The 57671-nt window shown below is 62.0% G+C and carries 51 protein-coding genes (1 of these 51 running past the window's edge); 26 read left to right on the top strand and 25 right to left on the bottom strand.

Annotated elements, in window-relative coordinates; all coding sequences use genetic code 11:
• Position 1: a 1-nt sliver of an FAD-binding oxidoreductase gene (locus tag OPC11_RS18960; RefSeq protein ID WP_026177977.1), read on the bottom strand. The gene continues 1145 nt to the left of window position 1, outside the view; only 1 of the gene's 1146 nt is visible here; its start codon straddles the left edge of the window (only 1 of its three bases is visible, at position 1); the stop codon falls past the left edge of the window.
• 72 nt (positions 2-73) lie between these two features.
• On the opposite strand from OPC11_RS18960, the gene OPC11_RS18955 reads away from it, so the two are divergent.
• The 8 genes from OPC11_RS18955 to OPC11_RS18920 all read left to right on the top strand — a co-directional run bounded on the left by OPC11_RS18955 (position 74) and on the right by OPC11_RS18920 (position 8510).
• Positions 74-1051: an ornithine cyclodeaminase family protein gene (locus tag OPC11_RS18955; protein ID WP_264782970.1), complete on the top strand. Its 978-nt coding sequence runs from the start codon at positions 74-76 to the stop codon at positions 1049-1051.
• A gap of 416 nt (positions 1052-1467) precedes the next feature.
• Positions 1468-2304, top strand: coding sequence for a ParA family protein (locus OPC11_RS18950; RefSeq protein WP_007978104.1), 837 nt, complete (start codon positions 1468-1470; stop codon positions 2302-2304).
• A complete protein-coding gene (locus OPC11_RS18945; RefSeq protein WP_264782969.1) occupies positions 2301-2717 on the top strand; it encodes a hypothetical protein in 417 nt (138 codons plus the stop codon). Before OPC11_RS18950 ends, OPC11_RS18945 begins: the two co-directional genes overlap by 4 nt.
• 229 nt (positions 2718-2946) lie before the next feature.
• Positions 2947-3345, top strand: a complete 399-nt coding sequence (gene trxA, locus OPC11_RS18940; RefSeq protein ID WP_007978108.1) for a thioredoxin — start codon at positions 2947-2949, stop codon at positions 3343-3345.
• Between the two features lie 40 nt (positions 3346-3385).
• Positions 3386-3952 (top strand): class I SAM-dependent methyltransferase, encoded by a 567-nt coding sequence (locus OPC11_RS18935; RefSeq protein WP_264782968.1) that lies wholly within the window; start codon positions 3386-3388, stop codon positions 3950-3952.
• Between the two features lie 212 nt (positions 3953-4164).
• Positions 4165-4965: a nucleoside phosphorylase gene (locus OPC11_RS18930; protein ID WP_264782967.1), complete on the top strand. Its 801-nt coding sequence runs from the start codon at positions 4165-4167 to the stop codon at positions 4963-4965.
• Positions 4966-5113: 148 nt separating this feature from the next.
• Positions 5114-7276 (top strand): molybdopterin-dependent oxidoreductase, encoded by a 2163-nt coding sequence (locus OPC11_RS18925; protein ID WP_264782966.1) that lies wholly within the window; start codon positions 5114-5116, stop codon positions 7274-7276.
• 160 nt (positions 7277-7436) lie between these two features.
• Positions 7437-8510 carry a trypsin-like peptidase domain-containing protein gene (locus OPC11_RS18920; protein WP_264782965.1) on the top strand — a complete coding sequence of 358 codons (1074 nt, stop codon included), beginning with the start codon at positions 7437-7439 and terminating at the stop codon, positions 8508-8510.
• A gap of 351 nt (positions 8511-8861) precedes the next feature.
• Here OPC11_RS18920 and OPC11_RS18915 read toward each other — a convergent pair whose 3' ends face one another.
• Complete coding sequence (locus OPC11_RS18915) at positions 8862-10103, bottom strand: orc1/cdc6 family replication initiation protein (RefSeq protein WP_026177973.1); 1242 nt, start codon at positions 10101-10103, stop codon at positions 8862-8864.
• A gap of 149 nt (positions 10104-10252) precedes the next feature.
• Here OPC11_RS18915 and OPC11_RS18910 point away from each other — a divergent pair, with 149 nt between their 5' ends.
• Positions 10253-10405, top strand: a complete 153-nt coding sequence (locus OPC11_RS18910; protein WP_264782964.1) for a hypothetical protein — start codon at positions 10253-10255, stop codon at positions 10403-10405.
• 1787 nt (positions 10406-12192) lie between these two features.
• Here the strand turns inward: OPC11_RS18910 and OPC11_RS18905 are convergent.
• The 3 genes from OPC11_RS18905 to OPC11_RS18895 all read right to left on the bottom strand — a co-directional run bounded on the left by OPC11_RS18905 (position 12193) and on the right by OPC11_RS18895 (position 15825).
• Complete coding sequence (locus tag OPC11_RS18905) at positions 12193-12999, bottom strand: hypothetical protein (protein ID WP_007978120.1); 807 nt, start codon at positions 12997-12999, stop codon at positions 12193-12195.
• 327 nt (positions 13000-13326) lie between these two features.
• Positions 13327-14925, bottom strand: coding sequence for a response regulator (locus tag OPC11_RS18900; protein WP_264782963.1), 1599 nt, complete (start codon positions 14923-14925; stop codon positions 13327-13329).
• 177 nt (positions 14926-15102) lie between these two features.
• Positions 15103-15825 carry a ThuA domain-containing protein gene (locus tag OPC11_RS18895; protein WP_264782962.1) on the bottom strand — a complete coding sequence of 241 codons (723 nt, stop codon included), beginning with the start codon at positions 15823-15825 and terminating at the stop codon, positions 15103-15105.
• Positions 15826-15984: 159 nt separating this feature from the next.
• Between OPC11_RS18895 and OPC11_RS18890 the strand changes: the two genes are divergently transcribed.
• Positions 15985-16392, top strand: coding sequence for a VOC family protein (locus tag OPC11_RS18890; RefSeq protein ID WP_264782961.1), 408 nt, complete (start codon positions 15985-15987; stop codon positions 16390-16392).
• 21 nt (positions 16393-16413) lie between these two features.
• On the opposite strand, the gene OPC11_RS18885 is transcribed toward OPC11_RS18890, so the two are convergent.
• On the bottom strand, positions 16414-17139 hold the full coding sequence (locus OPC11_RS18885) for an FAD-binding oxidoreductase (RefSeq protein WP_007978128.1): 726 nt from the start codon (positions 17137-17139) through the stop codon (positions 16414-16416).
• Between the two features lie 163 nt (positions 17140-17302).
• Between OPC11_RS18885 and OPC11_RS18880 the strand changes: the two genes are divergently transcribed.
• A complete protein-coding gene (locus OPC11_RS18880) occupies positions 17303-17674 on the top strand; it encodes a DUF4112 domain-containing protein (protein WP_007978130.1) in 372 nt (123 codons plus the stop codon).
• On the opposite strand, the gene OPC11_RS18875 is transcribed toward OPC11_RS18880, so the two are convergent.
• Positions 17668-18726, bottom strand: a complete 1059-nt coding sequence (locus OPC11_RS18875) for a TrmB family transcriptional regulator sugar-binding domain-containing protein (protein WP_007978133.1) — start codon at positions 18724-18726, stop codon at positions 17668-17670. The genes OPC11_RS18880 and OPC11_RS18875 overlap by 7 nt on opposite strands.
• 26 nt (positions 18727-18752) lie before the next feature.
• Positions 18753-20867 (bottom strand): alpha-amylase family glycosyl hydrolase, encoded by a 2115-nt coding sequence (locus OPC11_RS18870; RefSeq protein WP_264782960.1) that lies wholly within the window; start codon positions 20865-20867, stop codon positions 18753-18755.
• 105 nt (positions 20868-20972) lie between these two features.
• On the opposite strand from OPC11_RS18870, the gene OPC11_RS18865 reads away from it, so the two are divergent.
• Positions 20973-23018, top strand: a complete 2046-nt coding sequence (locus OPC11_RS18865; RefSeq protein WP_264782959.1) for a glycoside hydrolase family 15 protein — start codon at positions 20973-20975, stop codon at positions 23016-23018.
• Between the two features lie 242 nt (positions 23019-23260).
• On the opposite strand, the gene OPC11_RS18860 is transcribed toward OPC11_RS18865, so the two are convergent.
• The 3 genes from OPC11_RS18860 to OPC11_RS18850 all read right to left on the bottom strand — a co-directional run bounded on the left by OPC11_RS18860 (position 23261) and on the right by OPC11_RS18850 (position 26212).
• Positions 23261-23581: a hypothetical protein gene (locus OPC11_RS18860; RefSeq protein ID WP_264782958.1), complete on the bottom strand. Its 321-nt coding sequence runs from the start codon at positions 23579-23581 to the stop codon at positions 23261-23263.
• Positions 23582-23639: 58 nt separating this feature from the next.
• Positions 23640-24491, bottom strand: a complete 852-nt coding sequence (locus OPC11_RS18855; RefSeq protein WP_264782957.1) for a hypothetical protein — start codon at positions 24489-24491, stop codon at positions 23640-23642.
• A 593-nt stretch (positions 24492-25084) separates the two neighbouring features.
• Positions 25085-26212: an ABC transporter ATP-binding protein gene (locus tag OPC11_RS18850; RefSeq protein ID WP_264782956.1), complete on the bottom strand. Its 1128-nt coding sequence runs from the start codon at positions 26210-26212 to the stop codon at positions 25085-25087.
• Positions 26213-26402: 190 nt separating this feature from the next.
• Here OPC11_RS18850 and OPC11_RS18845 point away from each other — a divergent pair, with 190 nt between their 5' ends.
• The 3 genes from OPC11_RS18845 to OPC11_RS18835 are packed head-to-tail and all read left to right on the top strand — an operon-like array spanning position 26403 to position 29752.
• Entirely contained in the window at positions 26403-27686 is a 1284-nt protein-coding gene (locus OPC11_RS18845; protein WP_264782955.1) for an extracellular solute-binding protein, read from the top strand.
• A gap of 9 nt (positions 27687-27695) precedes the next feature.
• Positions 27696-28688, top strand: a complete 993-nt coding sequence (locus OPC11_RS18840; protein WP_007978145.1) for a sugar ABC transporter permease — start codon at positions 27696-27698, stop codon at positions 28686-28688.
• Complete coding sequence (locus tag OPC11_RS18835) at positions 28685-29752, top strand: ABC transporter permease subunit (RefSeq protein ID WP_007978146.1); 1068 nt, start codon at positions 28685-28687, stop codon at positions 29750-29752. Before OPC11_RS18840 ends, OPC11_RS18835 begins: the two co-directional genes overlap by 4 nt.
• 59 nt (positions 29753-29811) lie before the next feature.
• Here the strand turns inward: OPC11_RS18835 and OPC11_RS18830 are convergent, their stop codons facing one another.
• Entirely contained in the window at positions 29812-30051 is a 240-nt protein-coding gene (locus tag OPC11_RS18830) for a hypothetical protein (RefSeq protein ID WP_007978147.1), read from the bottom strand.
• Positions 30052-30076: 25 nt separating this feature from the next.
• Complete coding sequence (locus tag OPC11_RS18825) at positions 30077-30760, bottom strand: cyclase family protein (RefSeq protein ID WP_007978148.1); 684 nt, start codon at positions 30758-30760, stop codon at positions 30077-30079.
• Between the two features lie 150 nt (positions 30761-30910).
• Between OPC11_RS18825 and OPC11_RS18820 the strand changes: the two genes are divergently transcribed.
• Complete coding sequence (locus tag OPC11_RS18820) at positions 30911-32389, top strand: ATPase domain-containing protein (protein ID WP_264782954.1); 1479 nt, start codon at positions 30911-30913, stop codon at positions 32387-32389.
• The gene (locus OPC11_RS18815; RefSeq protein WP_007978150.1) at positions 32382-32762 is read left to right on the top strand and encodes a response regulator; all 381 of its coding nucleotides are present in this window, start codon (positions 32382-32384) and stop codon (positions 32760-32762) included. The genes OPC11_RS18820 and OPC11_RS18815 overlap by 8 nt, the downstream gene beginning before the upstream one ends.
• 478 nt (positions 32763-33240) lie before the next feature.
• Here the strand turns inward: OPC11_RS18815 and OPC11_RS18810 are convergent, their stop codons facing one another.
• The gene (locus OPC11_RS18810) at positions 33241-33975 is read right to left on the bottom strand and encodes a DUF6293 family protein (protein WP_007978151.1); all 735 of its coding nucleotides are present in this window, start codon (positions 33973-33975) and stop codon (positions 33241-33243) included.
• A 152-nt stretch (positions 33976-34127) separates the two neighbouring features.
• Between OPC11_RS18810 and OPC11_RS18805 the strand changes: the two genes are divergently transcribed.
• Positions 34128-34262 carry a hypothetical protein gene (locus tag OPC11_RS18805; RefSeq protein ID WP_007978153.1) on the top strand — a complete coding sequence of 45 codons (135 nt, stop codon included), beginning with the start codon at positions 34128-34130 and terminating at the stop codon, positions 34260-34262.
• Positions 34263-34272: 10 nt separating this feature from the next.
• Here the strand turns inward: OPC11_RS18805 and OPC11_RS18800 are convergent, their stop codons facing one another.
• Genes OPC11_RS18800 through OPC11_RS18775 form a run of 6 tightly spaced genes read right to left on the bottom strand, consistent with a single transcriptional unit; the run spans position 34273 to position 41503 of the window.
• Entirely contained in the window at positions 34273-36312 is a 2040-nt protein-coding gene (locus OPC11_RS18800; RefSeq protein WP_264782953.1) for a hypothetical protein, read from the bottom strand.
• Positions 36313-36327: 15 nt separating this feature from the next.
• Positions 36328-36981 carry a hypothetical protein gene (locus OPC11_RS18795; protein WP_018129088.1) on the bottom strand — a complete coding sequence of 218 codons (654 nt, stop codon included), beginning with the start codon at positions 36979-36981 and terminating at the stop codon, positions 36328-36330.
• 40 nt (positions 36982-37021) lie between these two features.
• Entirely contained in the window at positions 37022-38506 is a 1485-nt protein-coding gene (locus OPC11_RS18790; RefSeq protein ID WP_264782952.1) for a hypothetical protein, read from the bottom strand.
• Positions 38503-39777, bottom strand: a complete 1275-nt coding sequence (locus OPC11_RS18785) for a DUF58 domain-containing protein (RefSeq protein ID WP_264782951.1) — start codon at positions 39775-39777, stop codon at positions 38503-38505. Before OPC11_RS18785 ends, OPC11_RS18790 begins: the two co-directional genes overlap by 4 nt.
• Positions 39774-40448, bottom strand: coding sequence for a hypothetical protein (locus OPC11_RS18780; RefSeq protein WP_264782950.1), 675 nt, complete (start codon positions 40446-40448; stop codon positions 39774-39776). Before OPC11_RS18780 ends, OPC11_RS18785 begins: the two co-directional genes overlap by 4 nt.
• Positions 40445-41503 carry a DUF4129 domain-containing protein gene (locus OPC11_RS18775; protein WP_264782949.1) on the bottom strand — a complete coding sequence of 353 codons (1059 nt, stop codon included), beginning with the start codon at positions 41501-41503 and terminating at the stop codon, positions 40445-40447. The genes OPC11_RS18780 and OPC11_RS18775 overlap by 4 nt, the downstream gene beginning before the upstream one ends.
• Positions 41504-41606: 103 nt before the next feature.
• Here OPC11_RS18775 and OPC11_RS18770 point away from each other — a divergent pair, with 103 nt between their 5' ends.
• Positions 41607-42638, top strand: a complete 1032-nt coding sequence (locus OPC11_RS18770; protein WP_264782948.1) for a M48 family metalloprotease — start codon at positions 41607-41609, stop codon at positions 42636-42638.
• A gap of 161 nt (positions 42639-42799) precedes the next feature.
• On the opposite strand, the gene OPC11_RS18765 is transcribed toward OPC11_RS18770, so the two are convergent.
• Positions 42800-44245: an arylsulfotransferase family protein gene (locus OPC11_RS18765; RefSeq protein WP_264782947.1), complete on the bottom strand. Its 1446-nt coding sequence runs from the start codon at positions 44243-44245 to the stop codon at positions 42800-42802.
• Between the two features lie 217 nt (positions 44246-44462).
• Here OPC11_RS18765 and OPC11_RS18760 point away from each other — a divergent pair, with 217 nt between their 5' ends.
• The 3 genes from OPC11_RS18760 (at position 44463) to OPC11_RS18750 (ending at position 48664) form a co-directional block, all read left to right on the top strand.
• Complete coding sequence (locus OPC11_RS18760) at positions 44463-45203, top strand: type II CAAX endopeptidase family protein (protein ID WP_007978165.1); 741 nt, start codon at positions 44463-44465, stop codon at positions 45201-45203.
• Positions 45204-45305: 102 nt separating this feature from the next.
• Positions 45306-48083 (top strand): heavy metal translocating P-type ATPase, encoded by a 2778-nt coding sequence (locus OPC11_RS18755; RefSeq protein WP_264782946.1) that lies wholly within the window; start codon positions 45306-45308, stop codon positions 48081-48083.
• A 173-nt stretch (positions 48084-48256) separates the two neighbouring features.
• Complete coding sequence (locus OPC11_RS18750) at positions 48257-48664, top strand: hypothetical protein (protein ID WP_264782945.1); 408 nt, start codon at positions 48257-48259, stop codon at positions 48662-48664.
• Positions 48665-48726: 62 nt separating this feature from the next.
• Here OPC11_RS18750 and OPC11_RS18745 read toward each other — a convergent pair whose 3' ends face one another.
• On the bottom strand, positions 48727-50352 hold the full coding sequence (locus OPC11_RS18745) for a hypothetical protein (protein ID WP_264782944.1): 1626 nt from the start codon (positions 50350-50352) through the stop codon (positions 48727-48729).
• Between OPC11_RS18745 and OPC11_RS18740 the strand changes: the two genes are divergently transcribed.
• Entirely contained in the window at positions 50351-51310 is a 960-nt protein-coding gene (locus OPC11_RS18740) for a hypothetical protein (protein WP_007982087.1), read from the top strand. The two genes, OPC11_RS18745 and OPC11_RS18740, sit on opposite strands and share 2 nt — an antisense overlap.
• 30 nt (positions 51311-51340) lie before the next feature.
• On the opposite strand, the gene OPC11_RS18735 is transcribed toward OPC11_RS18740, so the two are convergent.
• Positions 51341-52594 carry a PQQ-like beta-propeller repeat protein gene (locus tag OPC11_RS18735; protein WP_264782943.1) on the bottom strand — a complete coding sequence of 418 codons (1254 nt, stop codon included), beginning with the start codon at positions 52592-52594 and terminating at the stop codon, positions 51341-51343.
• A gap of 198 nt (positions 52595-52792) precedes the next feature.
• Here OPC11_RS18735 and OPC11_RS18730 point away from each other — a divergent pair, with 198 nt between their 5' ends.
• Positions 52793-53572 (top strand): PHP domain-containing protein, encoded by a 780-nt coding sequence (locus tag OPC11_RS18730; RefSeq protein WP_264782942.1) that lies wholly within the window; start codon positions 52793-52795, stop codon positions 53570-53572.
• Here the strand turns inward: OPC11_RS18730 and OPC11_RS18725 are convergent.
• Positions 53563-54759 (bottom strand): AI-2E family transporter, encoded by a 1197-nt coding sequence (locus tag OPC11_RS18725; protein WP_264782941.1) that lies wholly within the window; start codon positions 54757-54759, stop codon positions 53563-53565. The two genes, OPC11_RS18730 and OPC11_RS18725, sit on opposite strands and share 10 nt — an antisense overlap.
• Before the next feature lie 261 nt (positions 54760-55020).
• Here OPC11_RS18725 and OPC11_RS18720 point away from each other — a divergent pair, with 261 nt between their 5' ends.
• Positions 55021-55638 carry a GAP family protein gene (locus tag OPC11_RS18720; RefSeq protein WP_264782940.1) on the top strand — a complete coding sequence of 206 codons (618 nt, stop codon included), beginning with the start codon at positions 55021-55023 and terminating at the stop codon, positions 55636-55638.
• Positions 55639-56062: 424 nt separating this feature from the next.
• The gene (locus OPC11_RS18715) at positions 56063-56359 is read left to right on the top strand and encodes a hypothetical protein (RefSeq protein WP_018129084.1); all 297 of its coding nucleotides are present in this window, start codon (positions 56063-56065) and stop codon (positions 56357-56359) included.
• Here the strand turns inward: OPC11_RS18715 and OPC11_RS18710 are convergent.
• Positions 56356-56664, bottom strand: coding sequence for a hypothetical protein (locus tag OPC11_RS18710; RefSeq protein WP_007982077.1), 309 nt, complete (start codon positions 56662-56664; stop codon positions 56356-56358). The genes OPC11_RS18715 and OPC11_RS18710 overlap by 4 nt on opposite strands.
• Positions 56665-57671 lie beyond the last annotated feature (1007 nt).

Below are 57671 nucleotides of genomic sequence, written 5' to 3'. Positions count from 1 at the left end.
TGAATCGGAAAATGACCTCCTGGATAATGGTTCCATCGTCGGGAAATAAGCACGTTCGCACAGAACATCCGCCATGGTTCGAATCCTCTCCGACGCAGACGTGGCGTCGGTCCTCGAAATCGAATCGTTGCTGCCGGTCGTCCGCGACGCGTTCGTCAAGCAGGGACGCGGCGACGTCGAACGCCCCGACAGACCCCACTTCCCGGTCGGCGCGGGACTCGCGGGTGACGCGCCGCTCGGAACCGGCCTCGTCATGCCCGCGTACATCCACGGGGCGGCCCACTACGCCACGAAACTGGTCGGCGTGCACGGCGGGAACGCCGACCGAGGGCTGCCGACTGTCAACGCCCAAATCGCGCTGACTGACGCCGAAACGGGACGTCCCGCCGCGTTCGTCGCGGGGACGCGAATCACGAACGCGCGGACCGGATGCATCGGCGGACTCGCGGCCGCCGACCTCGCCGCCGCCACGCCGATACAACTCGCCGTCATCGGGGCGGGGACGCAAGCCCGGTGGCAAGCGCGCTGTATCGCGGCCGCGACCGACGTCGAGTCGATTCGAGTCTACTCACCGAGCGATTCCAAACTGGTGTGCGCGGCGGAACTGGAGTCGGAACTCGGAATACCGACCACACCCGTCGAATCGGCGGACGAAGCGGTGGCGGACGCGACGGTCGTCGTCACCGCGACGACTGCGACAAGCCCGGTCTTCTCCGGCGAGTCGCTTCAGTCCGGAACGCTAGTCATCGCGGTCGGCGCGTACAGCGCGGAGATGCGGGAACTCGACCGGGAGACGTTCGCCCGCGCCGACGAGACGTTCGGCGACGTTCCCGAGGAGGTGGCTGAAATCGGCGACGTTCGAGCGACCGACCTCGACGCCGACGATTTCGTTCCGCTCTCCGACGTGTTCGAGGGGTCGGACGGTCGAAGTTCGGACTCGGAAATCGTCGTGGTCGAAAGCGTCGGGTCGGCCGTGCTCGACGCGGCCGCGAGCGAGCTAGTGTTCGAACGAGCGAGCGAGGCGGGGACCGGCGAGGAAGTCGAACTGTAACGACCGACCGGCGGGCTCCTTCGTGGGGTTGTGCGGACATATTGCCAGACAGCCATCTGGAGAGCCATCTAGATAGATAGCCAGATATCCATCCAGATACCCAAATGGATCGCCGCGGAGGTGGAGAAATCACACAGAGCTAGCCGAAGAAAGATTTCCAGATAGCTTTCTAGAGAGACATCCGCAAAGATATCCAAATAGAAACCCAAACCGAGACGGTGTGAAACGCACGTTTCAGAGAATTCGGGACGAGATTTACAGGGAACCCGCCGCCGCCACCCAAACACCCACCCAGAAATCTGCAGAGATATCTAGAAATATTCCCGTAGAGATAGCTATCCAGATAGCTATCCGCATAGTTTCGCCCAGTTGTCTGACGAGAATTTATGAGGGGGAAGCGTATATCGACCGACTGTATGAAACGGGCCATCACACTGTGGAGCGAGTCCGGCGGGGTCGGCAAGACGACCATGGCGACCAACGTCTCCGCCGCGCTGGGCCGACAGGACGAGCGGGTTCTCGTCATCGACCTGGACCCCCAACTGGGAAGTCTGACCGACCACGTGGGCTACCAAGAGTTGAAAACCGGCGACCGCGACCACCTCGGGCACGTCCTGCTGGACGACGAAAAGGACATCCGCTCGCTCATCGTCGAAACGGAGGATTTCGACCTCGTACCGTCCCACGAAGGGCTTGCGAACATCGAGAGCGAGATGGCCGCGCGGAACACGTCGCTTCGGGAGTTCCAACTGCGGTCCGCCCTCAAATCCGTCGCCGGGGAGTACGATTACTTCATCATCGACCCGCCAGCGACGCTGAACGTCCTCGTGGACAACGCGCTCGTCGCGGCACGAAACGTACTCATTCCCATCGAACTCACCCGAAAAGGGAGTATCTCCATCGAAGGACTGGAAGACACCCTCGACAGCATGGAACGCGGGTTCAAGAAGTTCGACGACAGCTTCGAGTTGGGCATCCTCGCCGTCGTCCCGAACGAAGTCGGGGATTCGAACATCTACCGCGATACGCGCGAGGAACTCGAAACGGACGGGAAACCGGTGACGCCGTTCGGTGTTCGAAAGCGCGACGTGCTGAAGGAAGCGTGGAAGAACCAAATGAACCTGTTCGAGTTCGCGGAAAGCGACGAAACCCGTGACCTCCGCGAGTACGAAGGCGATCTGCTCGCGAACTTCGAACAGTTGGCGCGAATCGTCCAACAGGGAACGGTCGACGCGGTGGAGGTCGAGGCATGACCAAGGACGACAGGTACGGCGCGACGGACGACGATTACAGCGACGACCTCGACGGCTACGGCACGGAAACCGTTACGACAACGGATTCGAGCGGGGAGACCGAAACGGTAGAATCGAACGCCTCCGAGGCGGATAGCGCCGATTCGACCACGGATTCGACGGCCGCGAGTTCCGACCCGTTACCGTTCATCTTCGCGCGGCGAACCGTGAAAGCCGACCGGGACGCTGTTCCGGTGTACGTACAAGACCAAACGGCGACCGAGATCGACGAACTGGAACGGGACCTGAGTCAAACGTTCGATGGGGACAAAGTGATGGCCCTCGACGTGCGCGAAGCCCTCATCCGCGCGGGGTTGGAGAACGTGGACGACGTGCGCCGAGTGATGGAAGAGTGGGGATACGGTCGGCGGTAACGGCGCTTTCTGCTTGCGGATATCTCGATAGAAATCTGCCAAGACATACGAGAAGAATTCTGTATAGATTTCTGTAGAGCTGTTCGGGAAGGTTTCTAGGTAGAATTTCAAGCGAGAATTCGGGATAGTTTCTCCATTAGGTGTGACGAAGCACCGAGCGACGACGAGATGTTGAATTGTGCAATTAGTGCAAAACCGTTAAGTCGGATGGGTCCCTATCGTGGGGTAGATGACGGACGAAATCAGCGAAATCAGGAAACAAAAACGGGAAGAATTGATGAACGGAACGACGGAAGAAGACGAAGGAACCCCAAAAGAGCCGGTTCACGTCGAGAGTGAGTCGCACCTCAACGAGCTTACGAAGACGAACGACGTCGTGTTGGTGGACTTCTACGCGGACTGGTGTGGCCCGTGCAAGATGCTCGAACCGGTGGTCAAAGCCGTGGCGAAAGAGACCGAAGCCGTCGTCGCCAAGGTAGACATCGACCAACACCAACTGCTCGCACAGCAGAACGGCGTGCGCGGCGTGCCGACGCTCCAGTTGTACGCCGACGGCGAGGTCGCAAAGCGGATGGTCGGGATGCAGGACCAGGCGACGTTGATGAATCTCGTCAACCAGTTCGCCTAAACGGGGTTCTTTATTCGACCGGTCACAACAGGAGAACGAGATGGGTTTTCACACGTTCGACCCCGAGAAGGCGGCAAAGCTCGAAGACGCAGGGCGGTATCGGTACGTCTCCCGCGAGGAGTTACTGGCGCGACTCGACCTCGATACCGACGAAACCGTCGCCGACCTCGGGAGCGGGACCGGATTTTACACGGACGACGTCGCCTCGTTCGGCGAGACGTCGAACGTCAGCGTGTACGCGGTCGACATGCAGGACGCGATGCACGACTACTACCGGGAGAAGGGCGTCCCGGAGAACGTCGCGCTCGTGACGGCGACCATCGACGACCTTCCGTTCGACGACGACGAACTCGACGCCGCGTTCTCGACGATGACGTTCCACGAGTTCGCGAGCGAGGACGCGCTCGCGGAGGTCGGACGCGTCCTTCGACCCGATGGCCGGTTAGTCGTCGCCGACTGGAGCGCCGACGGGCGGGGTGAAAGCGGGCCGCCGGTCGACGAGCGCTACGACCTCGAAACGGCGCGCGAACTCCTCACCGCCGCCGGGTTCGAGGTGGAATCGGGACGCGAGCGCCCCGAGACGTTCGTGCTGGTCGCGCGTCGGTAGGGCAACGGTAAGGCGACGGTAGGACGCCGAGTCGGTTCGATTTTCACGCCATCAGTTCGATGGACCGCCGAACGGTCGCACCGATTTCGGCGAAGTGACACAGCGGATTACCGGGGGACTACGGAATTTTCGAGGACGCTGACGAGCAATCCGACGAAAGATGCTACCATGTATCAATATCTTATTTGCCACATCTAACCGAGATAAACAACATGCCGATTCCGAACTACGGCGACAAGTACGATTCCCCGGCGCTGTTCTCCGCCGCGGACGCCATCGACGGACAGGGCGGCGACACCGGAGTGGAGATTCCGAAGGCAGTCATCATCACCTACCAACGTGATTTCTTCGAGAAGATACTCGCGGAGCGAACGGGCGACCCGATACCAATCGTTCGGGATTTCGAGGTGCACCCCATCGACGAAACGGTCGGCGTCGTCGGCGGGTTCAGTATCGGTGCGCCCGCGACGGGCACCGTCGCCGAGAACCTCATCGCGGCGGGCGCGGAAGCGCTCTGTATCGTCGGCGGGAGCGGGACGCTCCAGCGCTCGATAGAACCTACGGACGCGATAATCGCCGACGAGGCAATCCGGGACGAGGGCGTCTCGTATCACTATCTCCCGCCGGAAGCCGAGGCCGAACCCTCGCCGGAACTCACCGACCGCCTCGAAGCGCGGTTCGAAGAGAGCGAGGTACCGACGCACCGCGGAACCACGTGGACGACGAGCGCGTTCTACCGCGAGACGGTGGCCGAAATCGAGGAGTACGCGGATGCGGGGGTCGTCAGCGTCGAGATGGAAGCGGCGGCCCTGTTCGCGGTCGCCGAATTTCGCGGCGTAGATGCGGCCGCGGTCTTCGACATCGGCGACCTGCTGACCGAGGAGGAGTGGGACCCCGGCATCGAGTACGAGAACGTACAGCCGAAACTCCTCGCCCCGGCGATAGCGGCGCTTCACGACCACCTCGATGCAGAAGAGTCCGATGCGGAAGGATCAGATTCGGAAGAGTCGTGACCGTACGGAGGTTCCCGATGACCGTCGGTCACGGCCATGGAGACAGGTGGTGGTAACGACGGGCCACGATGACGGACGGTAGTGCGTAGAGTCGCTCGACGTTCGATTCCCCGACAAGCATTAGCAACGGCCGGTTGCATGCACGTGCATGGGAGATAACTCGGAGGAGCGAATCGGTGGCGAAAGTGAGCAAACCGGTGACGGAGGCGAACGGACCATCGAACGGGACGCGAAAAGCATCTGTCCCTTCTGCGGCGTCGGCTGCGGCGTTCGACCGGCGAAAACGGGCACGTCCGGAAAGTCCGCACGGGGACGAGGGTGGCACGCGCCGGTGAACCGTCGCGGTGAACTCTGTCCGAAGGGGGTAGCCGCCTACGAAGTCGTCGGCCACGACGAGCGGTTGACCGAACCACAGGTTCGCCGCGACGGGGACCTCGTGAGCGTTTCCTGGGACGAGGCGTTCTCCCGAATCGAAACCGAATTCGCCCGCATCGTGGACGAACACGGACCGGACGCGCTGGGATTTTTCTCCTCCTCAGGGTGTACGAACGAAGAGGACTACCTGCTTCAAAAAATCGCTCGGACCCTCGGCACGAACAACGTGGACAACTGCGCTCGGCTCTGTCACTCCTCGACGGTCGCGGCGATGGCGAGTCGGTTCGGTGCCGGTGCGATGACGAACACGCTTTCGGACCTCGGGGACGCCGACTGTTTTCTCATCTGTGGCTCGAACCCCGCCGAACAGCACCCGATAATCTTCAGTTCGTACCTCGCACCGGCCGCGAAAGAGGGGACGACGGTGGTCCAAATCGACCCGCGAACCAACCGAACGAGCGCCATCGCGGACCACCACTTGCCGGTCAAACCCGGCTACGATATCCCGCTGTTGAACGCGATGTGCGCCGTGATTTTCGAGGAAGGGTTGGAGGACGAGGGGTTTCTCCGCGAACGCGTGTCCGAGGTCGCCGCGTTTCGGGAATTCATCGCCGACGTTGACGTGAGCGCGTGTGCGGAACTCGCGGGCATCGCGGAGGACGACCTCCGAGAGGCCGCGCGCGTCTACGCCACCGCGGACCGCGCCGCGGCGTTCACCGGCATGGGGATGAGCCAGCATCGCTACGGGACGACGAACGTCCACGCGCTTCTCAACCTCTCGCTGGTCACCGGAAACATCGGAAAGCGCGGTGCTGGCGTCAACCCGCTTCGCGGAAAGAACAACGTCCAAGGCGCGAGCGACGTCGGCTGTTTACCAGACGTGCTCCCGGGCTACCGCTCGGTCACGGACGAGGGCGCCCGGACCGCTATCGGAGACGTGTGGGGTGTCGAACCGCCGTCGAAACCAGGTCTGACGGAAGTCGAGATGACACACGAGTTCGGCGACGGAATTCGCGGCGCGTTCGTGTTCGGCGAGAACATCGCGGCGACCGAACCGAACGCGAGTCGAACGGCGCGAGAACTCGATTCGCTCGACTGTCTCGTCGTGCAGGATATCTTCCCGACGAGGACGGTCGAACACGCGGACGTCGTGCTCCCGGCGAGTTCGTGGGCGGAGAAGGAGGGAACCGTGACCAACACCGACCGACAGGTACAGCGGATGCGTCCCGTCGCCTCCCCACCGGGGAACGCGCGCGCCGATTTAGACGTTCTCCGGGAACTCGGCCGAAGGCTAATGCGGCCGACGGGAAACGAGGAAGCGACCGAAAACGAGGCGTCGGAAGGGACGTTCGACTACGACGGGGCGGCGGCCGTCTTCGAGGAGTTACGGCGGGTGACGCCGCAGTACGCCGGGATGCGGTACGCGGAAATCGGGGAGGGAAGTCAACGCTGGCCGTTACCGGAAGGAGCGAGCGAAGGAACCGGTGTCCTCCACCGGGAGACGTTCGCCAACGGACACCGACGCGTGCCGCTCGTCCCGGTCGAACTCGTGGAACCGGACGACGAGGATGAACTCGTATTGACGACTGGGCGCGTCATCGAGCACTTCAACAGCGGGGTCGTCACCCGACGATCCGACGTGTTGACGCGCCTTCGGAGCACCGACGCGATGCAGATACACCCCGACGACGCGAGAAAGCGAGGAATCGAGGACGGGGAAACGGTCGTCGTCGAGAGCGAGCACGGTCGGGTGGAAGCGAGTGCGACGGTCACGCCATCGATTCGTTCCGGCGTGGTGTTCCTGACGTTCCACTTCGCCGAACCGCTCGTCAATCGACTCACTGGTGACGAACTCGACCCCGAATCGAAGATTCCGACGTACAAACACGTTCCCGTGACGGTCACGAAGGAGGTATCCGGAGCGAGCAATGATTGATGATAGCAAGTGACGTGCTTAACCGTGTTCGGCACTAACCTATCGTGAATTCGGCTATCGATCCGCGGCCCCGGATGTCGTCGCCTCCGAATCGCAAAGCGGTGGCGAGCATCGAGCGAGTCGGCAAACAGCGGCCGCGCGTTCGAGAGTCGAACGAAGCATGAACGAACACGAATCAGACGACAAATACGAAACGGACGAGCAGTCGGCAGATAGACATCCCATAAACGAACAGTCGCTATACGAACGATTGTACGACGAAACGATTCCGTCGGTCGTGTCGGTGTACGTCACGCCGCGGGACGTGAACGGCCCGACGAGGAGCGGCGCGGGGTCGGGATTCATATACGACCACGACGCCCAGCGGGAGCCGGACGGATATGTCGTGACGAACGGGCACGTCGTCGGCGGTATCGACGAGGTGGAACTCCGATTCAGCGAGGGCGACTGGCGAACCGGACGCGTCGTCGGACGAGACGGTGGAACCGACCTCGCGGTCGTCGAAGTCACCGACCTTCCGGCGTACGCCGAGCCGCTCCCCGTCGCGGCGGATGCGCCGACGCCGGGACAGCGGGTCGCCGCGCTCGGGAACCCGATGGGTCTCGACGGAACGATTACGACGGGTATCGTCAGCGGAACGAATCGCTCGCTCCCCACCGGGAACGGCTTCGCCATTCCCGATACGGTACAGACCGACGCGGCCATCAATCCCGGAAACAGCGGCGGGCCACTCGTGACGCTCGACGGGGAAGTCGTCGGCGTCAACCGCGCTCGACAGGGGGACGGTATCGGCTTTGCCATCTCGGGAGCCATCGTCTCGCGGGTCGTACCGACGCTGATAGAAACCGGCACCTACCGCCATCCGTACCTTAAAATCTCGACGGTAGACGTGTCGCCGCTCGTCGCCGAGGCGAACGAGTTAGCGGAGACGCGCGGGGTTCTCGTCGTGGACGTGCGCCTCGGTCCGGCGAGCGGTGCCCTCGTGGGATGCGAATCGGTGCGAACGCTCCGCGGACGCGACGTCCCGATCGGTGGAGACGTCATCGTCGGTATGAACGGACGAGCGGTACGTTCACACGAGGAGTTGATGCGACACCTCCTCATCGAAGCGCGACCGGGAGAGGAGGCAGAGGTCGAACTCGTTCGAAACGGGCAACGGCTGTCGGAGACGGTCGTTCTCGGTGAGCGACCGAAAGCACCCGGACGCGGCGGCATCAGCGTCGGCGTGGAGTGAGTCGGAGAGATGACGGAGAAGAGATCCGGCGGAGAAGAGATCCGACGGAGAAGAGATTCGGAGAACAAAGAACGGTAGAAAGGAGAGAAGGGCGGGATTCGGAGAATGAGCTGCGAAGAACAGCGGAAATGGAGGGGTTGAGCGGTTATATACGGGAGTCAAAACCCGGCATCGGAAAAACAACGGAAATTGTGGAGTTAATTCGACTACAGTGACGTTACCATAACAACGGCAACGATGGTGTTAGGCGTGAAGACGTGCGTTATCCTTCGTTCCTCGTACAGCCTCGTTTCGCAGTCGACATTCACTCTCACTTCTCACTCATTCTCGCCTTTCGTGTACACCTCTTTCTCAATCCTCGCGCTCGTCGAGCAGTGACTGATAGTACGGGCGGATACTTTCGTGGACGCCAGCGAGTTCGATGGTCTCTTCGAGGGCGCTCACGACGAGATGAAGGTCCTGTTTGAGCGCATGCTCGCGGTACTTCCCGCCGGACATTCCCTCGTTTTTCTCGGTCGAAGAGATGACGCCGAGCATTGCGAGGTCGGCGAGGTGGTCGCGCATTCGCCTGCTCGTGAGCGCTTCGGTGCCGATGTGATTACACAGCTGCTCGTACCGAGGGCGGATGTCTCGCGAACGGGCAGGGGAGTTATCCTCCGCTTCGAGGGATGTGAGGGCGTAGAGGATGAGACGCGCGTGTTGGGTGAGGTCCGCGACGCCCTCCATGATCCGGTCGCGTTCGAGTTTCCGGCGTGCCTCTTGAACGTGATGGTCGACGACCTGTTCCGCCGCGTCCTTTCGCGCGAGGTCCCCCGCTTCCAGGAGCAAGTCCAGCGCCTGCCGCGCGTCACCGGCGTCCTGTGCACCGTACGCCGCACAGAGCGGAATCACGTCTTCCGCGAGGGCGTTCTCGTGAAACGCGACCTGTTCACGCTGGGAAAGCACCTTCTGGAGTTCCGTCGCGTCGTACGGCGGGAACGAGACTTCCTTTTCACAGAGCGAGGAGCGAACTTTCGCCGAGAGCGAATCGCGGAACGAGAGGTCGTTGCTGATGCCGATAAGGCCGATTTTGGCGTGTTCGAGGTATCCATTGCTTCGCGCGCGAGGGATTTGATAGAGAATGGAATTGTCGTTGATGTGGTCTACCTCGTCCAGAACGATGATGATGGTGCCGTTGAGTTCGTCGAGTTCGTCCCAGAGGAAGCTGTAGACCTGTGCTTGCGGATAGCCAGTGTTGCTGATCTGATCAGCCGGATCGCGGAGCGTGTTGACGAGCCGAACCGCGACCTGGTAGCTCGAATTGAGACCGTCGCAGTTGATCTCGACGACGGAAAGGGTGATATCGTCGTACCGAGCGGCGTCTTCCTGCAGTTGGTTCAGAAGAAATCGCGTCGCGGCGGTTTTTCCGACCCCACTTTTCCCGTACAGAAAGATGTTCGACGGCGCTTCCCCGTTGATTATCGGTTGCAGTGCGGCGTGATACTCTTCGAGTTCGTCGTCCCGACCGACCAGATTATTCGGCGTGTACTCCTCCAAAAGGGCGTCCCGATTTTTATAAAGGGAGTTATCCCGGTCGAAACTAAACGAGGTCATTACACAACGTATTCACGGTCGAGTATATAAAACTGGGCCGTCCTTTGTTTCTTTTGTTCCGAATGATTTAAGTCCCTTCAGGATTTGTCACGGTGCATCGTTTCCGTTGTCCGCGGGGAAGCGTTTCGGTAATTCCGGGATTTGGAAACTTGGAGACGAAAAACCGGAAAGGGGGAGCGAAAAGGGAGAACGGAAAGGAGGAACGAGAAGAGAAATCCGAAAAGGGAAACTCGGAAAGGGTAACTCAGAAGAAGGAGATTACGGACGAGAAACAGGGAGTCACGGAGAATCACGGAATGTGAACACGTCGGAGAAGAGGTGAGATAGACAGCGGAAACGGTGGGGTTGGGGAAAGTGACGAAGTGGATTTATCCGAGTAGAATCGAGGAAGAGGTCATTTGGCCGTAGAATTCGCGTGTTTATCTGATGGCGAGGTGTTGAAAAGACACGAGTCGTTTATAAACGGACACCCACCCCATGGTTTCCGGAGTCTTTGGGAGAAGGGATGGTGGGGGTGGAGGAAGGCGGTCTCTAGAAGGCGGTACTTTTATTATCCATATCGTATAACAGTACCCGTAGTAGCAGAAAAGAACAACTTAATAATTCTATTAAACTAGACTGTAGTTCAAGTAAGTATGGCTTATAAATATATCTCATTTGACACTACCTCTTTCGTGACTTTTCCAGTCGTTTTCCGAGGTTTTTCCAAGACGTTTCCGGGTTGGTTCTCACCCCGTTTTTAGAAGCTTATTCAAAGATAATTATCTATGGGTCTAACTAGTGGATCATTCTCGATCTTCTCGATTCATATCCCAGCTGAACTGCCTTATCAGCAACGAGGGACGCTTTTACCCCGACTTTCCCGTCTTTTTGGCCCGTTCTCTGTACGGCAGAAACTCCTCTGTTTCCGCTGTTCGTCACAGATGTTCACGTGTTGATAGGACTGAACTTCTCTTCCCTCCTCTCTCCCACCCCACCCTATCCCACCCCCTCCCCCCCACCCACCCTTTCCCACCAAAACAGCGGAAATCATGGGGTGGGTGTCCCCCTACCCATATTCTCATTCCGTTTGGTGGCACCGCACGTTTCATTCGTCCAACAGCGGAAATCGTGGGGTGTGTAGGACCGTGTACTTCGATCTCGGGCATGACCGTGTACTTCGACTCGGGTCGGCAGCAGCAAGGGGACGATGGATATCTCAGGCTGAACGGTACAGTCGAGATGAGATACAGCACGGATTGTGATGTTCACCATTCTGCTATCATAGCACGGCTCACTACTCACCTACTTCTTATCTACTACTCACCCACTACTCGCCTACCGCGAACGATAGCAACACGAGTTCCACAATACGGGTCACGAAGAGACTACGACTGTAGCGAGGATATACCAGTAACGACAATCCACCATAACGACCGATTCGCCGTAACGACCAGTCCAACAGAACGACTTGTCCGACAGTACCGACTGGTTCACCGACGGCGAGAAATCGCTCCCACAACGGCGAGGAAACAGTGACGATACGGCAGCCACAGCACCGACAGAACACACGGTGGTCCCGTTGAAAACAGCGGAAATCATGGGGTCGTCGAGTAATTCGACGAAGCGACGGAAACAGCGGAAATCACGGGGTCGCTTATAACCTCCTCGAAACAATTCCATCGCTGCTCGGGAGAGTGAACAGCGGAAATAGAGGAGTCAACGAGTTCTCGGTATCTGTGGGTTTCTCCCATCAGTTGGGTTCTCATTCGTTCTGCGACGTTTTTTCTCCTAGTAAATCAATGTAGTTATGATCTCCGAATTCGGTCTGTCGGGCGTGGAAACAACGGAAACAGTGGTGTGGCTCTGAGAACCACGACTTCGGCTCGTTCTCCCATTTATTCGATTCTCATTCCAATTCGGTCCCCATCAAACTCCAATCAAATCCCCATCAAATCCCAATCAAATTCCCATCTCCATCGAATCCTCATCTCCATCGAATCGACCCGCCTTTCCACCGACACACCCGTTGACACTGTGCTTTGAAGCGGAACTGGAAGAAGGTCGATTGTTACGTCGTTCGGTAGAAACAGGCCGAATAACGGGGTTCTTATTCGGTTTGTTCGACTTCGAGGATACGTGCGTCACACCCTTCACAGGTGGCGGCGACGACTTCCATCGACCGGCAGCAGGACTCGACGGTTTCCTGCTCCGCCGTGATATTATCACCACATTCCGGGCAGGTATCGAGGAAGATACGAAGGCCGCTAAGGATGCGGCTTTGGTTGTCGACGGAGAGGTCGTCCCAGTGATCGTATCGGTCGCTCAGCTCGCGGGCGGCCGCGAGGTCGGCGATCAGCGCGGGTCGAGATTCCCATTGGCCGAGTCGGCGGCCCTCGATTCGGGCGATGAAGGCGGAGTCGTGCTCTTCGAACTCCAACTCCGATTCGTCCGCGCCAAGAATTCGACTCAAGTCCCGCTTTTCTGCACCGTCCGCCATGACGCGCTCCATGTTCTCGTGCCACGCCGAGCGGAACTTCTCGTCGAGGCAGAGGTCGTCGATTTCGGCACAGGGTTCGACGACGTTCGCCTCGGAGAGGACGTCCTCCGGCTCGCGGTCCGTCGGTTCCGGTGTCGCGGTCGGCATTTCGTGCTTGTCGAACTTTCGAAGCAACCAGTCGGGGAAGTAGGTTTTCGTAAACCACGGTGTTCCGGGAACGAGGTACCCGCGGAGATAAATCGCGGCCATGCTGAACGCGAAGAACGCGATCCCGAGCGGCATCGCTGGAAACGTCAGTATCGTACTGACGACGACGGCGATAGCGACGTTGACTATCGTACAGGGTGTACAGCGATTTTCACCCGTGTACTCCGGCTGTCGGAAGCGGTCGATGGTACGTGGGAGTTCAGTGCTCATTTCATTCCAATCATTTTCCTTCACCACTATATATTTATTGTTGAATGTTGTCGATGGTATTAAAAAAGCGAGAAACTAACGGAAGCAGAATGGATTCTCAATTCGAGTGAGGTCACCATCTATCGGTGTGAGGACGGTACCAGGAGCGAGAACGGTACAGGAAGTGAGAACGGTACAGGAAGTGATGGCGGTACCAGGAGCGAGATTGTAAGGGGTTGTTTGCAGCAGGCGCGCGTAACTGTCGGTCGAATTGTCCCGTCCCGACGGCCGACGGCGAGAAAACGGGTTCCGATTATCCGACGGGTTCCACTATCCGATGTGTCTCGACTACCCTACCGACGGATCGGCGCGTTTGAGTCGAATCGTCACGATGCTCCCCATCGGTCGATTGGTACCGAAGTGTAGCTCGCCCCCGAACTTACCGACGATCCAGTTCGTCAGCCACAATCCGAGTCCGCTACCGTGTTGGAGGGCGGTTTCCCTCCCTTCGATAAGCACCGCCTGTTCTTCCTCCGGGATTCCCGGTCCGTCGTCTGCAACGACGATCTCTACCCACCGTTTCTCGTCCTCCTCGACGGTCGTTACCGAAAGCGTCACCGTCGGTCGTTCGCGGTCGTTGTGTTTGATGGCGTTTTCGACGACCTCGTTAACGACCGTATCGAGCGTTTTGTCGCCATATACCCACGCCCTCTCGGGGAGATCAGCGGAGAGCTCGACCGAAGGATACGCTTCTCGGAGATCAGAGCACGTCCGTTCGATGAGACCCGTGATTTCGATGGCGGCCCGCGTCCCGCTGGGTTTGTCGAGCGTCCGACCGACCTCGCGGGCCTTTTCGCTGACGTCTATCAGGTCTGTCGCCTTTCGTTTGATGATTTCGGCGCTTTCGGTCGCCTCGGGGACCGATTCTATGAGGTTGTCCGCGTGTCCGAGAACGACGTTGAGGTCGTTTCGAAGGTTGTGTCGGAGGATGCGGTTGAACACTTGGAGGCGTTGTTCACGACGGAGCAACTCCTGTCGCGTCCGAACGGAGTTGATGGCGTACGCGATGCTGTTGCCGAACTTCGAGAGGACGTGTCGCTCCGTTTCGTCGAATGCGTGCGGGTGAGAAGAATAGACGTTCAACACCCCGTAGAGGGTGCTTTCGTATCTGAGGGGTATCGTTGCCTTCGACCGATAGCCGCGCTTGCGGGCCTTCCGCTGCCACTCCTCGTCGGAGGAATCCGTGCCGATATTCTGTGTTATCTGCATCTGTCCCGTTTCGACGGCGCGTGCGAGCGGCGTGTAGTGATATCCTTCCGAATCGGTGTGGAGTACGTCGTCGAGGTATCCCTCCTCGACTCCCGCGGAGACGCGGGGAACGATTCGTCCGTCGTCGTCGGCTTTTCCGATCCACGCGAGGCGGTACGATTCGGACGCCGTGAGTCGTTCGCAAACGGACTCTTCTATCTCCCCGCGGGTCGATGCTTCGAGAAGCGATTGGCTGATGCCCCAGATGAGTTCGTTGATCGCTATCTGACGTCGGACCGTCTGCTCCGCACGTCGATGTGCGACCGCGTTCTCGACTCGGTTTGCGAGGGCGACGAACTGTCTCTTTCCGGTCCCTTTCCTGAGATAGTCGGTAATTCCAGCGGAAATCGCTTTGCTCGCTGTTTTTTCGCTTCCGCCACCCGTCATGAGGATGAAGGGCATTTCGGGTGCTCGCTCTCGAACCGCGTCGAGCAGTTCGAGGCCGTCCATCTCCGGCATCTCGTAGTCACTAACGACGCAATCGAACTGCTCCTGTTCGAGGCGGGCCAGCGCGTCCGTTGGGACGGTCTCCGTGCGAACGGTCACGTTCTCTATCTCCTGTTGAAGGATTTCCGACGCGATCGTTCCGAAGAACTCGTTGTCTTCGACGTGGAGCACCCGAATCGGGCGACCTTCCATTCTACATTACACGTCTCGTATGTGACCAATATATAACTTTGTCCTCGTCATCTTGGATACATTACATACTTCACGTATCCCGGTTTATCCCGTCTATCGTTTCACACCAATTGCCTGCTCGTTGTACGTCCATTTCGGTCCAGTCTACGTGTTCGGCTCGTCGTTGTGACTACCGAGCTACCGTTTTTCGGGCGGCTCGGGAACCCTCCCGAACTCGGGGCGGGCACCGCTCCCGGCGGCGGCCCATTCGACGGCGTTCCCCAAGATACGCCGAATCTCGGGCTGTCTGTAAATCGGGTACGTTTCGTGGCCGGGTCGGAAGTAGAAGATGCGTCCCGACCCGCGGCGGTAACAACATCCGCTTCGGAACACTTCCCCGCCCTCGAACCAACTGACGAAGACGAGTTCGTCGGGGGCCGGAACGTCGAATCGTTCACCGTACATCTCCGCGTTCGGAACGACGACTTGCTCTTCGATTCCGTCTGCGATGGGGTGGCCGGATTCGACGACCCACAGGCGCTCTCGCTCGCCCACTTCCCGCCACTTCAGGTCGCAACTCGTTCCCATCAACCGCTTGAAAATCTTCGAGAAGTGACCCGAATGGAGGACGATGAGCCCCATCCCGTCGAGGACGCGTTGTTGTACCCGCTCGACTACTTCGTCTTCCACTTCGTCGTGCGCTGTGTGCCCCCACCAAGTGAGTACGTCCGTCTCGTCGAGCACCTCCTCCGTCAGCCCGTGCTCGGGTTCGTCGAGCGTCGCCGTTTCGACAGCGAAACCTCGCTCCTCGAACGCTTCGGCGAGCACCGCGTGGATGCCGTCGGGATAGCACTCCTCGCTCGCTTCGTCCTCTCGCTCGTGCCGGAATTCGTTCCACACCGTGACGCGCGTGTCGTCCATGTCTCGTCTCTCACCGGCCGCTCGATTGGGTGTTTCGGAAGCCCACTCCGCCGAGACCACACCACAGCTACGTGTATCCCCATTTCCCCGAGGCCACAGCCACGTATGTTCCCGTACGACCACAGCCACGTTTATCTTCATCCCTGTCGGATTCGCGTCATGGACCCCAGAATCAGCATCGTCACGCTCGGCGTCGCCGACCTCGGCGAGTCAGTTCGGTTCTACCGCGACGGACTCGAACTCCCGATGCAGGAGTCCGAGGACGGCGCAGACATCGCTTTTTTCGAACTCGCCGGAACGTGGCTGGCGCTTTACCCGCGGACGGCACTCGCGGACGACGCGACCGTTTCGCCCGATGGACGTGGCTTCGACGGCATCACACTCGCCCACAACGTCGAATCGAGAGAACAGGTCGATTCCGTCCTCGGCGACGCGGTTTCGGCGGGCGGTGACCTCGTAAAACCAGCGACGGAAACCGAGTGGGGCGGCTACTCCGGCTACTTTGCCGACCCGGACGGACACCTCTGGGAAGTCGCGTGGAACCCCTACTGGGAGTTCGACGGGTAGAGTCGCCGTGCCGCTCCGAAATCACTCTTCGGAAACTTCGTCCTTCTCCCATCCTTCGCTGTATATTCGCTCGTCCGGGACGCCGATGTCGGCCAGTTTCTCCGTGGTTTCGACGACCATTCCCGGGACGCCACAGCAGTAGAAATCGGTCGCTTCGGGGTCCGGAACGACGTCCTCGATGTGCGCTTGGACGTGTCCCGTTCGGCCGCTCCAGTCCTCGTCCGAGAGCGAGTAGACCACGGTCAGGTTCTCGTGCTCCGCTTCGAGTTGGTCCAGCGTCTCGCGGTACATCACGTCCTCTTGCGTCTTTTCGCCGTAGAGGAAGGTCGCGTGGCCGGTCCCGTCCCGAAGATACTGTTTCACCATCGCCATCATCGGCGTGATTCCTGTTCCAGTCGAGACGAAGGCAACGTCGGAATCGAGGTCTCGGAGATAGAGGTTGCCGTCCAACTCCTCGATTTCGATGGTGTCCCCGGGTTCGCGGTCGTGCATGTACACCGAGGCGGTCCCGTCGTCGTAGCGCTTTATCGCCAGCGTGATGCTGTTCGTCCCAGGCAACCCGGTCGCGGTGTACGGCCGGACGACTTCCCCGTCTTCCGTTTCTCCATCACCGTCATCGCCCTCCCGTTCGAAGTGGAGGTGGGTGTGGTGGCCTGGTTCGTACTCGAACGCTTCGTCCGCGACGAGTTCGAACTGCTTGACTCGCGGCGTCATCCGATGTATCGACGTGATTTCGACCTCGCGCATGGCCGACGCTGACGGTACTCCTCTCCGTAAACGAACCGGCCGAACTGTCGGATGCCCCGACTACTGGACTGCCGACTTATCCTGCTCGACCGCCGGAGCGCCTTCCTCCCGGCCGCCTGACTGCCGGAACGCCTATCCCGACGGAGTGCCTGGATATACCTCCATGAACACCGCCGACATCCCCGAAACGCTCCCTCGCCGTAAGCGGAAATCCATCGAGCGAGTACGAACGGTGAGCCGCCTCCTCGACGAGGCGTTTCGCATCCCCGGGACCCAGTTTCGCGTCGGTCTGGACCCGATTCTCGGCTTGCTTCCCGTCGGCGGCGACCTCGCCTCGGCGCTCATCTCGCTCTATATCGCGCTCGAAGGGTACCGAATGGACGTTCCGCGTCACGTGCTCGCGCGAATGCTCGCAAACGTCGCAATCGACACGTTCGGCGGGTCGGTTCCCGTACTCGGTTCTGTTTTCGACGCGGCGTGGAAGGCGAATCGGAAGAACCGGGCCCTCATCGAACGACACGTCGAGCGTTACTGAGCGAACTCGAGCGTCACGGCCTCGGCTTCGAAGTCCTCCACGAACGACCCCGAACCGCCGACCGTCACTTCGCCGTCCTCGGTTTCGAGGACGAGCGCCGCTTCGACCGGAAACGCGTTCGACGCCGGTTCGAGCAGCGATTGGCGGACGTCGATGACGCTCCCTTCGACCGTCGTGGGGTCCGCCTCCTCGCCGACCGGCCGTCCCGTGACGCGCGCGGTGATGCTGTTTCCTTTCCTGAGGTGGAGCGTCGCTTGCAACACGGCGGAGCGGAAGTCGTCGAAGGTCTTCGGCAGCGCCACCGGTTCCGTCGCGTACACCTCGTTCGCCATGGGCCAGTAGTTGCCGAAGAACGACCCGACGAGGACCGGCACGAGCTGTTCCTGTGCGAACGTGATGGCCTGCTTGTCGCTGTTCGAGCGGACTATCATCTCCGTCGGCGCGACGAGGCCGAACTGCTTGTCAACCGTGAGCGTCGTCGGCATCGGTTCGCGCCACACGCGGACCGTGCTGGCGAGTCCCTCGAACTCCGCCTCGTCCACGTCGTCCCGGTGGACGCCGCTGAGGACGAGCAACACGAGCACCCCGCGCTCGACCGCGCTTTCGAGTTCGCCCGCGACCTCGGGGAGGTGTTCGTAGGGAATCGAGAGCGTGACCTCCTCGTTCGCCGCCGCGAGCCGGTTTTGAATCCGCTTGATGACGGTGACGCGGGACTTGATGACCTCGAACTGGTCGGGTTCGCTGGTCGTCGCCGAGTACCGCTCGTCGAGGGCGGGCCGCATCGTCTCCACCCGGTCGGCGAGCGTGCCGATGACCCGCTCGGGCGGGTTGGCACGAATCATGGTCGGGACGACGTGGTCGTTCACCTCCACGAACCCGCGTTCCGCCAACTTCTCGCTGGTACTGTAGACGTACCGCTTCGACACCCCGGCGTCGTCGGCGATGGTGCTGGCTTTGGCTTCACCCTGTTCGAGAATCGCGAGATACGTATCGACTTCCTTCTCCGAGAGACCGAACTGGCGGAGGAGTCCTGAGAGCGTACGGTCGTCCATTTCTTGGCTCATGGTTTCTCGGGTATCTATTTACTTTCCCCGGTGGCTCGAACGACGACGACATCCGAAACGAGGAGTTCGGTCCCGGAATGCGTTCCGCCGTCGTCTCGTCTCGCCGTCGGAATCCGCCTTCCCGTTACCAGGTCTTCGGCTTCGATTCGTTCGTCGATTCGAACCGATTGCGGCCGTTCCGAGAAGTTCAGCGCCACGACGACGCGTTCGGCGTCCATCTCGCGGGCGAACGCGACGACCGCTTCCGAATCGCTCTCCCATTCGACTCGCTCGACCGTTCCGTCCCGAAGGACGGACAACTCGTCGCGGGTTTCGCACAGCGAGCGGTGGAAGGTCGTCAACACCTCGTCGCCGTCGTCCCAGCGCATCGTGCCCCGGTATTCGGTCATGCCGCGCTCTTGGCCGTAGTACATCATCGGCGCGCCGGGGAGCGTGAACGTCGCCGCCGCGGCGGCTTTCAGCGCGTCGCGTCCGCACTCCTCGCGGTAGCGCGATTCGTCGTGGTTCTCGACGTACCTCAAATGGACCGCGCTGTCGGGGAACCCGACGCGTTTCGCGTCCTCAAGTGCGTCGAAAACGTCGGAGGCGGGTTTTTCGCCCGTCCCGATGTCGCGCAGCGTACCGTACAGCGTCGTGTCGTAGTGCATCGTGAACTCGCCCTCGTGGTAGGCCGGGTCGCGCGGAATCGTCTCGTCGAGGAGCAGGAAATCGTCGGGCACGCGGTCGGCGACCTCTTTCCAGAACTCGTGGGGGACGCCCCACGCCACGTCGCATCGGAACCCGTCCACGAGTCCCGCCCACTCGTCCACCACGTCGAGCAGGAAGCGCCGGACCGCGAGCGAATCGAAGTTGAAGTTCGGAATCCGCTCCCAGTTGAAGTAGCGCTGGGCTTTCGTTTCTCCCGTTTCCCCATCCTCCTCCCAGACGTACCAATCCCGGTACTCGGGTACGCCCGCTGCGCTCATCTGGAACGCGGGGTGGTCGCGCGAGGAGTGGTTAATAACGAGGTCGAAGATGACGCGAATCCCGGCGTCGTGGCAGGCGGCGACGAAGGACTCGAATTCGGCGCGCGTGCCGAGGTCGTCCGCCGTTTCGAAGTAGTTCGTCGTGTGATAGCCGTGCGTCGTCGGACTCCCCAGAACCGGGGTCAACCACACGCAGTCCACCCCCAGCCATTCGAGGTAGGGGACTCGGCGCTCCAGTTCAGTGAAGCTGGTATCGACCGTCTCCCCCGCGAAGGACCGGACGAAAATCTCGTACACCGTCGGCGACGCCGCCCACTCCGGCGGGTCGTTCGGTCGGTGGATTCGCGTCCGTGCGTTCCGATTTCGACCCGCTTCGTCGTCGCCGCGAATCTCCACGCGCTCGGCGACGCTGTGGCGCTCGCCGACCGCGACGGCGTGAACCCGTCGCCCGTCGGCGATTTCGTCGCGCGGGATTCGGACGGTTCGTCCGTCGCTTTCGACTCGATGAACGCGTTTCTCCCCGCTGGCGAGCGCGCCGGGAGCGCGCTCGCCGATGTAGAACTCCACGGCAAGTTCGTCGTCCGCGTAGTCGCTGTCGGGTGCGGCTTTCGCGTCGGCCGTGACGAGGACGTCTCCCGCCTCCCGCTCCGCGTCGAGACGAATTCGCGGCCGTCCCGGTCCCGGAACCGAGAGCGTCCCCCGAACCTGCTCGGTGAGGTCGTCGTTCAGCAGGAATCCGTAGGGATGCTCCCCGGGCGGCAGTTTCGTCTCGTACACGTACGCCCCGTCCTCGTAGGTCGGGCGGTCCCGTCCCACGAGTTGCTCGTTGAACGGTCCCATGATACAGATGGACTCCAGTTCCTCGTGGGGTATCGGGAGGTCGGACAGCGGCAACTCGAACCGCGCGGTGCGGCGCACGTCGGGAAACGCGCGAACGAGCCGTTCGCGCTCGCCGTCGGGCGCGGTGAGGCGAAGTCGATAGAGGCCGGGAACGTCGGGCGCGAAGTGGACGACCGCATCGTCGCTGACCACCGCCGAACTTCCGTTCGGACGTGCTTCGACGGTCCAACTGTACTCCGAATCAACGTCCGGGTCCGGGTCGCGCGGTGCCAGTTCCACCGACTGGCCGACCGTGGTAAACCGCGGAGGAGCTACACTGTGCATGTGTTCCACGGCGCAGAGGAGGATTAACTATCTTGCGCTCCGACGATAATCTGTGAAGGACTATTTCACCAAGCCTTTTACCGTCGCTTCTCGTGGTGGTACCTGATGACGCTCCGTGACGCACTTTCCGATTTCAAACGTCACCGCGGGAACGCGACCCGTTTCCCCGGTGAGCGCCGGACGACTGCGGGCCGATTCTCCGGTCTCGGCGGTCGTCTCGTCCACGTCGGCCCGCACGGGTCGCTCCGCGACTACTCCTACCCGCTCTCCGGCCGATACGGTATCGACCGCTCCCGGTTCGGCGTTCGGCGGAACGGCGAACTCGTCTGGTTCGACTCGCTCGACTCGGCGCAGCGCTACGACGACGGCACCGCCCTCGTCGTCACCGAACACGAGGCCGAAGGCTGGTCGCTCACCCAGTACGACCTGACGCTCGACGACGCTCACCTCACGTGTTTCGTCGAGAATGAAGGGATACCAGACGACGCCGAACTCGTCGCCTACCTCGGGTTCGCGCCCGACGGCCGCGACGACAGAATCGGCCAACTCCGCCACGGCGATGCGGTCGAGGTGTTTCACGCCGAAGAACACGACTACCTCGCCGCGGCACCCCGGCCGAGCGCAATCGACGGTCTCGTTCCCGCGAACTTCGAAACCCTCCTCTCGGACCGCCCGCAGGAGGTTCCCCCGATGGGCGACGCAGGGCGATACGAGGAGAGCAGACTCAGCGGCGAACTCGTCGTCTCGCTCGCGCTCGACGGGGGTGCCACGCTCGCCTCGTTGCTCGCCGACCACGGCGAAACGCCGCGCGAGGACGCGCTTTCCCGCGTTCGGGAACTTGCATCGAAGTACGACTCGGCCAAGGCGCTCCGCGCCGCCGCCGGGAAACGCTCTCCCGATCAGTCTCCCGACGCGACGCTCGACGCGCCGACGGCGACCGCCGTCACCGACGATTTGCGCGTTCTCTCGTTCCTCTCGGCCGATACCGGCGCGCGCATCGCCGGGCCGGATTTCGACCCGTTCTACCGCTACTCCGGCGGCTACGGCTACACGTGGTTCCGCGACGACGCGGAAATCTCGCGGTTCCTGCTCGCCGCGGACGGCCACTTCGACCTCTCGCTGTCGGACTGGCACGCCCGAAGCGCGCGCCTCTACTGCGAAACGCAACGCGACGACGGCACGTGGCCCCACCGCGTCTGGCCCCACGACGGAACCATCGCGCCCGGATGGGCGAACGCCCGCGTCGAGGCGGGCGACGGGGCGGATTATCAGGCCGACCAGACGGGGAGCGTCATCGCGTTCCTCGCTACCTACCTCCGAACGCAGAATCTCGATTCGGACCTCGAATCGACGGTTCGGGAGACGCTCCGGGCGGCGCTCGACGGTCTCGACGACACGCTCGAAGCCGACGGCTTGCCGGTCCACTGCCAGAACGCGTGGGAGAACATGACCGGACGGTTCGCCCACACCGCCGCGACGTACCTCGAAGCGTACGCCGCGCTCGCCCGCGCGCCGGTGGCCGACGACCTACGGGACCGCGCGTTGGACGGCGCGAACGCGGTCCTGGACGGACTGAACGAACTGTGGACGGGCGAGTTCTACGCGCTTCGACTCGTCGACGGCGAACGCGACGAACGACTGGATTCCAGCGCGCTCGCGCTCGCGGCCGCACACCGCGCCGCGGCGGCAGTCGTCACCCTCGACGCGGAACAGGTGGACCGCATTGTCTCCCACACCGAGGTCGTCCTCGACGGCCTCTGGCGCGACCCGGACGAGAGCGATATCCGCGGCCTCGCCCGGTTCGAGGCCGACGACTGGCGGCTCCGCGAACAGGACGCACCCAAAATATGGACGGTTTCGACGGCGTGGGGTGCCAACGCCGCGAGCGAACTGGCCGACCTGCTTTCCGACCGCGACGACCGGCGCGCCGAGGCGTTCTCGCGCCGTTCCCGCGACCTGCTCGCGCTTCTCCTGCCGGACGGACCGCTCTGTGCGGACAGCGGCTACCTCCCGGAACAGTTCTTCGACGCGGGCGCGGCCGACAGCGCGACGCCGCTCGGATGGCCCCACGCGATTCGACTGGCGACGGTCGCGGCGCTGGACGAACGGGACGCGTTGGAATCCGAAGAAGTGAAATCGTCGCTGGACTGAAATCGGTGTTTGTATGGGGGTTTTTGGCGTCCGTGGCCGTCTAAGTGCCGGATAGAGCCACTACCGACATGCGTTTGCTGCTCGCCTCCCCGGACAAAATACGAAATTACTCGCAACATATCGGACATCGCAGGCACGGTGCACTGTGCCCGCTTCGATTTTCAACTCCCGCTCGCCCCATTCACATTCTCCTTCACAAGAGCAGTGTACGGTTTTCGCTGCCGACGGCAGCGCCGCACTCGTTACGACAGGTACACTTCGTACACTTTGATCGAAGTTACAACCGTTAATGCGGCGACAACACCGATGACCAATGATTTTATCATCATCATCGTGATCATAGCAACGATGACCAATATCGTGATTGGGAATGCAGCCACGGGGTGATCTTCCGGTATCTTATATATTTTATATATCAGAACACCCGCGCCAATACCGGCAACAAGTACTAGCCAGTTCAGGTACAGATCATTCATATACCAAAAATACACTGCCACTATCGCCATTAGAAGGAAGGAGGCAACATCTACCCACCCGTCGGTACGTAGGGAATTCACACTCATGCTAAATTGTAGTATAAATGTGTGTGTCTGTGTGTAATAATCTTCTGGTTACGCAACTCTACTGTGGTAGACCTAGATGGAGATCGACGTCGTACTCTCCGACTTGAGGCATCTGGTTCCAGTGGACTCCATAGCCGGGTGCGATACCCAACGCGATACTCGGACTGATGTTGATTATCTGATCTTCGTCGTAATCCCAGAGCGCCAACGACATCTTAACATTGTTCGGGATTTCGTCGACGTCAATGGCCGCATCGACTGCTGCCGTAAACATCCCACAGATACCTGCAGCAAGCGCACCACTGAGTCCTCCCGTCGGAATCGCAGCGCTAGCACCAGCCGCATAGCAGAGGATACTTGCGAGGCCTGCAATTCCGATAGTGGAGAACGCTCCACCGCCCTCGAAGTAGAATTCGATTGCATCATGGTCATTGAACGCGATATCACCACAGGAGGTGGAAATTCGCTTCGTGACGACATCGTATCGCTTGACGAAATTCTCCGGGGTGATGTGGATGCCTTGAGAACTTACGCCTTGGGTCTGAATTGTTCCGTCGCTGTTGATGTCACTTGCAGTAATCGATGAGTCGATTTTATGGAACTCAAGCGGATAGCCGCTCTCGGTAGCTTCGTACGTTGTGACAGCGGATTGGCTAGAGACATCTGCGTTTCTATGTGCAGCAGCCTCTTTGAATAGGAACTTCTCTCCGAGTGCTTCGACGAGCGTAACTATAAGGTCTCCCTCTGTGCTAATTTCTTGCATACCGCATTTCTGGTTGCTCCCGTCACTGCTGCCAGCTGCAGCGGCGGTTCCAGTCGCACCGAGGGTCAAACTGCTCCCAACAGCTGCGCCCGTGGTTTTCAAAATTTTACGCCGGTTCATTGGGTTTTTCCAATTCTTGTCTGACATTGTATTTTATCTTTCTCTTAGACATACATAACTCTTCTCATATAGATGTAAATTAATATTATTCTATAGGGTATATATTTATTAAACGGACGATATTCAGTTAAATCAGTTTGAGGAATAATCTTCCCAGTGGTTTTGTGTCGCTGTTCAACCAAGAGCTGCTTAGCGAGACGGTGTAGGCGGCTAAATTACTATAACCACCAAAGGCAGTATCAAGCTCTCAACGACAGAATATATGTTGGGGATCTGAATTTATACAGTGCTGCCGGCGGCCAAGCGCCCGCTATACGGCTCCGGTAGTCGCAATAGGTAGATCATTTAATTTCAATAATTAAACATTTAATATATTCTTGAACTCCCTGTGTGCACCCCCGATGCTCCTCAACGATGAAGAGCTGGTCGAGTTTCACATCTGTGATATTAGATCAGCGTTAATTTAGCTCAGTAATTCGAAACGCGTCTAAGTACGAGAGTCAAAAGAAGGAGCAGTAACGCTGCACGAATACACTGATCGATGATCTCGACCACGCTAGTACCTACGAACGGCTAGTTGACCCCCCTCAAAAAATCGCGGATGCTCCCGGATTCGAACCTCAGACCGACGCTTTTGCGGTTTCTTTCTCGCTTCGGATGACCCCACCACTCTCCCCGTCGAAGACGTGCACGTCGTCCTCCGCGAACGTGACTCGAATCGTCTCGCCGGGTTCCGGTTCGACGTCGGAATCGACCCGCGCGATGAAGTCCTCGGCCGCGTCGAGGTAGAGGTAGTTATCGCTTCCGATGGGTTCGACGACCTCCACGGTGGTCGTGAGGACGTTTTCGTCCCGCTCGCTCGCGGGGAAGATGTCCTCCGGGCGGATGCCGACGGTGAACTCTCCGTCCACGTCCCGGATTCGGTCGGCGAACGACGACGGGAGACGACAGGAGAACGAGCCGTCGCGGTCCGCGAGGACGACGGTCCCGCCCTCGCGCGTCGCGTCGACGTCGATGAAGTTCATGCTCGGCGAGCCGATGAAGCCGCCGACGAAGCGGTTCGTCGGCCGGTCGTACACGTCCGTCGGCGCGCCCATCTGCTGGAGTTCGCCGTCGCGGAGGATGACGATTCGGTCGCCCATCGTCATCGCCTCCTCTTGGTCGTGCGTGACGTACACCGACGTGATCCCGAGTTCCTGCTGGATGCGCTGGATTTCGGTGCGCATCGTGGTCCTGAGTTTGGCGTCGAGGTTCGAGAGCGGCTCGTCGAAGAGGAAGATGTCGGGTTCGCGGACGATGGCGCGGCCGAGCGCCACGCGCTGTTTCTGCCCGCCGGATAACTCGTCGGGTTTGTCCGAGAGAAGGTCCTCGATACCCATCATCTCGGCGGCCTCGTACACCCGCTCGTGCCGTTCCTCCTTCGTGAGGTCGGTGCTCATCCGGAGGCCGAAGCCCATGTTCTCCTCGACGGTCTTGTGCGGGTAGAGCGCGTAGTTCTGGAACACCATCGCCACGTCGCGGTTTTTCGCGTGGACGTCCGTCACGTCCTCGTCGCCGATGTAGATGTGACCGCTGGTGGCGCTTTCCAATCCGGCTATCATGCGGAGCGTCGTCGTCTTTCCGCACCCGGACGGGCCGACCAGCGTGACGAACTCCCCGTCCTCGATGTCGAGGCTGAGGTCGTCCACCGCGACGATCTGCCCGCGGTCGAACTCCTTTCTGAGGGTCTCCAGTCGAAGCTTTGCCATTACCTCGTGTGGTGTCGTACCACGGTAAAGTTCTTTCCCATCACGCCAAATCTGTGATGGGATATTTCATATCACTTTTAGGCGGCAAAATCGACCGCCTAACTGCTTCTCTCGAATATGTCGATTCAAAAACGACACGAAAATCCCTAACGGTTAAATACGTGAAGTCATATTTCATAACGGATAACTCATGTCGTACCCACGGCGGAAATTCCTACAGACAGGCGGTGCACTGGCCGGTATCACCCTCGCGGGTTGTATCAGCGTGAACGACGACGACAAGGACGCGAGCGGCGAGGAAACGTCGAACGGCGACGGAGACGGTGGCGACGGCAACGGCGGGAACGACCAGACGAACGGCGGGACCGCACAGCTCTGGCACTCGCGCCCGAAGGGACCGAAAAAGAGTCTCGAAGCGAACGTGACGGCGTTCCACGAGAAGACCGGCGACTCGATACAACTCTCCGAAATTTCGGACCTGCAGAAGACCATCGAGAACAAACTCCCCGCCGGGAAGGGACCACACATGTTCCAGTGGGCTCACGATTGGGTCGGCGAGTACCAACTCGCCGGGTTCCTCTCGGACCAGAGTGACAAGCTTTCGGTCGACCCAGAATCGACGTACACCAGCGCGGCGGCACGGGCGGTCCAGTTCAACGGCGAGACGCTCGGCCTGCCGTACGCCGCGGAGACGGTCGCGCTGCTCTATAACAAGGATATGGTGGACGAACCGCCAGAGACGGTGAGCGAGATGCAGTCCATCATGGACGAGCACCACGACCCGGCGAACGGAAAGTACGGCCTCTCGTACCCCATCGACCCCTACTTCATCAGCGGCTACGCGCAATCGTTCGGCGGCTTCTACTACGACGAGGAGAAGGACGAACTCGGCCTCACGAAACCGGAGACGCTCAAGGGCTTCCGGTTCGTGCGCGACGAACTGGCGAAATACTCGCCGAAAGACCAGAAGTACGACCCGCAGGCCGCCGTGTTCAACGAGGGCAACGCCCCGTTCGCCATCAACGGCCCGTGGTACCTCGGCACCGTCCGGGACGCCGGTCTGGACGTCGGCGTCGCTCCGTTACCGAAACCGAAGGGTGGCGAGCCCAAACCGTACACCGGCGTCAAGATGTGGTACTTCGCCAAGAAGATGAACGAGGGTGGCAAGAACGCCACGGCCGGTCGGAAGTTCGCCGAGTGGCACACCACGAACACCGACCTCCTCCTCGGACTCGCCGAGGACCACGGCTTCATCCCGGTCCACAAGGACCTCGCGGGAAGCGACGACCTCCCGGCGGCGGTCAAAGGCTTCTCCGAATCCGTCACTATGGGTGAACCCATGCCGACCGCCCCGCACATGAACAAGGTGTGGGACCCGGTGAAAAACGCCTTCCTCAAGGTGCTCAAAGGCAAGCAGGACGCCAAACCGGCCTTCGAAGAGGCGGAAACGACCATCAAGCAGAACTGGGAATAAGGCCTCGCAATGAGTATTCGCTCGACGTTCACACGCGGCGCGCAAGCGCTGGAAAACCCCGTGTTCGACCGGGACGATTTGCCCCTACTACTGGTACTGCCGGGGCTGTTTCTGTTCTCGGCGTTCATGTTCTATCCCATCCTCTACTCGGTGTACCTGTCGTTCACGGACGCGACGAACCTGACGCTGTTCACGAACAGTTTCTCGTTCGTCGGCTTCGAGAACTACGCGAACGTGCTGTTCGGCGCGCCGCACTTCAAGTTGGTCCTCTTCGGGTTCAGCACAACCCTCCCGCTCAACGAGGGCTTTTGGAACTCGATGGGTATCTCGTGGCTCTTCGTCGCCACCAGCGTCTCGCTCAAGGTCGCGCTGAGCATCGGTATCGCGCTCGTGCTGACCAACCCCTACGTCATCGGTCGGCGCTACATGCGCTCGCTCATCATCATCCCGATGGGGCTTCCCACCATCTTCACCATCACCGTCTGGCGCGGTATCTTCAGCAACGCCCGGTACGGGTTGGCGAATCAGGTGTTGAATGGACTCCACCTCCAGCCGATACTGTGGCTCGACCAGCGCTGGACGGCGTTTCTGGCCTACAACATCACCGAGGCGTGGTTGGCCTACCCGTTCATGGTCATCATCATCGTCAGCGCGCTCCAGGACGTTCCCGAGGAACTCCACGACGCGGCGATGGTTGACGGCGCGGGCTTCTTCAACCGATTCCTGCACGTCACGCTCCCGTCCATCAAACGCCCCGTCCTCTTCGCGTCGATTCTGACGGCGGCGGCGTCGTTCCAGCAGTTCCTCATCCCGTACGTGATGAACAAGGGCGGTCCGCTCCGCCAGAACGAACTGCTCATCGTGTACGGCTACCGCGAGGCGTTCCGCTTCGACAAGTACGGCAAAGGGGCCGCAATCATGACCGCGACGCTCGTCGTCATCAGCGGCTTCATGTTCCTGAACGTCAAACGCGGCCGCCTCGCCGAGGGGGTGGACGAATGAGCGACGGCATTCTCGGCGGGTTCGCGGACGACGTTCGACACGCCCTCGGCGCACCGGGTCGCACCCTCGAATCGGTTCGGTACACCGTCGTCGGCCTTCGGACCGGCGAGGTGTCGCCGCGTCTCGTCGCGGCGAAGCTCCTCGCCACCGCGTTCGCGCTGCTGATGGTCGGCGCGTTGCTGTTCCCCATCTACTGGATTTTCCTCGCCTCGCTCTCGGGAAGCGGCGGGTCGCTCTACAGTTCGAGCGGCATCCATCTCCTCCCGAAGAAACCCTCGTTCGACGCGTACCTCTGGGTGCTCGGCGGGATGGAGATTCCGAGCTACACCGTCGCTATCCACCTGTTCGGGACGGAAATCGCGTTGCACACGCCCGGCGTCTCGACCACGGTGAACTGCGCGCGCTTCGACGGCTGTTCGGAGTTCCCGCTGTTCCTCTGGAACAGCTTCACCGTCGCGGTGCCGACCGTCATCCTGACCATGGCCATCGTTATTCCGGCGGCCTACGCGCTCTCGCGCCGAAAGTTCCTCTTCCGGTCGAAGGTGCTCTACCTGTACGTCCTGTTCACCCAAATCGGCGGCGGGCTCGGCGTAGCGGCGCTCATCGCGCTCTACGCCACGTTCGTCCAGTTCGGCCTCGACAACAGCAAACTGGCGCTGGCGGCCTACTACGCGGCGACGGCCGTCCCGTTCAACACGTGGCTGTTGAAGACCTACATGGACAACATCCCGACCTCGTACGAGGAAGCCGCGATGATGGACGGCGCTCCCTCGTGGCGCATCGTCTGGGAGATAATCATCCCGCTGTCGAAGGCGGGGCTGGCGACGGTGCTCGTCTTCAGTTTCCTCACCGGCTGGACGGAGTTCATCGTCGCGCAACTCCTGCTCAGCACGAGCAAGTACACCCTTCCCGTGGGCCTGTACAGCCTCGTCGGACAGTACTCGACGCCGTGGGCGCGGTTCTCGGCCTTCGCGCTGACGTTCGCCACGCCCATCGTGCTCGTGTACCTGTTCGCCCAGCGCTACATCGAGAGCGGGCTCTCGTTCGGCGGCATGGAAGGTTGACCGGACGAGAGCGGGTTTTCGACGTTTTTCTCCGCTCTTCGGTTCGAAATCAGTTCTCGCTATTCGCTTTCGGACTCCTCGGCGTTTGCACCGTCGGCAGGTTTCAACTCGTCCTCGACGCCGGACTTCCACTCCTCTACGAGAAGGAGGCAGAGTCCGGCGAACACGGCCAAAAAGAGCATCGCCGTACCGAGCGCCTCCCCACCCGTCACGCCGACGGCGATGGCTCCGAGGAACGAGGCGCAGACGAGCAACAGGAGGACGATGAGGTTCAGTCGAATTCGGAAGGCGTCATCCATGAATCCCGATATTTTCGACCGGGATTCAATCTGTCGGTTCGTCAGTTCGTCTCGCTACGTTCTCCTCTCCCCAGAACTCCGCAACCGCTCGAATCGGCGCGCCGTCCGCGTCTTCCACTGCCAGCGGAAACGCCGAAAGTCGAAACCGTCGGGGAAGGCCGTCGAGGTTCGTCAGGTTCTCCACGATGAGGTGGTCCGCGCCGAGGAGCTCGTGGTGGGCGGGCACGCCGTCGGGTTCGTCGTCTCTCGCGTTCTCGGTCGGCGTGGGGTCCACGTTGAGGGCGTCGATGGCGACGTGGTAGTCGCGGTCGGCGCACCACGCCGCCGCGTCGGCCGTGAGATACGGGTGGTCGAAGTAGGCGTCCGTCCCCCAGTGGTCGTCCCATCCGGTGTGGAAGACGAGCAACTCGTCGTCCGTCGGGTCGGGCAGATCGGCCCGTTCGATGGGTTCGCGCGGCGCCTTATCGCGGACGTCGATGCGGAGGGCGTCGAAGGCGAACGTCTCGACGGGAAACGAATCGAGGGTTCGACCGTCGGGTTCGGTGTGACTCGGCGCATCGACGTGCGTCCCGCTGTGGGTTCCGAGTTCGAGTCGGGTGACGCAGTAGCCGTCCTCGTCGTGCGTCGCGTGCGGGGTGCGTTCGAACGTCGGGTCGCCGGGGTACACCGTTGTCGCGGGGGTCAAGGGATGGGTACAATCGCGGAACATCCTCGCCCGGTTTTCGCGTCGTCGCGGTAAAGTCCCGCCGCTCGCGTTTTCACTTAAATCCCTGTATAACTACCACTCGCCCCTTCGATTACGGATTCCGTGTTTCGATAGAAATATATCGCGAGGATAGATATTTATAGCAACGCGCGCATGAGTGATTCAAATCTGACAAAAATATCGACCGGAACACCGGGTCTCGACGAGATTCTACGCGGGGGGTTTATCGCGGAACGAAGCTATCTCCTTCGTGGCGACCCGGGGACGGGGAAGACGATTCTCGGGATGAAGTATCTCACCGCCGGTGTCGAGTCGGACGAGACGGTGTTGTTCGTCAATCTCGAGGAGTCAGAAGACGACATCCGCGACAACGCTTCGACGCTTGATATCGACCTTTCGAACGTTCACTTTCTCGATTTGAGCCCGGATTCGGACGTGTTCGTGGACGAGCAATCCTACGACATCTTCACGCCGAGCGAGGTCGAACAGGAACCGCTCACGCAGGCGATAACCGAGCGTGTCGAATCCATCGACCCGGACCGGGTGTTCATCGACCCGCTCACTCGTCTTCGCCATCTCACGTCCGACGAGTACCAGTTCCGAAAGCAGGTCATCGCGTTCATGCACTACCTGAAAGAGCAGGGTGCGACGGTCCTGTTCACGTCCCAACACAGCGACGAGTCGTCCGACGACGACCTGCAGTACATGACAGACGGCACTATCGAACTCGAACACTCCGCGTACGGTCGCACCATCAGCGTGCCGAAGTTCCGCGGGTCGTCGGTCAACGAGGGCAACCACGCGATGCGCATTACGGACGGGGGTATCGCGGTGTTTCCCGAACTGAACCCCGCAAATCACTCCGGGGAGTTCGAGTTGGAATCCATCTCCTCCGGCGTCCCGGAGGTTGACCAACTCCTCCACGGCGGCTTCGAGCGCGGCACCATCACCATCCTCAGCGGTCCGACCGGCGTCGGGAAGACGACCGTCGGAACGCAGTTCATGAAGGAGGCCGCCGGGCGGGGAGAACGCTCCGTCATGTACATGTTCGAGGAGACGCTGGAGACGTTCCGCGAACGGAGCGAGAACATCAACATCCCGGTTCGGCGGATGGAAGAACAGGGGTCGCTCTCCGTCGAGGAGATGAAACCCCTCGACTGCTCGGCGACCGAGTTCGCCCACCGTGTTCGAACGGACGTCGAGGAGAACGACACCAGTATCGTCATGATAGACGGTATCGACGGCTACAAACTGTCGCTCCGTGACGACGACGACGACCGCGTACTGGTCCGCAAACTCCACACCCTCTGTCGCTATCTGAAGAACATGGGTATCACCGTCATTCTGGTGGACGAAATCGACACCGTAACCGGCGAGTTTCAGGCGACGGAGGCGGGAATCAGCTATCTCGCCGACAATATCGTTTTCCTCCGGCATCTCGAAGTTTCCGGCGAGATGCGCAAGGCCATCGGCGTGCTGAAAAAACGAACCAGCGACTTCGAACGGATGCTCCGCGAGTTCCAGATCACGGAACACGGTCTCAAAGTCGGCGAACCGCTGACCGAACTCAGCGGCGTTCTCTCCGGCTCTCCTGAGTTGGCACGGGAACGTTCGGAGTCGGCCAATGAGTGAGGCGGCCCTCATCCTCGCGCTGGGAAAACGGGAGCGAAACCTCGAACTCCTCGCCGACCTCCTCAAAAACGGCGGCTACGACGTCGAAATCGCGACCAGCATGGACGAGTTCGACGCCCTGCTCGAACAGCGTGACGACGTTGCCCTCGCCGTTTTGGACGTGGACGGCTTCACCGAGGACATCTGGAAGCGCTGTGAACAACTCAACGACCGCGATATTCCCATGCTCGTCCTCGCGGCACAGATTCCGCCCGCGATGCGCCAAAAGGCGGTCAGCCGAGGTGCACAGACCATCCTCGAAAAGCCGGTCGATAAGGCGGACTTGCAGGCGACGATACGCGGTCTGATGGAATACATCCGCATGAACCGCTAACCTGAACGGGACTTCCGAGATACCGCCGAATTTCGAAGATTTCTGTTTTGCCTTCTCTTGCGTCGAGCCTATTTTGCTCCCGTCGCTCGGAGCTGTGGGTTCGGCGGCCGTCGAAGGAGAGTAGATGACGATGCGTACGCGCCCCACCGGGAACCATGGGGCAGCATGGGACCACTGGGCGGCGAGGGCCGAAGCGGGTCGTCGGGGGAGACGACCGCGGGGATGGCTGTCGGTAGAACCGAACAGCCGGGGCGGTGAGGGCCGAAGCGGGTCGTCAGGGGAGACGACCGTGGAGGGTGGGTGTGATGGGGCGCTACGTCGTCATCGATTAGTTCTTCTGGGGATAGATAATTCAGTTCTACCATGTGACTGTCGATAGTATTGCAACTCACCATACTATCGATACTCACGACCCTGTTTCAACTCACTATTCGATTCTAACTCGTAACACTACCTCGCAGTCGTTCGATTTCCGTCGTTACAGTTTGTGTCGGAACGCACGCAGCACGTCGTGGCCGGTTTCGGTCAGCGTCACCTGCTTTTGCCGTCCGACCTTTCTAACTTCGATGTAGCCGTCGCGTTCCAGCGGGTCGACGATGTTCGCGTTCAGCAGGGCGAACTTCGCCTTGTCGTTCGCCGGGTTACTGTCGGCGATGAACGACAACTCTTCGTCCTCGGCGTAGCTGATGAGGTCCTTTTTCTTCGGGGTGTACACGTCCGTGTTCGCCTCTTCGAGGTAGTGCATGACGGACACTTGGTCGTGCGTCGGCGATTCGATGGGGTAGGTCGGTAGCACCTCCTCGCCGACGTATCCGTAACTCTGGCGTTCGTTTCGGTCCGCGTACGCGTAGCCTTCGGGGTGGACGTAGTACGCCGTCGCATCGGTCGCCATGCAGGCGATGGCCGCGCCGACCGCCGAGAGCTTCGACCCGCTCGCGACGTTCACCCGAACGATGTCGTCCTCGTGTTCGGAGACGAGCGTCGTGACGATTCCCAGAACGTCGTAGATGTCCATCAGATCGACCGTCCGCGACCGAACCTCGATACCTTCCGCGTCGAGTTCCTCCTTCAACGCGTCGTGATAGTCGGGACTTCCCGGACTATCGTGTTCGAGGAGATAGAGGATGTCTACCCCGTGTTGCTTCACGGGACCCAAGATTCGGTCGTACTCGAATCCGAGCGGAGCGATATGTACCTCGTCGATGGACTGCATAGCGGATTCGTTCGCGCGTTACCCGTTAAAACCGCTAGATTTTCCCGCTGTCGTACGGGTCCACGGTCGGTGATGGTTCCCCGGACTCGTTCCCTCTTCTGTCTGTTAGCTTCAGTAACTATTAAGTGCTTTATTCTCGGATATAATATTGTATGAAAATAAATTCGCTATCGGAGCGCGTCAAATCGAATCCCCGATTGCTCGGTGTCCTGTTCGCTGCGACCCTCATTTTGCTCCAAGTACAGTGTGTCGCCGCGAACTTCGCGGACATCAGTCCCGGTCCCTGAGCGACGTCGCTTACAGGTCCGACGTCGATAGCTCGTCGCTCCAGTGGAGCGTACCGTTCGCTTCGACCGGCATCACCTCCGCGTCGAGCGCGGCATCGAGTTCGTCAGCCGATAACTCGAACGCCCGAACCGTTCCCGACCCGATGTATCTCTGTTCGTCGAACATCGGCGAGAGAACCGTTCCGAGACCGTAGGTTTGCGTCGGATACGCGACTGGAGTGACGACGTAACCGTCCCCGTTCGGTTCCACGTCCAAGCGAATCGGCTGTCCGCTTTCGCTCTGACACAGGGTCAACGCCCCGTCGCCGACGACGAGATAGCGATGCCTATCTACCAGTTGCGTTCGTGCGATTTCGAGCGCCACCCGAAGCGGGAATCCCGCGTTGAGCAACCGGGCGAGCGCCTTCCCGACCCGCGTCGCGGCGGAGTTGAGCACGGGCGACATCGTGACGACGCCGCCCTGACTTCCCTTTTCTATCAGCGCGGTACCCTGTTCGTACGAGCGACAGGCGTTGAGCAGGAACGCGTTCGTCTCGACGCTCGACAGCGATTCGGCATCGAGATGTCCGTCCGGGCACCGAAAGCCGTCCGAATCCACGTGGCCGATGAAGTGGACGAAATCCGACGGCAGGGAGAGCAGTTCGGACAACTCGTCGCCAGTCAACTGATGGTGTACAGACACGTCCGATTCGACGAAATCCCGGACGCCGTATTGTTCCGCTACGTCCTTTTCGTCCTCCATCGTCTCGTCGTTGCAGACGACGTGAACGGTTAGCGTCGAGTCGTCGGGGTCGGGTCTGTCGAGGCGTCGGTACAGCGATTCGAGCGTGAGTTTGTTCACTCCCAGGGGATAGCCGTTCCCTATCCACGCGTGTTCCGCAGTCGGTGCGGACGCCACCTGAAAGAAGTCGTCGTCGTCCCACCGCCAGTCGCTCGCATTCCTGGCAAAGTCGTCGAACGCTTTGGGAGGTTCGGTGACGTTCCTTTCCGTCGGATTCGACGGTGTTCGACAGAACGAAAGGTCGTACGCGACGAACGGAAGCGCTTCGACGTTCGCCTTCGTCGGCACGATATCCGTCGTCAGATTCCAGTCCATCGCTACCGATTCGACCCGTTCGAACGGCAGCGAAAGCGCCCTCTCCACCCGGTCGGCGAGCGGCGCGTCGTACAACGACTCGAAATCGACGTCCATCCTCGACTCAACCCGTTTTCGCTCGTACAGCTCGACATCGTAGAAGCCCTCCGTCCGGGCGAGACAGTCGAAGAAAAACGTTCGTCGGAGTATCGAATTGACCGTCGCCTCGTAGCCGTCCGGTCCGTCGAGCGACTGCTCGAAATTCCCAGCGATGAGCCGCGGTTCGTCCCCCGCGATGATTTCCGCACCGAGATAGTAGGCCAGCGACGACGCGGTGTACACCCGCGTTCGCTCCGGCGGCAGGACGAGCGTCACGTCCGTTTCCGGCGGCTCGATTTCGCCCGGAACCGAGAACGTCTCCCCGCGTTCGATGAGCGGCGGATGTCCGCGCAAGGTGGGGAACGACCGCTCCGGCGAGAGCGTCTTCAGCGCGGACCCGAACAGGGAGACGGCGCGCATCACATCGCGTACCTCGTCCGTGACGGTTATCGTCCCCGCCGGGTGCTCGTGAAGCGAGCGCGCGCCGACGCGAATGCGCGTCGTTCCCTCACAGTGAACCGTTACCGCGGTTTCCCCCCGTTCGAGTCGAAATCCACTCTCGAACGCGAGGTAGAGCTTCATCGACGTGCTGTTGAGTTCGAGGAGGTAGTCGCCCGCCGGAAACTCGTTGCCGTCTATCCTCGTGCTATCGGCGACGAGCTCGCCGGATTGCGTCCAGACGAGCGGCGAGACGTGTTTCGGAATCTCGACGCTCGCGGTTTCGAATCCGACGGCGGCGTCGACGGGAAAATAAAATCTGCCCGTCCTCGTCTGTACCGGGGTTATCGGCTCGGGAACGTACAGTTCGAACCGGGTGTTCTCAATTGGGTCGCTGATTTCGAGCCCGGTCCGTCGGGTGAGCGTTTCGAACTCCATTCAAACGGTGACGGGTTACAAGCGCACCCATATAGTCGTTTTATCGAACGCCGGGACGTGCCACCGCTGCTCGGGCGGTTGTCCGGGTACCTGCCTGAGTTCGATACGGGCGTCGAACAGCGGCGAAAGCTCGTCGACGAGCGGGTCATCGTCCGGCTTGGGTAAGTGGTAATGGGCCATCCCGCGATGGTCGGCGACGATTTCGGCCGTCCCTTCGACGAACTCCCGTATCGAATCCCGGTCGTCTCGAACGCCCAAATCGACGCCGATGCGGAGTTCGGCCGGGTCGAGTCCGTCGAACTCGTCGTCGTAGAAATCGGCCGCGGCACCGATTTCCCGTCGAATCCCGTCCATATCGTCGGTTTCCCTCACCGACACGTCGCTCGACGCGCTCGGCCTGGCCGAGCGCTTTTCCCCCGCTCGCTCGACGACCCAGAGACGGTCGTCGGCCACCGAGAGCGAGTCGGGAATCCGGCTGGTCGTATCGAGGAGCGCGAGAACGCGGTAACGCCGGTCGCCCTCCCCGAACAGGGTTTGGGTCGCCCGTGCGGTGACGGTATCGGGCACGTCCCCGGTGATAAGCAGGTTGCTTCCCCGTTTCTTTAGCTCGCGGAGATAGCGCACGAACTGGCGCGGGGAGTCGGCAAATCGTGGCCAGCCGGAACTCATGTTATATCAAACTCACACAACCAACGAAATAAATGTTTCGTCACTCCGTGTCGGTCGCAAGCAGCAGGGTGAACGAAACGACCGCGACCAACAGCAGCGCGAGCGCGAGGTACCCTCGCCACGAACTCGTCGGGAGCGACACCGGCCCGACGAACGAAAGGGTTCCGACCGCGAGGCCGACGCCGAGGCCTGCAACGAGCAGCCCGCCGGTTGCGTGGGCGATTTCGCCGCGCCGGGTTTCCGCGGTCCGACCGATTTGCAAGCCGACTTCCGCCGCGTGGTCGCCGACGTCCCGGACGACGAGGGCGGCACCGACCGCACAGAAGACCACGACCGGCGACGCGCCCAATCCCGCGGCGACGAGCGCCCCGAGGAAGAGTGTCGCGCCGCCGAACGCGAACCCGCTCGCCGAATCGAGCGCGACCCACGGGCGGACGGTCAGGACCGCCATCACCTGCACCATCACGAGCGACAACAGCACGCCGGTGACGCTGCCCGTGATGACCGTCGCCGGGCCGAGTTGCTCGACCAACTGCCACGGCTCAGCGGCCGCGAACCGCGACCCGACCGCGGGGACCAGCATCGACACCACGGCGACGACGCCAGCCAACGCGACCGCGGCGATTCCGCCCGTTGCGAACGCGAGCGTTTGCGGCGGTTCGTCACCCATCCACGCGATGATGACGTGTTGTGCTCCTCTCGCGGCGAGGATCACAAGTTCGAACAGGATGACGACGCCCACGACGCTCTGGAGGATTCCCGAACCGACGGTGAACCGGACGACATCGCCTAACACCGACAGCGCCGTGAGCAGGCTCTCGAACCACCGCGGTCCCCAACCGGAGAACGCGACGACGACCTGCAGCGCGAGGAATATCCAGTACGGCGTCGGCACGGTTTCGAGTCGGAAGCCGAACGGTTCGAGAATTCGGTGGCGGAGGTTCGCCGTCGCCGGAAGCCAGTCGTCCAGTATCGGAACGACCCAGTGGAGCAACTCGACGGCCACCAGACACCCTATCTGGAGGGCGATGAGCATGGCGAGCGTGCTCGACGTGGCGCTTCCGACGAGTATTGCGCTCCCGACCCGCCCGAGCGTTCGAAACACCGTTGCGTGGATGCTCGCCGCGAGGAGCGTTCCGACGACGAGCACCGCGAGGGACCGACGGAGCATGAGATACACCGGAAAGCTGACTCCCGACGAGAGGGAGATGGTCGCGTTGAGCGCGACGGCAGTCACGCCGAGTCCGAGCAGGAGCGAGAACAGCGGCGGCGTCCCGAGTCCGAGGGACACGGTGAGCGCTATCGCCCCCCCGACGATGCCGAGGCTTCCGGCCGCTCGCCGTTCGTTCGCCGCCGACTGCATTCCCATCGCACCGAGCGCGATGCTGATCGCGCCGACGACGCCCGCCGCGACGCTCCCGAGATTGCCGGTCCCCCACCCGAGCAGGAGCACCGCACAGGCTGCGATGACGCTCGCCAACGCGCCGCCGAAGCGCGTCGAACTGTGGTTGACCTCCTCGTTCACGCCGACCACCTCGCGCTCTTTTCGACTGCCGTCGCAAGCGGCTCGTCCGGCGACCAGTCGATGGCGCTGATGTTCCCTCGTCGAATCTCGTTCAGTCGCTCCGTCCGGGCGATTTCGGACACCGCACCGCCCGGCGTTTCGGTTCCCGTCATGTCCGGGGTGACGACCGTCACCGCGTGTCCGTACGCGTCGAACCGCTTCGCCACGTCTACGGCGGTATCGTCGGCCAGCGGCGAGAGGAATATCACCTGCGTCTCCGAGGACAGCCGTTTTCGAAGCCGTTTGAACCGCCGCTCCATCGTTCGCTCGTCGCGCGACGACCCGAACAGTCCGCTGCTACTCGACATCTCCCTCGGCGTCTCGACTTCTTCCAGCGTCGCACGGACGCGGGCGGCCTGTTCCCGCCCGCCGCCCGGCGGGAGGAACAGTTGCTGTGACCCGTACAGCGCGACGCCGACGCGGTCGTTCTGCCGGACGAGCGCGTTCGCGATTCGTTCCGCGGCGTACACCGAGAGGTCGATGGCGTCGGGTTCGCCGGACCGCCGAGCGATGCTGGCGGCCGAGCGGGCGTCCACGAGGAGTAACACCGCCGCCGCTCGACTCTCGCGGAAGTTCACCGTCGTCAGTTCCTTCGTCCGGGCGAACCGCTTCCAGTCGATTCGGCTCATCGGGTCCGACGGCCGGTACTCCCGCGTCGAGTGGAACTCGATGCCTTCGCCGCTCGCGTCCGTCTCGATGTGCCCCGGCGTCGGGGTGGTCAACTGCGACAGCGGCACGTCCTCGACGAACGTATCACAGGTTATGGTGGCCGGAAGGGTCCGCTTCTCGCGGACTCCCCGCGTCCCGCTCATGGATTTCGCGACGAGCGTCGTCGGGCCGAACTCGTGGGTCCCGCGCTGGCTTCGAACCGCGTAGGAAAACGACACGGTTTCGCCCGGTCCCAAACTCGTCCCGTGGCGCGGCGACCCGTCAACCACTGCGAGCCGTTCCGGCACGCCGTCCACGATACGAAGGTCCGCAATCGCGTCGTCGCCCTCGTTTTCCACCGTGAGCGTGACCGTCACGTCCTCGCTCGGCCGCGGCGACCGCTCTTCTACCTCGCGGTCGAGTTCGACCGACAGCTCCGGCGTCCCCGACGTGAACTGATAGGCCGCGTAGACGAACCCGACGACGGACGAGAGAAACATCACGGTGTTCCCGGTGACGACGCCCGCCGCACCGGCGAGCAGGGCCACCGTCATCCCGGCGTTCAGTTCGGGACCGCCGCTCATTTCGATTCACCGCCGTTCCGTTCTCGCAGTTCGGAAACTGCCCGTTCCGTGCGGCGGTCGAACGTCTGGCCGCGCGCCCAGTCGGTAATGCGCGTTCGAAGCGGGATGTCGGCGCTCGATGCGCCGAAGAAGGCCGCCGCCCGCGGGTCGTCGGTCCACGACCCGTCTTCGAGTCGCTCCCTGGCTTCGGTTTTCGTGTATCCGTCGCCAGCGAGCGTCTCGACCGCGGCGCGTCTGACGTGTCGCCGCGTCGTCGCCCGCCGACTGCGCCGCTCTCTGGACTCCAGACCGAGGTTGCCGGACAGGCCGAGGCCGTCGTCCACGTCCGACCCGCTCGTCCGGTGTTCGTCGTAGTGCGCCCTCTCGGGGTCGGTTTGCGGCTGCCAGATTTCGTCCCGTTCGTCCGTCACGCCGTCGCCGAGCGACCAGATGGCGAGCAGTCCGCCCGCACCCGCGAGGAGGAGCACCGTCGTCGGGTCCGCGAGCCACCCGACCAACGGTTTGACGGTCGCTTCCGGCACGGCCCACGGCGCGAAGACGACGACGAAAGCGAGCAGCAGCGAGGTGACGCCGACCGTCAGCAGGAGGCGTTCGCGGCTCCGACGGTTCCGGAACGTCCCTCCGACGTACCCGGCGACGCGTCCGACGGCGCGCCCGACGAGACGCATCATTCGTCACCCTCTCTGAACCGGTCGATTTTATCGAGCGCCGCGCGGGCGAGTTTCGTGCGGTTCGCCGTCGGCGGCAAGCTCCCGTACCGAACCTCGCGGAAGGCGGCGGTCAACTGACGCACCGCGTCGGCGGGGTAGCCCCGCTGAATCGCTTCGCGTGCGTACTCTCCCGGCGTCGTCGTTCGCCGACGCCTGACCGGGAGGTGCTCGGTCATGGATTCCCACGCCTCTTCGATGCTCGGCGGGCCGCGTTCTTCGGGTTCCGCCGGTGCGGTCCCCCCGTTCGTCGCGGTTCGACTCTCCGATTTCCCGTCGGAACGGCCGGACAGGGTGGGTCGGGAGAGCGTCTTGGGAATCGAGAACAGGCCGCTTCCGACGCTGCCGATGGCGAGGAGCGTCCCGCTGAAGCCGCGCCCCATGACGGCTATCGTCCTCCCGAGCGCCGAACCGAGTCCAACGGTGCTCGCGGCGAGGCCGCGTCCGACTTCGCCCAGCAGGCCGATGGCGTCGTCCGCGAGTCGCGGAATCGACGCCGAGAACCCGACGACGAGGCCCATCGTTCTGGCGGGTATCTTCCCGACGAGTTCGCCGACGGGAATCCCGCGAACCGTGAGCGGTATCGCGCCGTCGCCGTCCAGCGCGAGGGTTCCCCTCCGGAACCCGACGGCGAGGAATGCGCCCCCGACGAGGACGAGGATTCCGACCGCCTTCCCGAGTATCTGTAGGAGCGGGGTCCCGTTACTCGTCGACTGCGACGCACTCGCCGCCGTCGTCGTTGTCGTGGCTGTTTCCGAGTCGGCCGACCCGCCGCTCGATTCGCTGTTCGTCGTCGTTTGCGCCGTCGTCGTTGCGACCGTTCCCGGGTCGGACGGGTTTCCGGCGCTGACGGTCGAGCGACTGCCAGCGCTCGGCGCACCCGGTGTATCGGCGCGGTTGCCGCCTCCCGGACCGGCGGGATACGACCCGAATCCGGTAGCGGGGAACAGCGACGCACCGAAGATGACCGCGAGGACACAGAGGGCGATGAGGGCGGCGCGGAGGCGATTGCGTTCCACAGGTGTTGGGTTTCTTTCCCATCAGGCAAATATCTTGCTTCCCAACTGGACACGTCTTTGAACCAACATTCATGTGGTGCGACCACGACGAGTTACGTACGACATGTCACGAGACCCCGCCCTGACTCGGCGAATCATCGCCACCCTCGCGTGCGTGCTGCTCGCAGACTTCCTCCTCGTGGGTTGTGTCGCGTTCCTCCTCCGCCCGTGGCTCGCGCCCGTCGCAACCGCCCTCCCGTCCGGACTGGGATGGCTGGCGCTCGTCGTCCCGGCGACCGCGGTCGTCGCGTGGGCGCAACTGCGATACACCCGCCGCGAAGCCCTCTCGTCGGTCGATGCCACCGTCGTCACCGACGAGGAGTACCCCGACCTGCTCGCCCGCGTTCGACGGCTTGCGACCGGCGCGGACGTCGCGGTTCCGACCGTCGCCGTCGCCGAGACGGACGTGCCCAACGCCTTCACCGTCGGGACGCCCCGACGCGCGACGCTCGTCGTTTCGACCGGCTTGCTCGCCGCGCTCTCCGCCGACGAACTCGACGCGGTGCTCGCCCACGAACTCGCACACGTCAAGAACCGCGACGCGATGGTGATGACCTTGGCGACCTTCCTCCCCGCACTGGCGGGCGACTACTCCCTGCTGGAGGACCTCGGTCTGTCTCGGTCCGCCCGGCGGACCGTCTGGCTCGCCGCCATCGTCCTCCTCTACGTTCCCAGCGCGGCCGTCATCGACGCGCCGCTGTTCGGCGTCCGCTACACCGTCACCTACGTCTTGCTCGTCGCGTTCGTCCTGCTGTTCGGCGGGGCCGCCCTCGGATTGTTGGCGATGCCGGTCGTCTCGCTCGCCGGTCGCCTCTCCCACGACCGGGAGTTCATCGCCGACCGGGCGGGCGCGACGCTTTCGGGCAGTCCGGCGTCGATGGCCGGTGCGCTCAGGACGCTCGGCGAGGACGCACCGGCCGCGTCCGACCGAGACGCCCGCGCCGTGGACGGCGTGAAACAGCTCTGTTTCCTCCCCGGCGGGTTCGGCGACGAGGGCGGCGCGCTCGAATCGCTCCCGATTTCGGTACGAACCCATCCCCCCATCGACGACCGCCTCGATGCGCTTCGCTCGCTCACGGCCGACTCTGACCGCTGACTCCTCCGGCCACTGACCGCTCTGGCCGTTATCGTCCCGAAAAAGACGGCGCGACCGGCCGTCACGTCGTTTCGTCTGCCGATTCGCCCGGCGGTTCGCCCGCCGATTCGTTCCGTGCTTCTACTTCTCTTCGGCCGATTCGATATGTTCGATGGCCGATCTTATCGCGTTTCGTTCAGCGACTCGATTCGTTGTCGGACCGACGTGAAGACGCCCGCCCACTTCAGTTCGAACAGCCCCCACGTCAGGAGCGACAGGGCCCCGAGGAGGATGGCGAACAGTTCGGGAACGCCGATCCAGACCGGCGTGATGTACATCAGACCGTTGAGGTACTTGCCGGGGATGGCGTCTTTGACGCCGATCCAGAACTGATTGACGAAGCCGTTCGACCTCGATTTGAGCGCCGCTTTCTGCGCGCTCGGGCCGCTCGCGCTCTCGTCGCCGGTGCCGAGACGTTCGGCTTCGTACGGGAACGCTATCTGCACGTCCCAGACGATTTTCCCCTTCTCGTTCACCTCGAAGACGCGGTTACCGTTCGAGTCGGTGATGAGGGTGTGACCGTTCGGCAGGCGGTCGGCGTCGCGGGGCCACTGCATCTTCGAATCCTGCCACGTCCACGTCCGCTCCCACGAGCCGTTCTCGCGCTGATACTCGACCACGCGGTTGTTCTCGGAGTCGGCGACGAGTTCCGCCGGGCCGCCGTTCGACTCGTTGATGAAGTCGGGATTGTGCTGCTCGTAGAGGACGTCGTAGTCGTCTTCCTTCCCGAGCGTCCAGTTCTTCTCCAACCCGCTTCCGGGGTCGAGGAACAGCACCCGGTCGTTGTTCCGGGCGCTGACCGCGATTCGGCCGTCGTCGAGGACTTGGACGTTGTTGATGTGCGTCCAGTCGTCAGGATACGTACCGCCGGTTTTGCTGGTCGATAACGCGTCGCTCGCGTTCCACGTCCACCCGACCGTCCCGCTCGTCGTGTTGACGATGAACACGCGGTCGAGGAAGATGTCCGCGACGACGAAGTGCGTCTCGTTCAGGCGGTCGACGTCGTGATACCGGGTGGCTTCCTTCCCCGGCGTGACCTCCGACCAGATGGGGGTGACGTCGCCGGTCGTCAGGTTGACGCGCTCGATACCGTTCCGCGTACAGGCACCGACCTCGCCGTGGACGTCCATGTACGTGTCCCACGTCTCCTGGTCCACGTTGCGCCGCGAGAGGTTCCAGTCCGTCGGACACTCCGCTTTCTTCAGGTGCTCCGCGTAGGAGTACTCGACCGTCGTCTTCGTTCCCTTCACTGGGTCGACGTCCCAGTATCGTGTGTGGGAGTCGTTGTAGTACAGAATCGACCCGTTCGGGTTGAACGCGACGAGTTCCGCCCGCGCTCGCGGGCCGCTCGCCTCGCGGCCGAGCCAGGAGTTGGAGTCGGTTGCGATCACCGTTATGTTCTGACGGGGGGGGACCATTTGACCCGTTTCGGCCCTGATTTCGGACTGTGTTTTGCCGCGGAAATCCGCGGAACTTCCGGGGTTCGTGGCGTACGCGTTCACGACCGCGACTCCGGATAGTATCACCAGTCCGGCAAAGAAGAGCCGAAGCATCCGCTTTGATACCATTACCCCCTTCTATTGCGTCCGAAAATATACCGGTTTTGACCGAGCGTGACAAACAACTTTTAATTTAGCGTATGAAATGAATGGGGGCGGGATGTGAAAGAGACGTGTACGTACCGTTTTCACCCCGAATAACGACGCACGGCGGGTTTTGAGTTCCGGTTCGGCTCTCGTTCCGCAACCGAAAGACGCAGAAGGGGTGCGTTCGTATTCCTTACGGATGAGTAATTCAGGAACACAGCTCCGGTCGTTCGGCGTGGGTCTCCTCCTCTCGGTCGGGGCGTACGGCGTCGGCCAAGTCGTCGCCGCGGTCGCGGTCCTCGCCTTCATGGCCGTCGGTATCGATATTCTGAACCGACCTGCGCTCCTCCTCGCGGTCAGCGCCGTCATGCTCCAAGGCGTCACGTTCGGTGGTATCGCACTCGGCTACCTCTCCTATCGAAACCTCGGACTCGATTTTATCCACATTCGCGTCCCGTCGCTTCGTGACATCGGTATCGCAGTCGCCGGATTCGTCGCCCTTTTCGCACTCCTCCAGTTGATCTCCCAAGTGACGCAAGCCCTCGGGGTTCAGTCCGCGCAGAACTCCATCGTCGATATGGCGAGCGGCAATCCCGACATCTACCTGCTGTTGATTCCCCTCTCGTTCCTGCTCATCGGCCCCGGCGAGGAACTCCTGTACCGCGGACTCATTCAGGGGATGCTCCGCAAGGTGTTCCATCCCGTCCGGGCCATCGTCTTGGCGAGCGCGATTTTCGCGTCCATTCACTTCTTCTCGTTGTTGGGCGGGAGCGTCGGTAAATTCGTCTACATCGCCACCGTGTTCACGCTGGCACTCGTCCTCGGTAGCCTGTACGAGTACACCGACAATCTCGCGGTTCCGATGCTCGTCCACGGCGCGTACAACGCGACGCTGTTCGGACTGCAGTACCTCATGGCGACGGGGCAACTCCCGTCGTAATCCAGAATAACAATTCAATCCCTATATTTTAATAATCTCTTCCTAACCGAACGCCACTTCATAGCAGCTGGATTAATAACTCAGTAGTAACTACGTTCGACCATGAACGATACGGGTTCGGATTCGACGATTCCCCCCGACGCCGATTCGTGTGGCTGTGGCGACGCCGACGACGGTTGTGATGCCGATTACGGTCATCACGACGACGACGGCCACGAATCGGCCGACGCGGATGTCGTCACCGACGGCGCTGGCGATTCCGATGTCGTCCGGTTGTCCGTCCCGGACATGGACTGTCCCTCCTGCGCCGGGAAGGTCGAAAGCAGCGTTCGAACACTGGACGGCATCGACGCCATCGACCCGCAAGTCACGACCGGGACGCTCACCGTCGAGTACGACGCGACGGCGACGGACGCCGCGGCCGTCGAAACCCGCGTCGAAAAGGCGGGCTACGCGGTCGAACGCGACGCCTCGGAGACGACGTTCTCCGTCCCGGACATGGACTGTGCATCCTGTGCGGGCAAAATCGAGAACGCCCTCGACGGCGTTTCCGGCGTTCGAGCGTACGATACGCGCCCCACGACGGGGAACGTCACCGTTTCCACGGACGAGTCCGCGTCCGTGGCGGACGTGACGGCGGCCATCGAAAACGCCGGGTACGACGTCGCCGGGACGAGCGCGGACGAGGACGACGCGTCGCTCGATACGGAGAGCGTCTGGACGAGCACGCGGGCCGTCAAGACGTGGACCAGCGGCGTCTTCGTCGCGCTCGGATTGCTGTTCGAGTTCCTCCTCACCGGGGCGAACGCCACCCTCGTCGGCGCTGGCGGTGCCGTCGCGCTCGGCGGCGTCGAAATCACGGTCGCGGACGCGGCGTTCCTGCTGGCCGTCCTCGTCGGCGGGCAGGCCATCGTCACGAACGGCTACTACTCCCTTCGAAATCGGAACCTCGATATCGACCTGCTGATGAGCACCGCCATCCTCGGCGCGCTCGCGGTGAGCATCGGGTTCGGCAAATCGCTCTACTTGGAGGCGGCGACGCTCGCCTTCCTGTTCAGCGTCGCGGAACTCCTCGAACGCTACTCGATGGACAAGGCCCGAAACTCCCTGCAGGAGTTGATGGACCTCTCGCCCGACGAGGCGACGGTCAAGCGGAACGGCGAGGAGGAGACGATACCCGTCGATGACGTGGCCGTCGGCGACGTGGTGCTCGTGCGCCCCGGCGAGAAAATCCCGATGGACGGGACGGTCGCCGACGGCGAGAGCGCGGTCAACCAAGCCCCCATCACGGGCGAGAGCGTCCCCGTGGACAAGACCCCCGGCGACGAGGTGTTCGCGGGGACCATCAACGAGGGCGGCTATCTCGAAATCGAAGTCACCTCCGAGGCGAGCGACAACACCCTCTCGCGCATCGTCGAGATGGTCGAGGACGCGCAGGGGAACAAGACCGAGCGCGAGCAGTTCGTGGAACGCTTCGCGGACTACTACACCCCGCTCGTGCTCGCCTTCGCGGTGCTCGTCGCGGCCGTCCCGCCGCTCGTCTTCGACGCACCGTGGGTGACGTGGTTCGTTTACGGCCTGACGCTCGTCGTCCTCTCGTGTCCCTGCGCGTTCGTCATCAGTACCCCCGTCACCGTCGTCTCGGGTATCACCAGCGCCGCGAAAAACGGCGTCCTCATCAAGGGCGGCAACCACCTCGAAGCGATGGGCGAGGTCGAAGCCGTCGCCTTCGACAAGACGGGGACGCTGACGAAGGGCGAGTTGACCGTCACGGACGTGATTCCACTCAACGGGAACTCCGAGGAGGACGTCCTCCGCTGTGCGCGCGGCCTCGAAGCGCGGAGCGAACACCCCATCGGCGAGGCCATCGTCGCGGAAGCCGACGGGGCGGGCGTCGCTGACCACGAAATCGACGACTTCGAGAGCCTCACCGGCAAGGGCGTCCGCGCCGACCTCGGCGGCACGACCCACTACGCGGGCAAACCCGACCTGTTCGAGGACCTCGGATTCGACCTGAACCACGTTCACGCGACGGACGGGGGCGTCGAAGCGACGGCGACCCGCGACCTCTGTGAGCGAAATAACTGTCTCGACCTGCTCGACGAAACGGTTCCGGCCCTCCAGCGCGAGGGGAAGACGGTCGTCTTGGTCGGCCGCGTCGGGCAAAGCCCGACTGGAAGTCGGATGGAATCCGGCGGGACGGAGGGCGAACTCGAAGGTGCGATCGCCGTCGCGGACGAGGTGCGCCCCGACGCCAAAGCGGCGATACAGCGCCTCCGCGACCTCGGTATCGACCACCTCGTGATGCTCACGGGCGACAACGAGCGAACGGCGAAGGCCATCGCCGAGCAGGTCGGCGTGGACGAGTTCCGCGCCGGGCTGCTTCCCGAGCAGAAGGTCGAAGCCATCGAGGAACTCCGCGAGCGGTACGACGGACCGCGCGAGCAACGGTCGTCGGGCCAGTCCTCGTCCGGGGATGCTCACGAGCAACGATCGTTGGCCCGCCGAACCTCGTTCGGAGGTGTTGCGATGGTCGGCGACGGCATCAACGACGCCCCGGCGCTCGCCACCGCGACGGTCGGCGTCGCAATGGGTGCCGCCGGAACGGACACCGCACTGGAGACGGCCGACATCGCGCTGATGGCCGACGACCTCTCGAAACTACCGTACCTCTACGACCTCGCACACGACGCGAACGGCGTCATCCGCCAGAACGTCTGGACGAGCCTCGCCGCGAAGGCCGCGCTCGCAATCGCGGTGCCGTTCGGTCTGGTCCCCATCTGGGCCGCCGTCCTCGTCGGCGACGCGGGCATGACGACGGCCATCACGGGTAACGCGATGCGACTGTCGCGGATTACGCCGCAGTCCCTTCGAGAGTAGCATTCCGGTTCGTTTCCACCCCTGTCACCTTCCTGTTCGTTCCCATCCCTGTCACTTTTTTCCGTTAGATTCGATGCGTGTACCATAGTCGCTATCTTCGCCCCCGTCCTATCGGAAATCAACGGGGCGGACTGGTTCACCCGACGCCCGTCTCCGTTTCAAACTACTCAACTATGGATACTTCCACACAACGTGCCGAGACGACGGCCACCGACTCGAATCGCCAGTCGAGACGACACCTGTTCGTGATCGCCGGTGCCGGACTCATCCTCCTCACGGGGGTTATCCACCTCGTCTTGGTACCCGAACATCTGGAGGAAACGACCTACCTCGGCGTGCTCTTCGCCGCGAACTTCGTCGCCGCGGCGGTCGCCGCGGTCGGAATCTACCGGAACCGCCGGTGGGGATGGTGGCTCGGCGTCGCCATCGCGGCCATCGCCGTCGTACTGTACGTCGCCCGCGGCACCGTCGGCCTGCCCGCGACCGAAGCCGAGGAACTCCTCGAACCGATGGGCGTGCTGGCGAAAGCCGTCGAACTCCTGTTCTTGGGCGTCGCCACGGCGTGGCTCACTACCGACTGATTCTCCCATCCCCCTCCCCTGTCCGACCCTGATTTCGGCCCGACCCCGATTTCACTTCCCGGTTACGAGACCACCGGTTGCGATATTATCCACAGCGAGAGCACCGTGTAGCCGACCATCAGGACGACCAGCGGGAGGTGCCCCCGTCGCGCGGCGGACGCGGTTTCGAACCGCTCGACCGCGACGTAGTGGGCGGCGACCACCGCGATGACGTGTCCCAGCACGATGAGGAGGACTTGCGACCCCCAGAACGCCGGGAGCGAGAGCCATCCGAGCGGGTTCACGGCTTGAACGCCCGGCGCGACGGGTTCGAGCGCCACGGCGACGAGTTGCCCGAGGTTGCGGAACACGTAGGTGTAGTTGTGGGCCACCTCGTAGGCCGCCGCGATGGGGAGCACCGTCGGCGCGAAGGCCCGTGCGGCACCGCGCCACCCCGGCAGGAGCGGCGCGCCATCGTCGGCGGACACCCGCCCGCCGTCCGTTTCCGCGTCGGTGGCACGAGCGGTGCGCGTCCCTCGCTCGCGCTCGCCGAGGCGTTCGACGAGCCAACTGGCGAGCGCGAACGAGACGACAAACACGACGAGACCGGCGGCGTACAGCAGGACGCTCGTCTCGGGTCCCGTCCCGAGCAGGTCGCGCGCGTCGAACAGCACGTCTTGGTACGTCCGCGTGTTGGTGAAGCCGTCGAAGCTCACGGTGTAGACGGCGGTGACGACGAAGGCGACCAGCGAAAAGTCACGAACCGGCTCGACGCTCCCCCGCCACGGCGCTCGGAGCGAGATTTCAGTCCCGCCCTCGTCCGTCCGCTCGATAGTTATCGACGCGACCCGCCCGAAGAGGCGGTAGAGGACGGCAAGCGGGTCGGCGCGGCGGAACCACTCGACCCCGTACAGAACGCTTCCGAGCACCATCAGGATGGCGTACACCGCGAGAACCCCCGTCGTCAACCGCGGGCTGTTGGGGACGTAGGTCAGGTTCTCGAAGATGCCCAAGAGGAGGACGAATCCCACGAACGCGGGCCAACTGGCGAGCCATTTCGGATAGGATTCGGCGACGGCCACCCGTTCTCCTTCGAGCCACGTGAGTCCGTCGTAGAAGGTTCGCCACGGCGAGAGGACGGCCCACACCGTCCCGAGGAGAATCGAGAGGAGGGCGACCCCGCGGAACCAGACCGGCCACACGAACACGGTTGCGAAGTTCTCCACCGGCACCTGTCGCCCGACGACGCCGAGACCCAGTGCGGCGGCGAACCCGGCGAAGAAGACGAGCCGAACCCCGACCCGAATCGGGGTCGAAATCGACGCCGGGACGGTGAGAACGCGGGTCCGGCGCGTCCCCTCCGCGGGCGTCCGCTCGGTGAACGCGAGCCACCCCGCCGTCAGCGCGACGGTCGCGCCCGCACCGAGAAACAGCAGCGACAGCGGAAGCGGCGAGGCGAACTTCTCGCTCGGGACTTGGTGTGCGCTCGCCACCCCCGACATCAGTCCGACCGCGAGAAGGGCTGTGAGCGCGATTCGGAACCGTCGCCCGATTCCGAAACGCCCCCCGAGTCCACCGTTCATTGTGCGCCCGTAGTAGCCGAACGGGAAAAGCAACTGCGGTTCTTCGCCGCGCGATTCTCGCCGAACCACGCCCGCGGCTTTGCGACCCAGAATGTATTTGCGGCCGTGCCGGTAACCCACAGCCATGTCTTCGTCATCGTTCGACGCGACGGCGCTCTCGTCGCTTCCCGCATTCGCCGCGCTCGAAACCGCGCCCGTCCTCGTGGGACGCAAGGACGGTGCGAGCATCCAGATGAGCGACCTCTACTTCGAAAACCAACTCTCCGTGCTCCGAAACCTCGACAGCGCGTCCTTCACGGACCGAATCGCGGCGCTCGAAGAATCCTACGAAATCGTCCAGAACGCCTCGATACACTTGAACTCGCTGTCCGTCGGGACGCTCGAACACGCGGCGAACAACGTCCACGAAACGTACCGGTCGATGCCCGAAACGAAGCGGCTTCGGTCGGCGTTCCCCGGCGACTGCCTCACCGTGCCCGAGTTCGTCCGGACCGGCGGGAACGGCATCGACTTCGGCCTCCGGGCGTACTTTTTCCGCGAGGGCGACGCGCCGGACGCCGGGGAGATAATCCGCCGAAACGTCGTCGGCGTCGTGGAGGACACCGAACGCGAGTTCGAACGCTATCAGGGCGGCCTCCACGGCTACCCCGAGTGCTGTATCGACGCGTTCATGGACCGCTCGCCGGAGGCACCAGCGCCGGAAGTGCGGTCCGTCGAGGCGCTTTCGTGCATCCGCGAGGACCGAATCGGTGCCCGAGGGGCCTCGATTACGGACATCCTCCCCGACTTCTTCGAGGACCCGCACGCCTACGCCTTCTTCTCGCGCAAGTTCTTCCCCGAACCCGGCTGTGCGACGGCCGAAGAGCGCGGCCGAGACGTCTTCGAGGGACTGACGACGGCGTTCCCGGAGACGATGGTTCGGGATAGCTTCCGGCTGAACTACGCGCTCTGTTACACGCTGGCCCACAGCCTCACTCCCGAGGGCGGCAAACTCCCCCGCGTCGGCTCGTTGGGTACCGAACACGTCTACGCCTATCTCCCGCTGAAAAACGCGCTGTCGGTGCCGCGATACCGGTCGGCGTAGCGTCTTCCGGTCGATTCGCTACTTCCTTCGCTATTTTTCGCTGTAATCCATCGCGACGACTCGTCCGTCGCCGTAGACGGCCAGTATCTCTTGGTTCCCGTCACCGTCGATGTCGGCCAGTTTGACGTGGGTCCAGATGGGCACGTTACGCTCGTAGCTCGCGAGGACGGCCCCGTTGTCCGGATTGATGACCGACACGCTACCGGTCTCGGTGACCGCGACCAGTTCTTTGTTTCCGTCCCCGTTCAGGTCCCCGAGCATCGACGGCGGCATCGTCTGCACGTCCTCGGTGCTCAGCGTCGTCGTCCACTCGACGCTCCCGTCGCTCGCGTCGAGCGCCCTGAGCTTTCCGATGTCGGTGTCCCCTTCCTCCTGTAGCGTGGACGCGTACACCTCCACTTGTCCGTCGCCGTCACCGTCGCCGACGGCTTTCACGGCGGCCATCCGCCCGAACGACTTCGACCATTGTTTATCGCCCGTCTTCCCGTCGATGACCGTGACGTGACCGTCGAACGTTCCCGCGACGATTTCGACCGCGGGGTCGCCGTCGGTTTGGGCGGTCGTCATCCAGTTAACGCTCCCGGCGGTTCCCGTCTGCCACTTCACGCTCCCGTCCCGTTCGAACACGGTGACCTTTTTCTCCCCGACGGCGAGTTCCGGCGCGCCGTCCCCGTCGAAATCCGCGACGGCCGGTGCGGCCACGACGGTGGCCGAGTTCTCGATGTGTTTCCGCCAGACGAGGCTTCCGTCCGCCGAGTAGACGAAGACGGTCCCGTTCAGGTCCGTGACGACGATTTCCTTGCCGGGGTCCGTCGTGAAGTCGGTCACGATGGGTTTGGTGTAACCCCACCACGAGAGGTTCCCCGCGAACTCCTGTTTCCCCGCCGAGGTGAATCCGAGCACTTTGTCCTCGGTCGTCGCGACCAGCACGTCTTGGGTGCCGTCGCCGTCGTAGTCCGCGAAGATGGGGTCGCCGTAGCCGTGGATGTTACAGTTCTCCGTCGGCATCTCCTCCTGCCACCCTTTCGTCCCGTTCGCGTCCATCTCCACGAGCGAGCACGTGCCGTCGTTCTGCTCGACGTTGACCGAGACGACGATTCGCTTCGATCCGTCGATTTCCGCGACCGCCGGAACGTGATGATTCCCGACCGTGTTCCGCGAGGTGTCGGAGACCCACTTTTCCGTCAGTTGGCCCCGCTGATTCGGCTGCATGACGGCGTACGCCCCGGCACCGACGAGGGAGAAGAGGAGGACCGCGACGACCGCCACCGTTCGGGTACGCATTGGATGAACCTACCGACGGAGGACGGAAAAACCGTCCGCATCGTTCGCCTCGCGTACTAGTTGGCAGGTTGACTAATAATCCACGACGGCCGCTCACTCGTATCGTCGGGTGATGTATTGTCGCCTCCGCCACTTTCCGACACTTCCACCGACATCGCCAGCGGATTTTATATCCGTCCTCGTCCACGTTTCCATCGAATGCGAGATTTTCACACCCACTCGAATTACTCCGACGGAACGTTTCTCTCCCGGATGGTCCGCGCCGCCGAGGAGGTGGGCCTCGACGGAATTGGGGTCACCGACCATTGCACCGTCTCCTCGCGCGAGTACACGAAGGACGTCCGCGCGGCGAGGGGATTCAATCTGGACGTCACCTACGAACGCCGTCGGCGCGCCATCGAATCGTTGCGCGAGGACGCCGACGTCGAAATTTACGATGCCGTCGAAATGGACTACGACCCCCGCGACGAGGCCGAGATACGCGACTTCTTCGAGCGCGCCGACTTCGATTACACCATCGGCAGCGTCCACGACATCGCCGAGATGAACGTGCAGGTCCCCTCCAACTTCGAGAACATGTCCGACGACGAGTTGGACGGTATCGTGGACCGCTATTTCGAGACCCTCTCCGCCCTCGTCGAGTCCGAGTTGTTCGACATCGCCGCCCATCCCGACCTGATAGAGCGGACCCCCGGACTCCGCGGCCGCGCGACGGACGACCACTATCGACGGCTCGCCCGGACGTTCGCGTCGTCTCGAACCGTCCCCGAAATCAACGCCGGTCGCGCCCTGACCGACGCGGGTATCGTCCACCCCGCGGAGCGGTTTTTCACGATTCTCCGGGAGTACGACGTTCCGTTCACGGTCGGCTCCGACTCACATTCCCCCGAACAGCTCCGTCACCGCCGCGACTTCTTCGACGACCACCTCGAAACGCTCGACATCGAGCCGATAGCGCCGCCGGGCTTTCACGACTGACTTCCCTCGTCCTCGCCGCCGTCGGTCGCTTCACCGCCGCGTCTCGCATCGTCGGTCCCTTCGTCCGTCTCGTGGGTCGTCGTCGGACCGATGTCGAGGGGGGTGGTCGGCTCCTTGCCGCGAAGCTGCGGGACGGCCACTTGGAGGAACTGGACGACGATGACCATCAGGAGCGGTCCCAGAAAGACGCCGTACCAACCGAACAGTATCGGCCCGAGCAGGTACGCGAACATGACGAGCGAAAGGTGGAACAGCTTTCCCGAGAGGTACGGCCGGATGTAGGTTCGAACCACGTTGTCGAACGCGAGCGTCATGAACAGGAAGAACACGAACGGGTACCAGAGGGCGTTCGGGTCGCGCTGAATCGCCCCCAGCGCGAGGAACGCCGCGATGGCGAGGTAGACGACGGACCGGCCCACCAGCGGGACGAGCGTGAAGATGCCCGTGATGACCGCGAGGAGTATCGTCGCCGGAATGAGCAGGTTTCCGGGCGCGAATAGATTGAAGAGATTGTAGATGACCGCGGTCAGGATCATGATGACGAAGATGGTCAGCGTGTAGCCGAAGTAGATGGAGTTCAGGCCCGCATCGACCGCTTCGAGGTAGTCGGTGAACACCCGGTCGTCCCCGAGCAGTTGCTCTTTCCCCCAGCGAGCGAGGCGTTCGTCCTCCACGAGGAGGAAAAAGCCCAGCAACAGCGAGAGAAACAGCATGAAGATGCTCGACGCGATGCCCCCGACGAAGGCTTGCGCGGCGGCGAGCGCCGACTGCACCGACGGCTTCTGGAGCGTCGTGGTCGCCGTGTCGAGCAACTGATTCGGGTCGTTCGGAATCGTGGTCGTCGGCAACCCGCCGAGGAGTCGCGCCGCCACGTCCGTATTTGCGAAGGCGGCCAACTGCCCGATGGCGATGGAGAAGAAGACGCCCAAAAAGAGCACCACGGGGACGACGATGAGCACCAGCGACAACGCCGCCGAGAGGTTCTTCCCTTTGATTCGCCGGCCGAGGTACCGGTTTATCGGCCGTGCGACGTAGTAGACGAACAGACCGAACACGACCCACGGGAGAAACATGTACGCCACGGCGGCGATGATGCCGAACACTATCAAGCCGAGGACCCACCACTTCATCCCCGGCCGCACGATACGAACTCGCATCGCTTCCGAATCCCCCACACTCCCTGCCATATCGTGACATACACCTCGGACGATGTTAGCTCTGCCGTCGGTGGCGGTTACCGGCCCCTTCTCGTCGGATGTGCCACCACAACTGCTATCATGTTAGACGACCTACGTATGTTGAACGACACGACTCGGCTATCACACGCGGTCGTGGTTCAGGTGGAGCGACATGACTGGTTCAAAGCCGCACGGTGGGTGGGGGAACGGATGCCGACGTGAGCGCCCGATATCGATACGGTATCTCCGTTTCAACGGGGAGGCGGGGCGGTGAGTCTCCTCCAAGTGCTCCCGCTGGCGTTCGTCATGATCGCTGGCCCCCAATTTCTCAGTGCGATTTTCCTCGCCACGAGCGAGAATTGGCGGCGGAACTCCGCCGCGTTCGTCTTCGGCGCGGCGCTCTCTATCACCCTCCTCGTTTCGCTCACGTACTTTCTCGGTATCGGGGCGAACCGTCAACAGGGTTCGAATACCGCGCTCTCGGCCATCGTTCTCGTCCTCCTCCTCGCCGCCATGGTGCACACCTACCTGACGCGGGAGGAGTCGGAACCCCCGAAATGGATGGGGAAGTTGACGTCCGCGAGCCCGCGGTTCTCGTTCCGACTCGGTTTCCTGTTGCTCGGCTTCTTTCCGACCGACATCCTCACCTCGGTCGCCGTCGGATCCTATCTCGCCTCGAACGGGCTCCCGCTCACGGATTCGTTCGGATTCATCGTCGTTACTCTGCTGATTTTGGCGTTTCCGTCGCTCGTCCTGCTCGCGTTCGGTAAACGGGCCGAAGCCTTCCTGCCGAAGGCTCGGGAGTGGATGAACGATAACTCGTGGGTCGTCAGCGAGGTCGTCATCCTTCTCTTCGTCGGTATGAGCCTCAACAACCTCCTCGGCTAACCGGTTTCGTGGACCAAGCTCGAAAACGTCCGTTTCGCTCCATCTCTCCGAGTAATCTCTTGTCCGCACACGGACTCGCACCCTTGTCGTTCGGTGGGGCGGCTCGGACGACTCACCTCCAATTTCATATCGCGCTATGTAATTTATAAATTCGAATTCGATAGGTTCACCCCGTTTCGACGTTGAATTCTGCGTTTTCTGTCTCTGTCCACTAACTTCCCATTAGGGCCATAAGCGGCAGTGAGTACAGGTGGGTCGCTCCCCTCGGGGAGCGTATCCCGTGCGCTGGGATTCGACGGATTCGGTTCGCGTCAGACACGCGCCTGACTGACTTTCTTGTACGTGAACGTCGATGGTCTGCTATGGAATTCGTAACTGTCGCACGCGTCGCCGAGTTCGCCGCGACAGAGGAGGGTGCGTCGGCGTGACCGAACGGACCGTCCAAATCGAGATTTTAGTCGCCGACTGCCCGGAGGATGCACCTGAAGTGGAGGCGAACTCCCGCGTGGACGTCGCCGTAAACGGACAAATGTATCCCACCGCAAGACTCGACGACGGCCGGTACGTCGCGTGGTGGTTCGAGGCAGCGGCACCGGCCCCCGACGATAGCATTACCACGGAGTGGGTCGCCGCCCCGACCCGCTACCTCGCGGCCGCAACGCTGAGTGAACTCTGGGAGGACCCCGCCGCGTTCGATTCTCTCGTGAGTGCAAACTGTTAGAAACGGGCCCAGAGACGGTCGATAGCGGACGATCTGGTTGGTCGGGAGGAACTCGGCGACCCCGGGCGATAGTTCCCCCCACGCGATTCCTGTCGATGCCTCGGTGGATGGATTCGAACCTCTCTGAGGAGCCACCGTCCGACCAGGACACTCACACAGACGTTGAACACGATAACCGGAAGCAGTTCCGACGTGATGAACGCGACGAACAGTCCGGTCAGTACCACTCTGAGGCTCATCCCGAGCGCGAGCGCAACCGCCGCCGCGGTGAGTATGGTTCTCGTCCAGCCGTACGCCCGTCGCATATCCCCGCGCTCGAAGTGAACCGGCGAACGGGCGACGAACGTCTCTTTTATCCCTCCACCGCCGACTCTCCGGGCAATCGCCGCCGAAACAGTCGTTCGGCCGTAACATTGCGCTAATGATTCTCTCCCCCGACGAGCACGCCGCACCATCAGGAGTTCGTTCAACCGCCTCGATATTCAAACCGCGTCAGTCCCGCGTCTGACAGCTCGTTGGTTCCGGTGATTCCCGACACTGACCGCCCCGAGTCACCCGACTCTTCGGTCCATCCCGTCTCGACCCTTGCCGGAACTTCCGTGTCCGTCCATCCGGTTCGTCTTGCCCCGTGGATGCCGATCGAACTTCCACTATTGCGTCATTTCCTCTCCCAACATCCTCTCAGATATTTGCCCTACTTCTCCATACGCGCACACGAAACAACACTATAACTCGGTATCGGGAGCTTGTCGGACAGTAATGAGCTATTGTACCGTGGGACGTGTCTGGACTTCCCAATGCGCCTTCGATTCGACGTACTTAAATTCTACCGGGCATTTCGATAGAATGCGAACGACGCCTCGTGGTTTGCCCCGCGAGGTGGCCGCCCGAATCCGGCGCATTTAACTATGCGATTGCCGGGTTCGGGCGAACGAAAACCCAATCCAATGCCCTTAAGTGTATGGGGGCACTCGGATGTGATGTACACGGCGTCCCGCGGTTTGGGACGAACGGAACACACCTAATCCGGTGCCCTTAAGTACTACGGGGCACTCGGATTGAATACGAAGCGCCTCCGGCCCACAACCGGCCGGGGGCGGGCGAAGTCCGACGCCCTTATATGATAGGGTCGTCAGGATACAAACGCGAAGAAAGACACAGACGCGATCTGTGAGGCGTTCAACTCGTCTCACAATCTCGGGCGAACGAGGTTCGAAGGGTTTAATACCCTTCCTCGCCTCTACTCAAGTCCGAAGGAAATGAGGATTCCACCCCTGCGGTCAGCCGTATATGATGGAATCTGATGTTAGCC

Origin of the sequence: Haladaptatus sp. T7 (assembly GCF_026008575.1) — an archaeon.
Taxonomy (GTDB): Archaea; Halobacteriota; Halobacteria; order Halobacteriales; family Haladaptataceae; genus Haladaptatus; species Haladaptatus paucihalophilus.
Note: the sequence above shows the minus strand (reverse complement) of the source record. Positions and strands in the feature narration are given on the sequence as shown.

What these genes read in the sequence shown, in the direction of transcription:
- OPC11_RS18955 (WP_264782970.1), top strand. Translation starts at nt 74, where the DNA reads ATGGTTCGAATCCTCTCCGACGCAGACGTGGCGTCGGTCCTCGAAATC.
- OPC11_RS18950 (WP_007978104.1), top strand. Translation starts at nt 1,468, where the DNA reads ATGAAACGGGCCATCACACTGTGGAGCGAGTCCGGCGGGGTCGGCAAG.
- OPC11_RS18945 (WP_264782969.1), top strand. Translation starts at nt 2,301, where the DNA reads ATGACCAAGGACGACAGGTACGGCGCGACGGACGACGATTACAGCGAC.
- trxA (WP_007978108.1), top strand. Translation starts at nt 2,947, where the DNA reads ATGACGGACGAAATCAGCGAAATCAGGAAACAAAAACGGGAAGAATTG.
- OPC11_RS18935 (WP_264782968.1), top strand. Translation starts at nt 3,386, where the DNA reads ATGGGTTTTCACACGTTCGACCCCGAGAAGGCGGCAAAGCTCGAAGAC.
- OPC11_RS18930 (WP_264782967.1), top strand. Translation starts at nt 4,165, where the DNA reads ATGCCGATTCCGAACTACGGCGACAAGTACGATTCCCCGGCGCTGTTC.
- OPC11_RS18925 (WP_264782966.1), top strand. Translation starts at nt 5,114, where the DNA reads ATGGGAGATAACTCGGAGGAGCGAATCGGTGGCGAAAGTGAGCAAACC.
- OPC11_RS18920 (WP_264782965.1), top strand. Translation starts at nt 7,437, where the DNA reads ATGAACGAACACGAATCAGACGACAAATACGAAACGGACGAGCAGTCG.
- OPC11_RS18915 (WP_026177973.1), bottom strand. Translation starts at nt 10,103, where the DNA reads ATGACCTCGTTTAGTTTCGACCGGGATAACTCCCTTTATAAAAATCGG.
- OPC11_RS18905 (WP_007978120.1), bottom strand. Translation starts at nt 12,999, where the DNA reads ATGAGCACTGAACTCCCACGTACCATCGACCGCTTCCGACAGCCGGAG.
- OPC11_RS18900 (WP_264782963.1), bottom strand. Translation starts at nt 14,925, where the DNA reads ATGGAAGGTCGCCCGATTCGGGTGCTCCACGTCGAAGACAACGAGTTC.
- OPC11_RS18895 (WP_264782962.1), bottom strand. Translation starts at nt 15,825, where the DNA reads ATGGACGACACGCGCGTCACGGTGTGGAACGAATTCCGGCACGAGCGA.
- OPC11_RS18890 (WP_264782961.1), top strand. Translation starts at nt 15,985, where the DNA reads ATGGACCCCAGAATCAGCATCGTCACGCTCGGCGTCGCCGACCTCGGC.
- OPC11_RS18885 (WP_007978128.1), bottom strand. Translation starts at nt 17,139, where the DNA reads ATGCGCGAGGTCGAAATCACGTCGATACATCGGATGACGCCGCGAGTC.
- OPC11_RS18880 (WP_007978130.1), top strand. Translation starts at nt 17,303, where the DNA reads ATGAACACCGCCGACATCCCCGAAACGCTCCCTCGCCGTAAGCGGAAA.
- OPC11_RS18875 (WP_007978133.1), bottom strand. Translation starts at nt 18,726, where the DNA reads ATGGACGACCGTACGCTCTCAGGACTCCTCCGCCAGTTCGGTCTCTCG.
- OPC11_RS18870 (WP_264782960.1), bottom strand. Translation starts at nt 20,867, where the DNA reads ATGCACAGTGTAGCTCCTCCGCGGTTTACCACGGTCGGCCAGTCGGTG.
- OPC11_RS18865 (WP_264782959.1), top strand. Translation starts at nt 20,973, where the DNA reads ATGACGCTCCGTGACGCACTTTCCGATTTCAAACGTCACCGCGGGAAC.
- OPC11_RS18860 (WP_264782958.1), bottom strand. Translation starts at nt 23,581, where the DNA reads ATGAGTGTGAATTCCCTACGTACCGACGGGTGGGTAGATGTTGCCTCC.
- OPC11_RS18855 (WP_264782957.1), bottom strand. Translation starts at nt 24,491, where the DNA reads ATGTCAGACAAGAATTGGAAAAACCCAATGAACCGGCGTAAAATTTTG.
- OPC11_RS18850 (WP_264782956.1), bottom strand. Translation starts at nt 26,212, where the DNA reads ATGGCAAAGCTTCGACTGGAGACCCTCAGAAAGGAGTTCGACCGCGGG.
- OPC11_RS18845 (WP_264782955.1), top strand. Translation starts at nt 26,403, where the DNA reads ATGTCGTACCCACGGCGGAAATTCCTACAGACAGGCGGTGCACTGGCC.
- OPC11_RS18840 (WP_007978145.1), top strand. Translation starts at nt 27,696, where the DNA reads ATGAGTATTCGCTCGACGTTCACACGCGGCGCGCAAGCGCTGGAAAAC.
- OPC11_RS18835 (WP_007978146.1), top strand. Translation starts at nt 28,685, where the DNA reads ATGAGCGACGGCATTCTCGGCGGGTTCGCGGACGACGTTCGACACGCC.
- OPC11_RS18830 (WP_007978147.1), bottom strand. Translation starts at nt 30,051, where the DNA reads ATGGATGACGCCTTCCGAATTCGACTGAACCTCATCGTCCTCCTGTTG.
- OPC11_RS18825 (WP_007978148.1), bottom strand. Translation starts at nt 30,760, where the DNA reads ATGTTCCGCGATTGTACCCATCCCTTGACCCCCGCGACAACGGTGTAC.
- OPC11_RS18820 (WP_264782954.1), top strand. Translation starts at nt 30,911, where the DNA reads ATGAGTGATTCAAATCTGACAAAAATATCGACCGGAACACCGGGTCTC.
- OPC11_RS18815 (WP_007978150.1), top strand. Translation starts at nt 32,382, where the DNA reads ATGAGTGAGGCGGCCCTCATCCTCGCGCTGGGAAAACGGGAGCGAAAC.
- OPC11_RS18810 (WP_007978151.1), bottom strand. Translation starts at nt 33,975, where the DNA reads ATGCAGTCCATCGACGAGGTACATATCGCTCCGCTCGGATTCGAGTAC.
- OPC11_RS18805 (WP_007978153.1), top strand. Translation starts at nt 34,128, where the DNA reads ATGAAAATAAATTCGCTATCGGAGCGCGTCAAATCGAATCCCCGATTG.
- OPC11_RS18800 (WP_264782953.1), bottom strand. Translation starts at nt 36,312, where the DNA reads ATGGAGTTCGAAACGCTCACCCGACGGACCGGGCTCGAAATCAGCGAC.
- OPC11_RS18795 (WP_018129088.1), bottom strand. Translation starts at nt 36,981, where the DNA reads ATGAGTTCCGGCTGGCCACGATTTGCCGACTCCCCGCGCCAGTTCGTG.
- OPC11_RS18785 (WP_264782951.1), bottom strand. Translation starts at nt 39,777, where the DNA reads ATGAGCGGCGGTCCCGAACTGAACGCCGGGATGACGGTGGCCCTGCTC.
- OPC11_RS18780 (WP_264782950.1), bottom strand. Translation starts at nt 40,448, where the DNA reads ATGATGCGTCTCGTCGGGCGCGCCGTCGGACGCGTCGCCGGGTACGTC.
- OPC11_RS18770 (WP_264782948.1), top strand. Translation starts at nt 41,607, where the DNA reads ATGTCACGAGACCCCGCCCTGACTCGGCGAATCATCGCCACCCTCGCG.
- OPC11_RS18765 (WP_264782947.1), bottom strand. Translation starts at nt 44,245, where the DNA reads ATGGTATCAAAGCGGATGCTTCGGCTCTTCTTTGCCGGACTGGTGATA.
- OPC11_RS18760 (WP_007978165.1), top strand. Translation starts at nt 44,463, where the DNA reads ATGAGTAATTCAGGAACACAGCTCCGGTCGTTCGGCGTGGGTCTCCTC.
- OPC11_RS18755 (WP_264782946.1), top strand. Translation starts at nt 45,306, where the DNA reads ATGAACGATACGGGTTCGGATTCGACGATTCCCCCCGACGCCGATTCG.
- OPC11_RS18750 (WP_264782945.1), top strand. Translation starts at nt 48,257, where the DNA reads ATGGATACTTCCACACAACGTGCCGAGACGACGGCCACCGACTCGAAT.
- OPC11_RS18740 (WP_007982087.1), top strand. Translation starts at nt 50,351, where the DNA reads ATGTCTTCGTCATCGTTCGACGCGACGGCGCTCTCGTCGCTTCCCGCA.
- OPC11_RS18745 (WP_264782944.1), bottom strand. Translation starts at nt 50,352, where the DNA reads ATGGCTGTGGGTTACCGGCACGGCCGCAAATACATTCTGGGTCGCAAA.
- OPC11_RS18735 (WP_264782943.1), bottom strand. Translation starts at nt 52,594, where the DNA reads ATGCGTACCCGAACGGTGGCGGTCGTCGCGGTCCTCCTCTTCTCCCTC.
- OPC11_RS18730 (WP_264782942.1), top strand. Translation starts at nt 52,793, where the DNA reads ATGCGAGATTTTCACACCCACTCGAATTACTCCGACGGAACGTTTCTC.
- OPC11_RS18725 (WP_264782941.1), bottom strand. Translation starts at nt 54,759, where the DNA reads ATGGCAGGGAGTGTGGGGGATTCGGAAGCGATGCGAGTTCGTATCGTG.
- OPC11_RS18710 (WP_007982077.1), bottom strand. Translation starts at nt 56,664, where the DNA reads ATGCGACGGGCGTACGGCTGGACGAGAACCATACTCACCGCGGCGGCG.